The following is a 42,699-nucleotide window of genomic DNA, read 5'->3' on the forward strand; positions in this document are numbered from 1 at the left end:
CCCGTTTGCACATACAACGACTATTTGGTGCAGCGCCCCTTATGGGGCGCGGGGAACTGCGCGACCAGCCCCCACCCACCCGCAGCTACCCCCGCACCGCACCAACCCGAACCCGCCGCCACACACTGGGCGCCACACTGATGACAACGGTCAGCCCCACCGCCGCCACAACCCCCTCCCACGGCTCCGGAAACAACGACCCACCCAGAATCCCGATCACCTGATACGTCACCGCCCACGCCAGACAGGCCGGCAGATTCCCCCGCGCGAACCGCCGCAACGGCCACTCCGCCAGCAGACACGCCAGCATCACCGGAATCCGCCCGGCCGGCACCAGCCGTGACAACACCAGCACGGCAACCCCGTGCTCGGCCAACTTCCCCTGCGCCTGCGACAGCCGCTCCTCCGGCGCCCGCGCCCGGATCGCCTCCAGCCACCGCGACCCGTTCTTCGACCGCAGCCCCCGCCTCCCCAGCCAGTACAGCGCCGCATCCCCCAGGAAGGCCGCCAGCGACGCCGTCACGAAGACCAGCGCCAGCGCGAACGGCGCCGTCTGATGGAACGCCACCACCGCCGCCGAACTCACCAGCGCCCCCGTCGGCACCACCGGCACCAACGCCCCGATCAGCACCAGCAGGAACAGCGTCGGATACCCGATCGCCTGCTGCGTGGACTCGGTCGAGGTGGCGGTCGCCGCCGTGGAGCCGGCGGCGGCCGCCATGACCACCAGCAGTCTCACCGTGCGACCTCCAGCCGCACGCTCTCCCCGTGGCCGAGCCTGTGCACCGCCACCTGCGGTGCGTACTCGGCGGCCAGGCGCACGAACTCCTCGCCCGGCGCATGGAATTCGTGCGGGCGCACCGCGTCCATGCCGATCGGCCAGTACGTCCCGTAGTGCACCGGTACCGCACTGCGCGGCGACAGCAGCGCCAGCGCCCGCGCCGCCCGGCCCGCGTCCAGATGCCCCTCGCCGAGATGCGGCCCCCATCCGCCGACCGGCAGCAGGGCCACGTCCACCGGCCCGACCGCCTCGGCCATCTCGTCGAACAGCCCGGTGTCCCCGGCGAAGTACGTCCGCGCCGCGCCCTCGACGACGTATCCGAGGGCGGGCGAGCGGTGCGGGCCGACCGGCAGCCGGCGGCCGTCGTGCCGCGCGGGTACGGCCCGGACGACGAGGGGGCCGACGTGTATCTCGTCGCCGACGTCCACCTCGGTGATCCGCAGCTGACGGAGCCGGCGGAGCGCGGGGACCGCCCGTGGTGCGCCCCGGGGCACGAGCAGGCGCGTGCCCGGGGCGAGCCCGGCGAGCGAGGGTACGTGCAGATGGTCCGCGTGCAGGTGGGAGACGAGCGCGAGGTCCGCGTGACGGGCCTCGGGCGGCGGCGGGGCACCCCGGCGGCGGCGCAGGTGCGCGAGCCGGCGCGCGAACAGAGGATCGGTGAGCAGGCGTATGCCCGAATCCTCGATCGTGCAGGTGGCGTGACCCCACCAGGTGATCTCCACCGGCACCTCTTTGCCTCCTTCGCGTGACTCCCCGAAGCCTACGTGCAGGAGTAGGGTCGGCGGCGAAACCCGGAGGTGAGGGGGGACGCCATGGGACAGGTGCGGGGTGCCTCCAGTGGGCTCGCGCCGGTGCGGGTGACCGCGATCGCGAGTCTGACGCCCCTGGAGGAACTGGAGATCGACCCCTTCCTGGTCGACTCCCGCAGCCAGCACGCGATGTGCGCGCGCTGGGCCGTGGAACACGGCTACGTCATCGCCCGCGAACTCCTGGTGCGCGGCCTGCGCCCCGACCACAGCGCCCTGTGGACGGGCGTCCGCCCGGGCCTCGACGTCTTCGTCGCCCCGAGCAGACGGGTCCTGGAGAGCGCGCTGTCATCGGTCGAGGACTTCATGGCGGAGTGCGCGAGACGCGGGGTCCGGGTGGAGACGGTGGGCCGCGCGGAACCCCGCTACGACGCCCGGATGAAGGCCATGGTCCACCGCCGCCTGTCGATGCCGACGGCGGGCTACGACGGGCGGTAGGGCCGGGGCCGTCGAGCAGCGGAGCCGCGCCGCACCGGCCGGGCAGGCGTGGGCACGGCACCGCCGGACACCGCCGGACATCGCCGTCGTGGCCGAGCACCGCTGCGGCGGACTCGGAAAACCGACCCCGCACCAGCTCTTCGAGCGCATCAGTTCCCCTGAATCCGCCGCCACGGCGCGCAGCTCCCGCGGCGGTGTCCGGCGGTACCGAACCCACCGTCACCGACCACTTCCGGCCCGCCCGCATGTGACAGTGTTGGCGCGAGCAGATCCGCACTCGGCGCGGGTCGCGGACGTGAGGTCGGTGGGGCGTGCGGTGGCGGCGGGTCGTCAGTCAGATCGGACGGAGCGTCACGGTGTGGGCGGTCTCCACCGTCACCATGCTGGTCCTCGCCGGCCTCCTGCCCGACTTCCAGCTCCAGTCCGCCGACGGTGACAGCGCCACCCGCATCGCCATGACCGCGGCCCTCGGCGCCGGCGCCTTCGGTGTGCTGTCGGCCGTCGTCTGGCCCCTTCTCGTACGGCTGCTGCTGCTCGTGCCCGCCCTCGTCCTCGGCCTGCTCGTCTTCTTCCTCAACGGCTCCCTCCTCCTCGTCGCCCTGCGCATCAACCCCTCCGGGCAGAGCGAGGCGGCGCCGGAGACCGCTGTGATCGTGGCCGCCGTGATGTCCGCCGTCGCCTCCGCCACCGGCGGTGCCCTCGCCGTCCGCGACGACGACGCCTACCGCCGCCGGCTGTCCCGCCTCGCCACCCGCCGCCGCAGTTCCCGCCCGCCCTGCGCGGCCACCCCCGGCACCGTCTTCCTCCAGCTCGACGGAGTCGGCCACGACGTCCTCACCGCCGCGGTCGCCAAGGGCCTGATGCCGACCGTGGCCGGCTGGCTGGGAGCAGCGGAAGACCGGCCCACCCACCGGCTCACCCCTTGGCGCACCGACTGGTCCAGCCAGACCGGCGCCAGCCAGCTCGGCATCCTGCACGGCTCCAATTTCGACGTGCCCGCCTTCCGCTGGTACGAGAAGGAGCACCGGGAGGTGATGGTCTGCAACCGGCCGACCAGCGCCGCCGAACTCCAGCGCCGGGCGATCGAGCGCACCGCCGACGGCGGACTGCTCACCCTGGACGGCGCCAGCCGCGGCAACCTCTTCAGCGGCGGCGCCGACGAACAGGCCCTCGTCCTGTCGATAGCCACCCGCCGCCGCGGCCGGGAGAACCGTTCCCGCGCCGGCTACTTCGCATACTTCTCGGACCCCGCCAACGCCGTCCGCACCGCACTCTCCTTCTTCGCCGAGGTCGCCCGCGAGATCGGCCAGTCCACCACGGCCCGGCTCCGCCGGCAGCGCCCGCGCGTCAAACGCGGCGGCCTCTACCCCTTCGTCCGCGCCTTCGCGACCGTCGTCGAACGCGACGTCGTCGTCGCCGCGGTCATGGGCGACCTGCTCGTCGGCCGCAGCGCCGTCTACGCCGACCTGGTCGCCTACGACGAGGTCGCCCACCACTCCGGCCCGCACAGCCGGGACGCCGAGAAGGTGCTGCAACGCCTGGACCGCTCCCTCGCCCTGATCGAGAAGGCCGCCGAGCACGCCCCCCGGCAGTACCGGATCGTCGTCCTCTCCGACCACGGCCAGAGCCCCGGCGAGACCTTCCACACCCGCTACGGCCTCAGCCTCGGTGACCTGGTCCGCGCCGGGTGCGGACTGCACGTGCCGCGGCGCGCCGAGCGCACGCACAGCGGCACGGAGGCGCGGGCCGCCGTCCGCGCGGCGCTGCGCAGGCCGGTCGAGGAGGGCGGCGAGAAGCACCGGCCGACCCGGGACTCGGAACCGATCGTGCTCGCCTCCGGCAACCTCGGCCTGGTCTCCTTCCCGGACGTGCCGCACCGCATGACCAAGGAGGAGCTGGACGCCCGCCACCCGGCGCTGCTCACCACCCTCGCCAACCATCCCGGTATCGGGTTCCTGCTCGTCCGCAGCGAGGAGCACGGCGGGGTGGTGCTGGGCGCGTACGGCGCGGAGATTCCGCTCGACCGGCTCGACGGCCCTGCGGGGCCGCTGGCCGTGTTCGGGGCGGGCGCCGCCGACGCCGTGCGGCGGACGCACTCCTTTCCGCACACCGCCGACATCATGGTGAACTCGTGGTACGACGCGGAGAGCGGTGAAGTCCTCGCGTTCGAGGAGCAGATCGGGTCGCACGGGGGGCTGGGGGGTGCGCAGGGGCGGCCGTTCCTGTTGTCGCCGGTCTGCGTCTCCGCTCCTTCGGAGGAGGGGGAGGAGCTGGCGGGGGCCGAGGCGGTGCACGGGGTGCTGCGGCGGTGGCTTCGGGAGGCGGACGGGCCGCAGGTCCCCTTGTCTGCGGAGGGGGAGAGGGCCGCGTAGTTCGTTCACCGCGGGCCGGTGGGAGCTGGTCGCGCCCACGCGGCGGAGCCGCAAATCGATACAGCCCCGCGCCCCTATCGGGGCGCTGCACGCGAGCCCCCTGGAAATTCAGCTGCGTTCCTCATGCTCCGGGCTCACACTGTTCGAGTCGCAAACCTCTCGAACACCCCCCAAGGAGCCGCCTCTTGCAGGCAGCCGTATCCGTCACCCCCTCCCGTATCCCCGAACTCCTCCTCGGGCTCGCCACCGTGCGGCCCGTGTTCATCTGGGGTGCGCCCGGGATCGGGAAGTCCTCCCTGGTGCGGGAGTTCGCCGAGTCGCTCGGGCTGGAGTGTGTGAGCCTGCTGGGTACGCAGCTCGCGCCCGAGGACCTGATCGGTGTTCCGCAGATCCGGGACGGACGGTCCGTCTTCTGTCCGCCCGAGTCGATCGCCAGGGACGAGCCGTACTGCCTGTTCCTGGACGAGCTGAACGCGGCCACTCCCGATGTGCAGAAGGCGTTCTACTCGCTGATCCTCGACCGGCGCATCGGGAACTACGAGCTGCCCAAGGGCTCGATCGTCATCGGCGCCGGCAACCGGGCCACCGACAACGCCCTCGCCCGGCCCATCGCCTCCGCGCTCGTCAACCGGCTGGCCCACGTCCATCTGGAGGCCTCCGCGCACGACTGGCTCGCCTGGGCCGCGGGCAACGGCATCCACCCGTGGATCCTGGACCACCTCACCGACCGGCCCGACCACCTGTGGTCCAAGCCGCCGAAGACCGAGGAGCCGTTCTCCACGCCGCGCTCCTGGCACATGCTCTCCGACGCCCTGCACTCCTTCGGGCGTGAGCTGGACGAGGCGACGCTGAAGGTCCTGGCGCACGGCACGCTGACCCCTGCACACGCCACCGCCTTCTGCGGATACGTCAAGATCGTGCGCAGCCGGTTCGGGATCGAGGCGATCCTGAAGGGGGACGCGGGGTGGCCGAACCGGATCGAGGACCGCGACCTGCTGTACTACCTGGCCGAGTCGTTCCGGGGACGGCTGGTCAAGGAACTGCCCGCAGACAAGGAACACATGTCGGCGAACGGCCGGCAGACCGCGTACCGCGCCAAGTCGCTGCTGGTGCAGCTCGCCGAGATCTCCGTCGAGGTCGCCCAGACCGTCATCGCCTCCGACGCCGACGGCAACCCGGTCCTGCCCGCCTGGTTCCTGATCGAGGCGGCCCGGGACATGCCCCGGCTGGTGGAGGCCCGGCGATGAGCCGAGCCGCCGCCCGCAAGGAGCAGCCGAAGAAGAAGGACCCCGCCGCCGAGAACTTCGCGGCCGGAGTCGAGCTGCTGCGGGCCAACCCCGCGCTGCGGGCGGTGGAGTTCACCATCTGCCGGCACGAGAAGTGCGAACTGGCTCCCCATGAGGGGCTGGTGCGCGCCGACTCGGACGGCGTGCTGCACGCGCACTCCACCCGGCGCGCCGAACCCGCCGAGTGGGCCTGGGCGTTGGCGCACTGCACCATCCATCTCGGCTTCGGGCACCTCCCGGCCGCCACCGGGCCGCGCACCCAGCCCGACCGCTACGACCTCGCCGCCCGCTGCACCGTCGTCAACCGCTTCCTGCAGACCTTCCCGGTCGGCGAGGCCCCCGACCACCTGCCCGCCTCCTACCCGGAGGGCGAGGAGGAGCGGCTCGCCGCGGGCTGGCGCCGGACCGGCGGCATCCCGGTCGCCTACGAGCACGGCGGGACGAGTGGCGGTGAACCCGACCAGCTCCTGCTCTCCTGGAACCAGTGGGCCGGCCAGGTCCCCGACTGGCAGGTGGGGTTCGCGCACGCGCTGACCCGCACCATGTCCCGGGCGATGGACCTGGCCGGCGGCCGCCGCACCTCCATGTCGGGGCCGCCGACCCCGCTGCGCCCCTGGGAACAGGCGCTGAGCTGGTTCGTCTCCTCCTATCCGCTGCTCGGCGGCATCGCGGCCGGCATCAAACTGGTCGCCGACGCCGAACTGGCCCGCGCCCACGACATCGCGATCGCCGCCGTCAACCCCGAGGTCGGCGAGATCTACGTCAACCCGCTCCGCACGCTGGACGACGAGGAGTGGCGGTTCGTCCTCGCCCACGAGATGCTGCACGCCGCCCTCCGCCACGGTGACCGCCTCGGCGCCCGCGACCCCTACCTCTTCAACATCGCCTGCGACTACGTCATCAACGGCTGGCTGGTCGAGATGCGTGTGGGTGCGATGCCCGAAGGGCTGTTGTACGACGGCGAGTTGAAGGGGCTGTCGGCCGAGGAGGTGTACGACCGGATCGCCGGCGACCTGAGAAGGATGCGGCGTCTCGCGACGTTGCGCGGCAAGGGGCGCGGTGACGTGCTGGGCGCACCGATCGGGCCGCCCGGTGAGTATGTCGACCTCGACGAGTTCTACCGCCGGGGTCTGGGCCAGGGGCTCGACCTGCACCAGACGCAGGACCGGGGCCTGCTGCCCGGCGGCCTGGTCGAGGAGATCCGCGCGCTCAGCCATCCGCCGCTGCCGTGGGACGCCCGACTCGCCCGTTGGTTCGACGAGTTCGTGCCGCGCCCGGAGGCCGTACGGTCGTACGCCCGCCCCTCGCGCCGGCAGTCGGCCACCCCGGACATCCCGCGCGCGGGGCGGTACTTCCCGCCCGAGGAGGTCGCCCGCTGCACCTTCGGGGTGGTCCTGGACACCTCCGGCTCCATGGACCGCACCCTGCTCGGCAAGGCCCTGGGCGCGATCGCCTCCTACGCCGAGGCCCGTGACGTACCGGCCGCACGCGTCGTCTTCTGCGACGCGGCACCGCACGACGCCGGGTATCTCCCGACCACCGAGATCGCCGGCCGGGTCCGGGTGCACGGCCGCGGCGGTACCGTCCTGCAGCCGGGCATCGACCTGCTCCAGCGTGCGGACGACTTCCCGCCCACCGCGCCGGTCCTGGTGATCACCGACGGCTGGTGCGACGTCCTGCGGGTCCGCCGCGAGCACGCCTATCTGATTCCGGACGGCCGCCGCCTGCCGTTCACTCCCCGGGGGCCGGTCTTCCGGGTGCGGTGAACGGTCGGCGACCTGTCTCACCAGCGGGGCGAGTACCCCGAGCGCATCCGGCCGAACTCGTTCATCCCATGGACCGCGGGGGTGAGTCCGCCGCCGTGCGCATGATCGCTGAAGGACATCACGGTGCCGAGACTGTCGGCGAGCGACATGAACTTGCGCAGGGTGACCGAGTCGTCCCTGAACTCGGGGGCCGGCACATGCCGATGGGCGATCTGCAGTGTGTTCAGATGGCGCTCCAGCCGTTTCTTCGCCGCCTCCTTGTCGCGGTCGTACAGGTCGTCCAGGGCGTAGAAGGTGACCTCGCTGGTCCACAGGCCGACACCGTGCACCAGCACCGTCTCCTCCGCGAGGGCGTGCCCCACTGCCAGGTCGAGGGTGTGCCGGCGGTTCTCGCGGGCCTGCGTGTCCACGTACTGCACCACCGCCGTTCCCAGGCCGGTCAGATCTCGGTCCGGGGGCACCCGGACTTCGAGGACCACCCAGTACGTCTCTTCGAAGGCCAGGTCCGGGGCGAAGATCCGGATGCCGCTCTCGCCGGTGATGATGTCGGGCAGCGCCTCCGTGCCGTAGTCCTCCCGGGCCCGGACGGCCGCCTGACCGGCTGCCCGGATCACCTCGGCCCGGGCCCTGGGGTCGGTGACCAGGTCGTGCCCGTACACGTGCCAGATCTCGACGGCCGGGTCGATGTCCAGCCGGAGCTGGATGTCGATGGCCGCCAGATGATCACGCCGGTGCAGGTCGCCGAGGAGGTCGGCCTGCACCTGCTCGGGCCGGGTCACGAAGGTCGAGTGGCCACCGGCCAGGCCGGCCAGCGCGGCGAGCTCGGGCATCCGGGCGTCGGAGCCGAAGCCGAAGCAGGACAGGGTGAGATCGCCGCGCAGCCGGGCCGCGATATTGGTGCGGATCTTGATCCAGTCGCGTTCGCCGGAGGTCGGGTCGCCGTCCGAGAAGAGGTACAGGCAGTTGACCGTGCGGCCGCTCACGGCGTTCCGGCTGATCTCGTCGATGCCGTAGCTCACGCCGAGGTTGATGTCGGTGCCGCCCATGGCACTCAGCGCGGAGAGGGCCGCGGTGAACCTGCCGGACCGTTCCAGGTCCTCCTTCGTCGCGGCGGGCAGCACGGTGCGCACCCCGTGGTCGAAGGTGATGATGCCCAGACAGTCCGCGGGGCGGAGCCGGCCGAAGATGGTGTGCAGGGCGGACCTGACCGTGTCGAGTTTCTCCCCGTCCATCGAGCTGCTGGTGTCCACGACGAAGACGAAGTTGACGGGGAGCGGCTCGGCGGCGGGGCCGGGATCGGACGGGGCCGGGCCCGCCTTGAGCGCGATCTCCACGAAGTGGGTGGTGGCCTCGTTGGCCTTGAACTCACCGGCGACGGCGGCCAGTCCGTGACTCACGGCGACCGCCTCACCGGCTCCCGGCCCGGGTACCTGGCCGTCCCGGGACACCACGAAGTCGTCGAACCGGATGTGCTCCTGCCCGATGATGACCCCCTGCTCGATCAGCTCCTTCGCCCCGAGCACGGAACGGGTCCCGAAGGCGTTGTTACGGCGGACGTAGAGACCGTCGTGGGGGAGGGGGCGGCTGGTGTCGCGGGGGGTGTGGAAGGGGCCGCCGGGAGGCGAGTAGGGGGGAGCGGGAAAGGCGGGCGAGAGGCGCTCGTACAGCGCGTTGTCCGGGGTGCTCGGCTGCCGGCGACGTCGAGGGGGTGCTCCGGTTACCCGGGCGGTGAGTCCCTCATGATCTTGGCGCCGCTCCTCCCGTACGAGGTACAACCGGGCCTCGTCCGCTTCGAGATCCATCACCATGGCGTCCGGACTGCTCAGGATGGCAGCGCGTCCGCTCTTGGCCGGGGGATCCGGGGGATCCGGGAGGTCCCAGGAGGCGATCAGCAGCCCCCGCCGAAGCCACGGCCACAAACGCGCGTCCCGATCGGACGGCTCCGGGGCGGTCGTGTCCGGATGGACGAGCACCGTCCACGCACCGCGGCCGGGGCGGGTACGTGCGGCGGCGAACCGGTCGGCGGCCCGCCATGCGCCGTCACTGCCGACAACCGTGAGCTCGACGATCAGGCCGAGCCTGTGCGCGGCAACGTGGGAGTCACTTCCCAGCGCCTGATCGGCCAGGGCGACCGCAGAGTGCCCGAGCAGCGGCCGGAGCGCCCGTCCCGCCTCGCTCGTGGCCTGCCCCGGAGCACACATCCAGAGTGCCGCGCCCGCACGCAATAAGCTCCACAGCACCGCACCGCTGTCCGTGCCTGGTACGGCGGGCCCCGGCTCGGGACGGACCAGAAGCACGGCGTCGGGATGCTCCGCGAGCAGTGCGTCGACCTGTTCCGGTGTCCGTGCGACCGGCTCCACCGGGACCAGCCCCAGCTGCAAGGCCTGCTGGCGCACCAGGTAGCCCCGCAGACTCACCTCCTCGTCGGTCTCACCGTTCCACGACGGACCGGCATAGAGGATCGCCGGCCGCACAGTCGTCCCCGTCGTGTCTTCACTCGGCTCTTCACTCGGCATGACTTCTCTCCGTCGTACGCGTGGGCAGCGGACACCGGGCCTGCAGCTGCGTCCGGGTGCGCATACCGTCGTCGAACATGTTTTCCGCCCGCAGGCGCCGCAGCCAGGCGTCGAGGTCGGGGCTGAGTCCCGTGCTCTCCTCGGCCAGCCGGGAGGCCCGGTCCCGTCCGGCCGTGTCGTTGCCGAGCAGCAGGAGCATGATCTTCAGGGCGAGGCTGTACGGGTTCGTCCGGTCGAGCTTCAGGGCCTCCTCGACGTACCCGGAGGCGACCGCGAGATTTCCCCGGGCCAGGGCGATCCGGGCCTTCCAGTACCAGAACTCCTCGGATTCCCGGTCGAGACGCGAAGTCTCCAGGGCGCGTTCCGCCGCGTCGGGCTCGTCGGCCTCCACATGGCGGCGTACCGTCGCCGTCGACCGCTCGGTGCCGGTCTCCGTGCCGCCCGGGCGAGGCGCGCGCGGGCCCGTGGCCACTCGCACCACGATGAGCAGGGCGGCCAGCAGGAACAGCAGCAGCATCCCCACCAGTACCAGGAACTGGAGTACGCCCCTGCTCTCCGCGAGCGTGGCGTAGACGCCGAGGACGGCGACGACGAACGCGAGGACGACCACCGTGCCGAACAGCGCGGAGGCCTGCCCGGAGCTGAGGGTCCGGAACATCCGGTTGCGGATGATGTCGCGTACGAGGTCCCGGTAGAGCAGATACAGAACGCCGAGGGCTATCCCGCCAAATCCGGCTATTCCCCCGAGGACTTGGAAGAATTCCACCATGGGAGGGACTGTAGAGCCTCCGATATGCGTCCGGGACGGGATTCACAGACCTTTCCCGGCAGGTCGACGCCCCGATCGGGGGGTGGAGGCCAGATGAATGTGATCGGATGGGATCCCAAGGAACAGCCAGAGTTCGGAAGGATCCATCGTGGCAACCACGCGCACCGCACACACCGTCTGGGAAGGCAACCTCCTTGAGGGCAACGGTGTCATCACCTTCGACTCCTCCGGTATCGGCGAGCAGCCCGTCACCTGGGCCTCGCGCTCCCAGGAGGCGAACGGCAAGACCAGCCCCGAGGAGCTGATCGCGGCCGCCCACTCCAGCTGCTTCTCCATGGCGCTGTCGCACGCCCTGGCCGGCGCCGGCAACCCGCCCACCAAGCTGGTCACCAACGCCGACGTCACCTTCCAGCCGGGCACCGGCATCACCGGTATCCACCTGACCGTCGAGGGCACGGTCCCCGGCCTGGACCAGGACGGCTTCGTCGCCGCCGCCGAGGACGCCAAGAAGAACTGCCCGGTCAGCCAGGCCCTGACCGGCACCACCATCACCCTGGACGCGAAGCTCGCCTGAGCGTCGTACCCACCGCGATGCCGCGCCCCCGCTCGTGGGGCGCGGCATCGTCGTTTACGGGGCTCCCGGCATTGACAACGGCTCGCTCAAGTTTTGTGCTGGAGTCGGGGAAGCGCCCGGGTGGAGAGGGGACGGACATGGCACGTGCGGTCGGTATCGACCTCGGTACGACGAACTCGGTGGTGGCCCTGCTGGAGGGCGGTGAACCCACCGTCGTCGCCAACGCCGAGGGGGCGCGCACCACCCCGTCGGTCGTGGCCTTCGCGAAGAACGGCGAGGTGCTGGTCGGCGAGGTCGCCAAGCGGCAGGCGGTGACCAATGTGGACCGCACCGCCCGCTCGGTCAAACGGCACATGGGCGACGCGGCCTGGCGGTTTCCGGAGGGCGGGAGCGTCGACGGCACCCGGTTCCGGGCCCAGGAGCTGTCGGCGCGGGTGCTGCAGAAGCTCAAGCGGGATGCCGAGGCCTACCTCGGCGAGGACGTCACCGACGCGGTGATCACCGTACCCGCGTACTTCGACGACGCCCAGCGGCAGGCCACCAAGGAGGCCGGGGAGATCGCCGGTCTGAAGGTGCTGCGGATCATCAACGAGCCGACCGCCGCCGCGCTGGCCTACGGCCTGGACCGGGGAGAGGAGCAGACCGTCCTCGTCTTCGACCTCGGGGGCGGGACCTTCGACGTGTCGCTCCTGGAGATCGGCGACGGGGTGATCGAGGTCAAGGCCACCAATGGCGACACGCGTCTGGGCGGCGACGACTGGGACCAGCGGATCGTCGAGCATCTCGTGCAGCGGTTCAAGGGGCAGTACGGCATCGACCTGAGCAACGACAAGATGGCCGTGCAGCGGCTGCGCGAGGGAGCCGAGAAGGCGAAGATCGAGCTGTCGTCGTCGACGGAGACGTCGGTCAACCTGCCGTACGTCACCGCCTCCGCCGAGGGGCCGCTGCACCTGGAGGAGAAGCTGACGCGGGCTCAGTTCCAGGAGCTCACGGCCGACTTGCTGGACCGCTGCAAGAAGCCCTTCCACCAGGCCGTCAAGGACGCGGGGGTGAAGCTGTCGGCGATCGACCACGTCATCCTGGTCGGCGGCTCGACCCGGATGCCCGCCGTCACCGACCTGGTCCGTGAACTCACCGGCAAGGACCCGCACAAGGGCGTCAACCCGGACGAGGTGGTCGCCGTCGGCGCCGCCCTCCAGGCGGGTGTCATCCGCGGTGACGTGAAGGACGTGCTGCTGCTCGACGTCACCCCGCTGTCCGTGGGCATCGAGACCAAGGGCGGCATCATGACCAAGCTCATCGAGCGCAACACCACGATTCCGACCCGGCGTTCGGAGATCTTCACGACGGCGGCCGACAACCAGCCCTCGGTGGGGATCCAGGTCTACCAGGGCGAGCGGGAGATCGCCGCGTACAACAAGAAGCTGGGCGTCTTCGACCTCACCGGTCTGCCGCCCGCACCGCGCGGGGTGCCCCAGATCGAGGTGGCCTTCGACATCGACGCGAACGGGATCATGCACGTCTCGGCGAAGGACCTGGCGACCGGCCGCGAGCAGAAGATGACCGTGACCGGCGGCTCCGCCCTTCCGAAGGACGACATCGACCGCATGATGCGGGAGGCCGAGCAGTACGCCGAGGAGGACCGCAAGCGCCGCGAGGCCGCGGAGACCCGCAACCAGGCCGAGCAACTCGTCTACCAGACCGAGAAGTTCGTCCGGGAGAACGAGGAGCGGGTGCCGGACGGTACGAAGGCCGACGTGGCGGCGGCGATCGCCGAGCTCAAGGCGCTGCTGGAGCGGGACACCGACACCGCCGAGCTTCGGCAGGGGGTGGAGAAACTGGCGAGCGTGAGCCAGCAGATGGGGCAGGCCATGTACGCGAACGCCTCCGGTGGTTCGGCCGAGGAACAGCGGGCGCCGGCAGCCGAGGAGGAGGGGGTGGTGGACGCCGAGATCGTGGACGAGGAGAGGGGTACGGGTGGGTGAGGCACCGCCGGTTCCGCCGTCGTGGCTGGTCGCCGTTGTGGCGGAAAGAAACCTAGCTTTTTGTGGTCTCCCAGTCCCGGCGCTCCGGTCGAGGGCCCAACTGCCTCGGGTCCCTCGACCGGTACACCACGTACGGGCGGAACAGGTACTGCACCGGGGCGCTGAACATGTGGACCAGGCGGGTGCAGGGGACCAGGGCGATGAGGATCATGCCGATGACCGCGTGGAACTGGTAGAGGACCGGGACGTCCGCCATGAGCGCGGTGTTCGGCCGGAGGGTGAACAGGCTGCGGGCCCAGGGGGCGATCGTCGCGCGGTAGTCGTAGCCGTCGCCGGAGGCGTGGGTCAGTTTCGCGGTCATGCCCAGCACGATCGCGGCGACCAGGAACAGGTACATGACCTTGTCGTTCGCCGTCGTGGCGTGGAAGACGGGGGCCCGGGTGCGGCGGCGGTAGAGGAGGAGGGCGAGGCCGGCCACCGTGAGGACGCCCGCGAGCGTGCCGCCGTAGAGGGAGAACAGGTGGTAGGTGTGCTCGCCGACGCCGATCGACCCCGTCCAGGACGCCGGGACGAACAGTCCGACGAGGTGGCCGGCCAGGACGAACAGGATGCCGTAGTGGAACACGGGGGAGGCGATGTCCAGGAGTCTCGACTCGTAGACCTGGGAGGAGCGGCTGGTCCAGCCGTACTTGTCGTAGCGGTAGCGGCAGACGAGGCCGGCGACCAGGAGGGCGAAGGCGATGTAGGGCAGGGCGCCCCACAGGAGGGTGGTCATCGGCGTGCGCCGGTCGGTGCGGCCGGCAGGGTGGCGCAGACCGCGTCCAGGACGGACGCGTACGGGGTGCCGAAGTCGGAGAGGCGGCACCGGAGTTGCGCCAGGCAGTCGCGGTGCTCGGTGAGCAGGTCGGTGTTGCCGGTGCGGGCCGTGAACTCCAGGACGGCGGGAAGGAAGTCCGGCAGCTCCTCGCCGGTGAACTCCATGCCGTACGCCTTGTAGATGTCCTGGAACCGGACCAGGGACATGCCCCGGCGGCGGGTGTCGCCGTCCCGCCACCAGCTGAGGTAGAGGCTGTGCCGGTTCTTGAAGTCGAAGACCTGTACGTAGTGCGCGGCCAGCTCCTGCGGTGGGGTCACCGTCGCGTGGTCGGTGAACTCCCGCAGTTGCGGGGCGGCTTCGCGCAGCAGCGGCAGCCGGGCGATGAAGTCGTCGTCCGGGTAGGTGAGACAGAGCGCCGCCGCCTGGTAGAACACCGCGTCCGAGGGCATCAGTCCTCCTTCGCCTCGTCGGGAGTGTCGGCGGTCTGCCGTCTGCGCAGACCGTGGAAGTTCTGCACCGACACGACAGGGAGCAGTTTCCGCCCCGAGTCCTGGCCGACGGGGCCGTCGCCGCCCATGCCGGGGCCGCCGTCGAAGTCGAGGCTGCATCCGTCGGGCAGTGCGGACTCCTCCAGGCGGCGGGCGTCACCGACGGCCGCCGTCGGGATCACGTACCGGTCCTCGTACTTGGCGATCGCCAGCAGCCGGTACATCGCCTCGATCTCCTCCGGCCGCATCCCGACCGCGGAGCCGATCGCCGGGTCCGGCTCCTCGCCCAGGTTGAGCGCGCGCATGTGGGAGCGCATCGCCGCGAGCTTCTCCAGACAGGCGCGGACCGGGGCGGTGTCACCGGCCGCGAACATCTCGGCCAGGTAGGCGAGGGGGATGCGCAGGGTGTCGATCGCGGCGAACAGGTTGTCGGCGTCCTCGCCGTCGTGGCCGGTCTCGGAGAGCGCGTCCACGACCGGGGACAGCGGCGGGATGTACCAGACCATGGGCAGCGTGCGGTACTCCGGGTGCAGAGGCAGTGCCACCCGGTACCTGCTGATCAGCGCGTGGACCGGGGAACGGCGGGCCGCCTCCGTCCAGTCGTCCGGGATGCCGGCCGCCGCGCAGGCCAGCCGCACGGCCGGGTCGTCCGGGTCGAGGAAGACGCCCAACTGTGCTTCGTACAGGGCCTTCTCGTCCTTGGTCTCGGCTGCCGCCGTCACCCTGTCGGCGTCGTAGAGGACCACCCCGAGGTAGCGCAGCCGGCCCACGCAGGTCTCCGAGCAGACCGTCGGCAGGCCGACCTCGATCCGCGGATAACACAGGGTGCACTTCTCGGCCTTGCCGGTGGCGTGGTTGAAGTAGACCTTCTTGTACGGGCAGCCGGTCACGCACATCCGCCAGCCCCGGCACCGGTCCTGGTCGACCAGCACGATGCCGTCCTCGGTCCGCTTGTACATCGCCCCGGACGGGCAGGAGGCCACGCACGACGGGTTGAGGCAGTGCTCGCAGATGCGCGGCAGGTAGAACATGAAGGTCTGCTCGAACTCGAACCTCACCTTGTCCGAGGCGTGTCGGCGGGCGCGTTCGACCATCGGGTCCAGGTCGCCGTGGGCGGGAGCGCCGGCCAGGTCGTCGTCCCAGTTCGACGACCACTCGATCTTCATCGGCTTGCCGTCGAGCAGGGAGACCGGACGGGCCACGGGGTAGTCGTCGCCGAGTGGGGCGTCGGTCAGGTTCCGGTACTCGTACGTCCAGGGCTCGTAGTAGTCCTTGATCTCCGGGAGCCTCGGGTTGGCGAAGATCCCGGCGAGCTTGTGCAGCCGGCCGCCCGCCTTGAGCCTGAGCGCGCCCCGCCGGTTCAGCTCCCAGCCGCCGCGCCATCTCTCCTGGTCCTCGTAGCGGCGCGGATAGCCCTGGCCGGGCCGCGTCTCGACGTTGTTGAACCAGACGTACTCCATGCCCCGCCGGTTGGTCCACGCCTGCTTGCAGGTGACCGAACAGGTGTGACAGCCGATGCACTTGTCGAGGTTCATCACCATCGCGATCTGGGCCATCGGACGCATCAGTACTCGACCTCCTGGCTGCGACGGCGGATCACCGTCACCTCGTCGCGCTGGTTGCCGGTCGGGCCCAGGTAGTTGAACGCCCAGGACAGCTGGGCGTAACCGCCGATCAGATGCGAGGGCTTGAGGATCAGCCGGGTCAGCGAGTTGTGGATGCCGCCGCGCATGCCGGTGGTCTCGGTCTTCGGGACGGCCACCGTGCGCTCCTGGGCGTGGTGCAGGTAGACCGTGCCGGCCGGCATCCGGTGCGAGACGACCGCCCGGGCCGCCACCACGCCGTTGCGGTTGACCGCCTCCACCCAGTCGTTGTCCCCGACCCCGATCGCCTCCGCGTCCTGCGGGGACATCCAGATGTTCTGGCCGCCCCGGGAGAGCGCGAGCATGAACAGGTTGTCCTGGTACTCGGAGTGGATCGACCACTTGCTGTGCGGGGTCAGGTAACGGACCGTCACTTCCCGCTGCCCGTCCGGACCGAGGCGCGGCTCGCCGAACAGCCTGTTCATGTCCAGTGGCGGCCGGTAGACGGGCAGTGCCTCGCCGAGCTCGTGGATCCAGTCGTGGTCGAGGAAGAAGTGCTGACGGCCGGTGAGCGTGTGCCAGGGTTTGAGGTGCTCGGTGTTGAGGGTGAACGCCGTGTACCTGCGGCCGCCGGACTCGCTGCCCGACCACTCCGGAGAAGTGATCACCGGGACCGGCGCCGCCTGCGTGTCGGCGTACGTGATCCGCCTGCCCTCGTGCTCGGCGGCCAGGTGGACCATCTCCTGCCCGGTGCGCCGCTCCAGGGTGCGGAAACCCTGGGTGGCGAGGCGGCCGTTGGTGGTGCCGGAGAGCGCGAGGACGGCGTTGGCCGCCTTCACCGCCGTGTCGAGGGAGGGGCGGCCCTGATAGCCAGCGCCATTCAACTCCCGCAGATACGCGACCTCTTGATCCGGCTTGAGGGTGATTCCCTTGGCGGGCAGGCCCAGTTGCTCCACCAGTGGGCCGAGTGCCGCGAACTTGGCGCCGATCGCCCGGTAGTCCCGCTCGACCACCGTCAGGTGCGGCATGGTCTGACCGGGCACCGGCTCGCACTCCCCGCGTCTCCAGTCCCGCACCACCCCGCCGGGCTGGGCGGTCTCGCCCGGGGTGTCGTGCTGGAGCGGCACCGCCACCAGGTCCCTGCGCACCCCGAGATGCGTGACGGCCAGCTCGCTCAGCCGCTCCGCGAGCGCCTTGAAGGCATCGAAGTCGGTGCGGGCCTGCCAGGGCGGGTCCACGGCCGGAGTGAAGGCGTGCACGTAGGGATGCATGTCGGTCGACGACAGGTCGTGCTTCTCGTACCAGGTGGCGGCGGGCAGCACGACGTCCGAGAGCAGGGTGGAGGAGGTCTGCCGGAAGTCCAGGGAGAGGAGCAGGTCGAGCTTGCCCTCGGGTGCCTCGTCCCGCCAGGTCACGTCCCGGGGGCGCTGGTCCGGGGTCGCCTCCTCGGCGCGCAGGGAGGAGTGCGTGCCGAGGAGGTGCTTGGTGAAGTACTCGGCGCCCTTCGCCGAAGAGCCGAGGAGGTTGGCCCGCCAGAGGGTCAGGACGCGCGGCCAGTTCTCCGGGGCGTCCGGGTCCTCGCACGCGAACCTGAGGGTGCCCGCCCGGAGTTCGGCCACCGCCCCGGCCACCGGGTCGCCGGACGCGTCACCGAGTTCGAGGGGACTGCGGTCGAAGGTCGGGTACGACGGCATCCAGCCCGAACGGGCCGACAGCGCGAGGCAGTCGGCGCCCGTCATCCCGGCGAACCTGCCCTCGCCGAGCGGTGAGGCCAGGATGTCGGCGCCGAACCGGTCGTAGCGCCACTGGTCGGTGTTGAGGAACCAGTAGGCCGTGCCGATCATCTGGCGCGGCGGCCGGGACCAGTCGTTCGCGGAGGCCAGACAGGCCCAGCCGGTGACCGGGCGGCACTTCTCCTGGCCCACGTAGTGCGCCCAGCCGCCGCCGTTGCGGCCCTGGCAGCCGGTGAGCTGGAGCAGGGCCAGGAAGGCGCGGTAGATGGTCTCGGAGTGGAACCAGTGGTTGGTGCCGGCGCCCATCAGGATCATGCAGCGGCCCTTGGAGCGCTCCGCGGTCCGGGCGAACTCTCGCGCGATCTTCACGCACTTGGCGGCCGGCACCGAGGTGTGCCGCTCCTGCCAGGCGGGGGTGCCCGGGGCGTCGGCGTCGTCGTAGTGGGTGGGCCAGCCGCCCGGCAGGCCGTGCCGCCACACGCCGTACTGGGCGAGCAGCAGGTCGTAGACGGTGGTCACCAGCGGGCCGTCCGCCCCGCCGAGGCGGGTCGCCGGCACCCCGCGGCGCAGGACGCCCCCGCTGCCCTGGCCGTGCTCGCCGCCGTCGGTGTCGAAGCGCGGGAGCAGCACCTCGACCCCGGCTGCCACCTCACTGCCGTACAAGGTCAACTGGGGTTCGATATCGCCGAGTTCGAGGTTCCAGCGGCCCTTGCCGGAGTCCGTCCAGCGGAAGCCGAGGGAGCCGTTCGGGATGACCGCGCGCCCGGTGACGGCGTCCAGGACGACCGTCTTCCACTCGGCGCCCTCGCTCTGCTGCCCGAGGTCGGTGGCGCGCAGGAACTTGCCCGGCACGTACGCGCCGTCCCGCTCGGTGAGCGTCACCAGGAACGGCAGGTCGGTGAACTTCCGTACGTAGTCCGCGAAGAACGGGGTCTCGCGGTCGACGAAGAACTCCTTCAGGACGACATGGCCCATCGCGAGGGCCAGCGCGCCGTCGGTGCCGGGGTGCGGATGCAGCCACTCGTCGGCGAACTTGGCGTTGTCCGCGTAGTCGGGGGAGACGACCACCACCTTCTGGCCGCGGTAGCGGGCCTCCGCCATCCAGTGCGCGTCCGGGGTGCGGGTCACCGGGACGTTCGAGCCCCACATCATCAGATAGGCCGCGTCCCACCAGTCGCCCGACTCCGGCACGTCCGTCTGGTCGCCGAAGACCTGCGGAGAGGCCACCGGCAGGTCCGCGTACCAGTCGTAGAACGACAGCATCGGGGCGCCGATCAGGGAGTGGTAGCGGGCGCCGGCCGCGTGCGACACCATCGACATCGCGGGGATGGGGGAGAAGCCCGCGATGCGATCCGGGCCGTACGTCTTGATCGTGTGCACCTGCGCGGCGGCGACGATCTCCACCGCCTCGTCCCAACTCGCCCGCACCAGACCGCCCTTGCCGCGCGCTTGCTGGTAACGGCGGCGGCGCTCGGGGTCGTTCTGGAGGTCCGCCCAGGCCAGTACCGGGTCTTTGAGTCGCCGCTTCGCCTCCCGGTACATCTCCAGGAGCACGCCCCGGACGTACGGATGGCGCACCCGCGTCGGCGAGTACGTGTACCAGGAGAACGCGGCGCCGCGCGGGCAGCCGCGGGGCTCGTACTCGGGGCGGTCGGGGCCGACCGACGGGTAGTCCGTCTCCTGGGTCTCCCAGGTGATGATCCCGTCCTTGACGTACACCTTCCAGCGGCACGAGCCGGTGCAGTTCACCCCGTGCGTGGAGCGCACCACCTTGTCGTGGCTCCACCGGTCCCGGTAGAAGGCGTCCGCCTCCCGGCCGCCGGTCAGGGCCACGCTGTGCAGGTCGGGCGCGGGCGTGCCGGGCCGGAAGAACCGGGCGGCGCTCAGCAGCGCCGCACCCGGCTCCTTCGGCGGTGTCCGCGTGTCGGTCACGTCCGCTCCCTCGCTCACCCGTCGCTTCGACGCTAGGGGTGGGCACGGGAACGCACCTGTTCAGGGCACCCGGACGGGTCAGACCTTGCGGGCGACCCCGCCGTACACCGGCACGATGCCCTCCGCCTGGATGGCCACGTCCACCGGCTCGGGACGCCAGCCGGAGACCGGGATCACCCCGGGGCCCAGCAGCTCCAGGCCGTCGAAGAAGCGGTAGAACTCGGGCAGCGTCCGCGGGTGGAAGGGCGTCCCGCTGCGCCGGAAGTTCGCGGCCGCCTGCTCCATCGCCTCCGGGCTGAGGTCCGGGGTGACCTGGGACAGGATCAGATGGCTGCCCGGGGCGAGCGCCTCGACGTACCTGCGCAGCAGGCCGTACACGTCGTCGCCGTCCGGGTCGTCGTCGAGGTAGTGGGTCAGCGCCACCAGCGACAGCGAGACGGGCTCCTTGAAGTCCAGGGTCTCGGCGGCCCGGGCCAGCAGGGTGTCGACGTCCCGGACGTCGGCGTGCACATACGCGGTGCTGCCCTCTTCGGTGCCCCGCAGCAGTGCCTCCGCGTGACGCAGCACGATCGGGTCGTTGTCCGCGTACACGACCTTCGACTCCGCCGCCACGCCCTGCGCCACCTGGTGCAGGTTCGGCTCGGTCGGGATGCCCGTGCCGATGTCCAGGAACTGGCGGGTGCCGGACTCGGCGACGGTCCGCACGGCCCGCTGCATGAACCGGCGGTTGGCACGGGCCCCGCGCAGCACGGTGCCGTCCACGGCGAGGATCCGCCGGGCCAGCTCCTCGTCCACCGGGTAGTTGTCCTTGCCGCCCAGCCACCAGTCGTACACCCGCGCCGGGTGCGGCCGGCTCGTGTCGATCGAGATCGGGGCGGGCTCTGGTGCGGTCACAGTCTGTGCTCCTCGGATCAGGGTTTGTCGGGGTACTCCCGCTCAGGGTTTGTCGCGGTGCTTCCGCTGAGGATCTGCCGCGGTGCTTCCGCTCAGATTTTGTCCCGGTACTCGCGCAGCAGTTCCTCGGTCCGCTGCGCCGAGGCCGCCCGGGCCGTCATGTGGTCCAGGACCTCCAGATGCGCCCCGACCTCGTCACGCGAGTCCAGGTAGAGGGCGCCGGTCAGATACTCGGTGAAGACCATGTCGGGCAGCTCCGGCTCGGCGAACCGGAACAGCGTGAACGGCGCGTACGTCCCCGGGTGCGGGCCGCTCGCGAACTCGGCGAGCTGGAGGGTTATCCGGTCCCGCTCGATGTAGGCGAGGAGCTTGTCCACCTGGTCGCGCATCACCTCGCAGTGGATGCTCACCGGGCGCCGCAGCACCGTCTCGTCCATGATCACCCACAGGTGGGGCGGATCGCCCTGCTCCAGCAGCCGCTGCCGGGTCATGCGCAGCGCCACATGCCGCTCCACGGCCGTGGGATCGCTGTGGCCGATCGTCCCGGCCTCCATCACGGCCCGCGCATACGCCTCGGTCTGCAACAGGCCGGGAAAGAAGTGCGGTTCGTAGGAGCGGATGACCCGGGCCGCGCCCTCCAGGCTCACGTACAGGCTGAACCAGTCCGGCAGCACGTCGTGGAACCGCTGCCACCAGCCCGGCTGGTTGGCCTCCTCGGCCAGCCGCACGAACGCGGCCTGCTCCTCCTCGGCCACCCCGTACGTCTCCAGCAGCACCTGGATGTACGGGATCTTCAGCGAGACCTCGGCCATCTCCATCCGCCGTACGGTCGCCTGTGCCACCCGCAGCACCCGCGCCGCCTCGTCCCGGCCCAGGCCGGCCGCCTCGCGCAGCTCCTGGAGCCGCTTGCCGAGCACGACCTGCCCGACCGTGGGCGCAGCACGCCGCTCACTCACGCCACGCCTCCCCTACGTGCACAAGTACGGGGAGCAGTGTGCCACGCGATGCCGCGTCGCACACCTGGTCGAGAGAACTGCTTCCGTCAACTTACCAACGAGTTCAGGTACTTGGCGGTCGCCGGGTCCGCGGGCAGGAACGTCTCGATGGCCAGCTCGGCGACCGTCACGTCCATCGGCGTGTTGAAGGTCGAGATCGACGACACGAACGACAGCACCCGCCCCGCGTGCTCGATCCGCATGGGCAGCGCGAAGTACGCGACGGGTTCGGCGGATTCGGTGGGTTCGGAGGATTTGGAGGATTCGGCGAGTCCGGAGGGTCCGGACGGTCCGGAGGGTTCACCGTCGCCCACGCCGGCCGGCGCCGGATAGGCGGCGACCTCCTCGTACAACTCCCGCAGCGCCGCCGAGCGGTGCAACGCGATCTGGCGTTCCATCTGCGTCAGCAGATGCCCGCGCCACTCGCGCAGGTTGCGGATGCGCGGTGCCAGCCCCTCCGGGTGCAGGGTCAGCCGCATCGCGTTCGGCGCGGGCGCGAGCAGCGACTCCGGGACGCCTTCCAGAAGCATCGCGATGCCCCGGTTGGCGGCGTCCACCGTGTACGTGGCGTCCACGACCAGCGCCGGATACGGCTCGTAGCCCTGGATCAGCCGCTCCATGCCGTCGCGCAGCGCGTCCAGCGCCGGGTCGGCCAGCGGGGTCTCCGGGTAGTGCGGGGCGTAACCGGCCGCCAGCAGCAGCGCGTTGCGCTCCCGAACCGGCACGTCCAGGTGCTCGGCCAGCCGCAGCACCATCTCCTCGCTCGGCCGCGACCGGCCCGTCTCGACGAAGCTGATGTGCCGGGCCGAGGAGTCGGCACGCAGTGCCAGCTCCAGCTGGCTCACCCGCCGCCGCTCCCGCCAGGCGCGGAGCAGCGGGCCGACGCCCTTGCCGTCGGGGGCGGTCGGGGTGGCGGCGGGACCGGACGCGACAAGGGTCATGCCGACGACCGTAACCGAGGACCCGGACACGCGGCCGTCCTCGCTGCCCGGAAGGCCTGTCGGCGGGCCTGTTCGTGGCAGGCTGACCGCACGTACGCAACTCGCCGGTACCCGGGAAGGAAGCCGCACCATGGCCGTCGCACCACTGTCGCAGAAGGAGATCGAGGACCGGCTGGCCGAGCTGCCCGGCTGGTCGCTGGACGGCGACCGGCTCGCCCGCGCCTACCGCCTCGACTCGCACTTCGCGGCCGTCGCCCTGGTCGTGCACATCGCCCACATCCAGGACGAGCTCGACCACCACTCCGACCTGACCCTCGGGTACCACACCGTCACCCTCACCGTGAACACCCACAGCGTGGGCGGCGCCGTCACCGCCAAGGACTTCGAACTCGCCCACAGGGTGGAGGACATCGCCCCAGGCCACGGCGCACACTGAGCCATGTGCTCGACTACGACAAGGAAGCCGGCGCCTACGACGCGACCCGCGGCGGCGAGGCCCGCGCAGCGGCAGCCGCCGACGCCGTACTCACCCTGATACCCGACAGCTCCGGCGGCTCCGGCAGTCCCGGCGGCTCCGACAGTCCCGGCGGCTCCGACCGCCCCGATTGCGACGGCGGCCCCGCCCGTCCCGCCCGTCTCCTCGACCTCGCCTGCGGCACCGGCATCGTCACCCGTCGGCTCGCCGCCGCCCGCCCCGCGCTCCGGGTCACCGGCGCGGACCGCGCACCCGGCATGGCACGGATGGCGGCGGCCCGGCTGCCGGGATCGGTCCTGCTGGCCGACAGCCGTCGACTCCCCTTCGCCGACGCCGCGTTCGACGCCGTGACGACCGTCTGGCTGCTCCACCTCATCGCGGACACCGCCGAGGTCCGTGCGATCGTCGCCGAGTGCGCGCGGGTGCTGCGGCCCGGCGGGGTGTACGTCACCACCGTCGACAAGGCCGCCGCGCACGACGTCGGCAGCGACATCGACGCCGTCCTCGCCGCCCGCCCGCGCCGCCCGGCGTCCGACGCCTCCGCGGACGTGAGCGCGCACGCCCTGGCCAGCGGCCTGCTGCCCGCCGGGAAAGCCGCCTTCACCGGCGTCGGCCAGGGCCGCAGCCCCCGCTCCACCCTCGCCGACCTGCGGCGCGGCTGGTTCACGATGCTCCCGCCCGACGATCCCCGCGTCGAGGGATTCGCCGAGCGCCTGGCGGCCCTGCCCGACCAGGACCGCCGCAGGCCCGACCCCCGCTTCGGCGTACGGGCGTACCGGAAACCGGTGGCCGACTGAGACTGCTCGCCGAACCGGCCGGAAGAGACGCCAAGTTGGCGCAAAGCGGCGGCAACGAGACGGCGATCGGCGGCGACCGAGTGTGCGGAACCCGTCCGCATGCTCTGGAGGTTCGTCCCGTGCAGCACCCGCACCCGCACCGCAGACGCCGTGCCCTCCTCCCGACGGTCACCGCGGCCGCGGCACTGATCGCCGCCGGCCTGACCGCGCTCTCTCCGACCACCGCCGAGGCGGCCACCGCCCGTCAGGTGGAGGCCCTCGACCGGGGCGTGGTCAGCGTCCATACCGACGCCGGCAACCTGGTCAGCTGGCGCTGGCTCGGCACCGACCCCGACGACGTCTCCTTCAACGTCTACCGAGCCGGTACGAAGGTCAACTCCACCCCGGTCACGGGCTCCACGAACTACTTCCACTCCGGCGCCCCCGCCCAGGCCGACTACACGGTCCGCGCGATCGTGGGCGGCGTCGAACAGGCCGACTCCGTCCACGCGATCCAGTTCCGCGCCGGCTACAAGGACGTCCCGATCACCCCGCCCGCGGGCGGCACCACCCCCGACGGCGTCACCTACACCTACGAGGCGAACGACGCCTCGGTCGGCGACCTCGACGGCGACGGCCGACTCGACTTCGTCCTCAAATGGCAGCCGACCAACGCCAAGGACAACTCCCAGTCCGGCTACACCGGCGACACCTTCCTCGACGGCATCACGCTCGACGGCACCCGCCTGTGGCGCATCGACCTGGGCCGGAACATCCGCTCAGGCGCGCACTACACCCAGTTCCAGGTGTACGACTACGACGGCGACGGCAAGGCCGAGGTCGCCGTGAAGACGGCGGACGGCACGGTCGACGGCACCGGCACGGTCATCGGCAGCGCGTCCGCCGACTACCGCAACTCCAGCGGCTACGTCCTGTCCGGCCCGGAGTACCTGACCATGTTCAACGGCCGGACCGGCAAGGCGATGGGCACGGTCGACTACGTCCCGGCGCGCGGCACGGTGTCCTCGTGGGGCGATTCCTACGGCAACCGGGTGGACCGCTTCCTCGCCGGCACCGCGTATCCGGACGGCTCCCGCCCCTCGCTGATCGAGGCGCGCGGCTACTACACCCGTACCGTCATCGCCGCGTGGGACTGGCGGAACGGTGCCTTCACCCGCCGCTGGACCTTCGACACCAACTCCTCCACCAACACCGGCAAGGGCTACGACGGCCAGGGCAACCACCAGCTGTCGATCGCTGACGTCGACGGCGACGGCAGGGACGAGATCGTCTACGGCTCGATGGCCGTCGACGACAACGGCTCCGGCCTGTGGACGACGAAGAACGGTCACGGCGACGCGATGCACGTCGGCGACCTCGACCCCGCCCGGCCCGGCCTGGAGGAGTTCAAGGTCGACGAGGACGGCTCCAGGCCGTCCTCCTGGATGGCGGATGCGAGGACCGGGGAGATCCTCCGGTCGACCGACCCCGACGGCGACAACGGCCGGGGCGTCTCCGGGGACATCTGGGCGGGCAGCGCGGGCGCCGAGTCCTGGTCCTCGCACGCGGACGGGGTGCGCAACCCGCAGGGCACGGTGGTCGCGAGCCGCAAGCCCTCCAGCACCAACTTCCTCGCCTGGTGGGACGGCGACCCGGTCCGCGAACTCCTCGACGACACCCACATCGACAAGTACGGCACGTCAGCCGACACCCGCCTCCTGACCGCCGCCGACGTCCACTCCGACAACGGCACCAAGGCCACTCCGTCGCTCGCCGGGGACATCCTCGGCGACTGGCGCGAGGAGGTTGTCTGGCCGACGACGGACAACACGGCCCTGCGGATCTACTCCACCCCGTACGAGACCAGTACGAAGATCACGACCCTGCTCCACGACACCCAGTACCGCACGGCCCTGGCCTGGCAGAACACCGCCTACAACCAGCCGCCCCACCCGAGCTTCTTCATCGGCGACGGGATGCCGACGGCACCTCGGCCGGTGGTGTACACGCCCTGAGCCGAAGTCTCCCGAAGGAGGTTCGGACGTGTCATCCGCCTCGGCGGGCTGCGGCGCCGCAACATCCGGCCGGCGCTCGCCGAGCGTGGTCCGTTCACGCCCCGGCCGAGGCGTGCACGTCGAGCGCGACACCGGTCTCACGCTCGGACACCTCCCAGAGCTTCGCGACGGCCCGGTCCATCCCGAACCTGCGCAGGATCGGCTTGCGGACCGGAGCGCCGTTGTTCACGAACACCGGTCCGTAGAACTCGCCGCCCTTGGCCGCCGGGTCGGTGGCGGCGCGCAGCTGCGGCAGCGCGCCGTCGTCGGGGGACATGCCGGTGCGCTTGGCCATGGCGTGGAAGAACCGCTGGGAGACTCCGCCGCCCGAGCCCTCCACGCTGACCGTCTGCAGGTCGGTGTCGGACAGGCCGGGGTGTGCGATCAGACTGGCGGTGCGCGCGCCCGCCCGCTCCAGTTCGCGCTGGAGCCCGAGCCCGAAGTGGAAGTTGGCCAGCTTCGCCTGGCCGTAGGCGCGCCAGGGCCCGTAGCGGCCTTCCAGGTGCGGGTTGGCCACGTCGACGGCACGGCCCATGTGGTGGGCGGTGCTGGTCACGGTCACGACACGGGATCCCGGTGTGCGCAGCAGTGCGGGCAGCAGGAGTGCGGTCAGCGTCCAGTGGCCCAGGTGGTCGACGCCGAACTGCATCTCGAAGCCGTCGACCGTGCGCGTCTCGGCGATTGCCATCACGCCCGCGTTGTTGACCAGAAGGTCGAGGGTGTCGTGGGCGGCCAGGATCTGTGCGGCGGCCTCCTTCACGGACGCCTGCGAGGACAGGTCGAGGGCCACCAGTTCCAGTGAGGCGCCCGGGAGGGCCGCCCGGATCTCCTGGGCCGCGGCGGCGGCCTTCTTCTGGTTGCGCACGGCCATCACGACGTGCGCCCCCTTCGACGCCAGCTTCTTGGCGGTCACCAGTCCGAGCCCGCCGTTGGCGCCGGTGACGACGACCGTACGGCCGTGCTGGTCGGGAATGTCGTTTGCGGTCCAGCTCATTTTCTTGTCTCCGAGTGAATTATCGAACCAAGTGAGTCGGGCAATGCCGGTGGTGAGGCCTTGGAATTCAGTGCGACGACACCTGCGGGTCCCGAGTGCGTCGAAGCGTGTCCGGGGTCGTGCCGGTCCACATGCGAAACGCCCGGTAGAAAGAATTGGGCTCGCTGAAACCGAGGAGAAATGAAACCTCGGCGATCGACAAATCGGTGTTCACGAGGTAGTGCCTGGCCAGATCGTTCCGCGTGGTGTCGAGGATGTGTTGGTAACTGGTGTTCTCTGCCTCGATGCGGCGCTGCAGCGTCCGCTTGCTGAGCGTCAGTTTTCGCGCGATGGTGTCCATCGACGTCGATCCACTCGGCAACGTCTCCAGCAGGGCCGCTCGAACCCGTTCGGCGGTTGTCGCCGATGCCTCCAGATCGGCGAGGCGCCGGCGCAGCTCGGGTTCGAACGCGGCCCACAGCGGCTCGTTCTGGGTGAGGAACGGCAGGGTCGCGTCGGCGGCGGCGAACGCGACCCGGTGAGCGGGGCCTGTTCGAAGAGGAATGCCGAGGAATTCCTCATACGGCTGCATCACTTCTGTCAGTGCTGTGGTGGTCACCTCGACCGGGCTCACCTCCTCGCGAGTGCCGATGCGAATGAGGGTCACGAAGAACAGCAGTTCCATCATCACCAGCGATGTGGGAGGCGGTGGCGCGCCGTCGAGCCAGGACAATTCGACTGCTACCACCGAATCCGCATCCGACACGGTCATGCGCATCGGTGCGATCAATCTCTTGTACTGCCCGATCCGCTGGGCGGCGACAACGAAATCGGGGCTGCACAGCGCCGCGAACAACGGCGGGGAAAACGACTCGGCGCGGAACATCTCGCACAGCCGGATGGGGAAAAACGGATCTTTGGTCTCGGCCTCGACGCTGTTCCACAGGCGGTAGTAGTCGCCGGGCGCGAGCTTCGCCGACGGCTGCACGAACAGATCCTCTGCAAGTCCGGCGCGACGCAGCACGTCGGCGGGTACGACGTTGAGATCCCTCAGAGCGGCGCGCCATGTCACGTCCAGTGAATAGCTCTGCATGCCCATCATCTGCCATTGGTCGAGGGAATTCCCTGTGCTAATTTAGCACGCGCTTGCGGCACCGAGGCCGAACTGTGCGCGCATTCCCGCGAAGAACGTGGCGTCATCGGCGCCGGTACGCGCCTTCAAAAGGCGCTCCGCGTCGGCGCCCGCCACGTACCGCAGTGTGTCAGTTCCGTCGGTCACGGCCTGGTGAACGGTCTCGGCGATGATCTCGGGCTCCGGTGCATCCGCGACCATCGGACCGAAGGCGCTGAAAACCGCCTCGACCATCGGCTGGTACTCCGACAGCGCCGGATCATTACTGAAGTCGAAGGATCGTCCTGCGAAATCGGTCCTGATATTGCCCGGTTCGACGATCTTGACGCGCACGCCAATTTCGGTCAATTCATACTGGAGGGCCTCGGAGATCCCTTCGGCGGCGAACTTGGTGCCGTGGTAAAGGGTGCCCAGAGGAAAGGCGACGCGCCCGCCTATCGACGAGATATTGACGATGGTGCCGCTCCTGTTGGCACGGAAATGTGGCAGCAGCGCTTTCGTCGTGGCGAGCAGGCCGAAGACGTTGACGTCGAACTGCCGGCGGATCTTGTCGAGCGGTGTCGCCTCCAGCGGCCCGTAGGCGCCGTAGCCGGCGTTGTTCACCGGCACGTCGATGCGGCCGAAGCGCGTCAGTGCTGCGTCGACGGCCGAGTCGACGGATGCGGAATCCTGCACATCGAGGCGAGCGACGAGCACGTTGTCGAGTTCGGTGAGTTCCCGCTCGGCGCCGGGGTCGCGCATCGTCGCGACGACGTTCCAGCCTCGGGATCGGAAGAGTTTCGCGGTTGCTCGTCCGAGTCCGCTGGATGTGCCGGTGATGAGAATGGTCTGGGTCATGGTGGCGCTCCTTTCGCCGACCACACTAGGAACACGCGCCTGCCTCCGCAGTGACGGATGACGCCAACGCCCAATCCGATCGCGCCACGCGGTGTGCCTCGGCGGTGCGCGCGCCCTGAGGCCTGTCAGCGCGCCACGCGGTAGCGGAGACAGAGGACTCCCGAACTGAAGGTGCGGGTCTCGACGAGTTCGAGGTCCACCCGGCGCTCGTGCCGGGGAAAGAACGGAATGCCACCGCCGACGAGTACCGGATGGACCCTGATCCGGTACTCGTCGATCAGACCCGACGCGGCCGCCTCGGCCGCGAGGGTCGGGCCGCCGATCGCGATGTCGCCCGCGCCCGGTTCGGCCCGCAACCGCTCGATCTCCGCCGCCAGGCCGCCGGCGGCCAGGCGGGTATTGCTGCCCTGGACCGCCGACAGCGTGGTGGAGAACACCACTTTCGGGAGCGCCTTCCAGAGCGCGGCCCACTCCAGCATCGAGTCGTCGAGCGACGGATCCTGGTCGGCGGTCTCCCAGTACAGCATCGTCTCGTACAGCCGTCGTCCCAGCAGGTGGACGCCGACGTCCCGGATCTCGTCGGTGACGAAGCGGAACACCTCATCGCCGGGCGCGGTCCAGCCGAAGTCGCCGTCCGGCCCGACGATGTAGCCGTCGAGCGAAACGCCCATCGAGCAGGTCACGCTGCGCATGACCGGATCGTACGCCCGTCAGGTGACCGTGCAGGTCTGGTCGCCCAGGGTGAAGGCCGTCGGTTCGGCGTTGGCGCCCGTCCAGGTGCCGGTGAAGCCGAAGGACACCGAGGATCCCGGGGCCACTGTGCCGTTCCAGCCGGCGTTCCTCGCTGCCACGTTCGCGCCGGACTGGGTCCAGTCGGCGTTCCAGAGCTGGCCGACGGACTGGCCGTTCGGGAAGGACCAGCCGAGGGACCAGCTGCTCCATGCCGCCGAGCCCGTGTTGGTGATTCGGACGTCCGCCTGGAAGCCGCCCGTCCACTGGTTGGTGATGGTGTACGCGACCGAGCAGGCGCCGGACGGGGTGGGATCCGTACCCCCTCCGCCCCCTCCGCCGGTGTCGGACGTGTCGCCGTAGATCACGCCCCGGCCGTTCGTCGAGACGTACACCCGGCCATAGACGCGCGGGTCACCGGTGATGGCCGCGCCGGTCCAGCCCCACTGGTGGGCGTCGTCGTTGATACGCGTCCAGGTCGCTCCCTCGTCCGTGGAGCGGAAGATGCCGCGCACCCCGCCGATCTTCGCGCTGGTGTAGAGCGTCTGGTACGAGGCTCCCGTCGCCGCCTTGCCGAAGCCGATGGTGTCGGCCTGGCCGACGTTCGCGAGCTTGGCGAAGGTCGCACCGCCGTCGGTGGAGTGCCACAGCCCGTACGCGCCGTCCGTCGCACCGCCGGCCAGCCACACGTCGCCCTTCGTCCCCGGCAGCGCCTTGAACCGCACGCTGTCACCGCTCGGCAGACCCGTCGCGGCGGACGCCGTGAAGGTCGCCCCGCCGTCCGTACTCACGTAGAAATTCCCGGACTTGAAGCCGTAGAAGGTCTTGGGATCGACGCGGTCGGACTCGACGATCGCACCCGCCGGGATCCCGCTCGACGCCGACCAGGAGGAGCCGAAGCCCGTCGTGTACTGCACTCCGGTACCGGCCGGGCTCCACACGAACCGGCTCCCGTCGGAGGCGGCCGCGACCGTGCCGCCGCCGCTCACCCCCGAAGGGTCCGTCCCAGCGAACCAGTTCGCCCCGTTGTCCGTCGAGAACGCGATGTGCGGACCGGAGTCCAGGTCGCCCACCCGGACCACCGTGTTCGGGTTCGACTCGGCGAAGTCCAGGCTCGTGGTCGTCGTGAACGTCGGGGACGTGTACATCATCGAGGGGACCTTGGTCAGGTCCGTGTGGCGGAAGCCGCCGATGTCACCGAGCGCGCTGAAGAGCTGGGCCCCGCCGGACGGGGGAGCGGCGAGATCGTTGACCGAGGTCTCCTCCAGCCCCTGCACCATCGGCCTGACCGTGAACTGGCCGCCGCTGTCCCACTTCGTCAGATCCCCGGTGCCGTACAGCGTCGCCCCGGTCCCGTACATCATCCGGTCCGAGTCGAACGGGTCGATCTCCAGGGCCTCGGTCATCCACCCCAGTTTCGGGCTCTGTTCGGGCGGCGACGGGCTCGCGCCGAAGGTCAGCCAGGGGGAGGACGAGACGTCGATCGTGTAGCGGTTCGAGCGGTTCGGGTACGACGTGTAGTCCCAGGCCTTCGTCCAGGTCGCCCCGCTGTCCGTGGAGCGGAAGATCTGGGTGTCCGGCCACCAGGAGCTGTAGGCCGTCGCCATCACCGTGCCGGGATGCTGCCGGTCGACCGTCAGCCCGGAGAAGCCGTAGTACGTGTCGGCCTCCGCGACCGGGCTGATGTTCGTCCAGGTACCGGTCGCCGTCGCGTACCGCCACAGCTGGCTCTTGCCGCCGTCGTACGGCCCGCCCTTGTCGCTGTAGGCGAGGTAGAGGTAGCCGTTCTTCGCGTCCAGCACGCCCTTGTGGGCGAGGTACCCCGTCGGCTGGCCGGCGAGCCTCGTCCAGGTCGCGCCCGCGTCCGTCGAGCGGTACACCGCGTTGTCCTTGTCGGCGACCCCGACGTAGACCGTCTTCGTCGCCGAACCGGCCGTACCGGTCGACTCGTCGAAGGTGACCCACACGATGCCCTGGTTGTCGGAGGCGTAGCCGGTGGTGTCGGTCGAGTCCTGCACGTAATTGCCGACGTCGGGGAAGTTCGTCACCTGCGACCAGGTCACCCCGGAGTCCGTGGACCGCCACAGCCCCTTGCCGCTGGGCGCGCCCAGATACAGCACGCTGTCCTTGTTCGGGTCGACGGCCAGCCGCTCGCCCATGCCCCGGCCGGGCATGTTGCCGCCCAGCTTGAACGGCAGGTCGGTCTTCTGCCAGCTGGCACCCCGGTCGGCGGAGCGCAGCACGGCACCGTTGGTCGGGTCCCAGCTGTTCGTGTACGTCCCGACGGCCGCGTACACCTTGTCCGGATCGACCGAGTCGGAGGCCAGGCTCACGACCCCCGTGTGCCCCCACTCGTCCCACCCCACCGAGTCCAGCAACGGCGTCCAGGTCTGCGTCGACTCCGACCAGCGGTAGGCACCGCCGATGTCGGTACGGGCGTAGGCGAGGTTCTTCTCGGACCGGTTGAAGACGATCCCGGGGACGAAGCCGCCGCCGTCGATCCGGGCGTTGTGCCAGGTGTACGTGTCGGCGGCGAGCGTGACGTTCGCGGTCGCGTGGGCGGCGAGCGCGGGCGGGGTGCCCATGAGCATGCCGGCCGCGAGGGCCAGCACGGCGGTGAGGATGCGGGTTCTTCGCACGGGAGAAGTCCTCTCCAGAGGGGGGAAGGGCGGCCCCCAGTGCGGGTAGGGGCCGCCCACTGGAGCGCCCCGTAAGGGGCGCGGGGAACTGCGCGACCAGCCACGACGAAACTCGCAGCCGAACTACTCCAGCAGCTCCGCATACGACCCCATGGCCATCGCGGCATCCGCCTGTGCCCAGAACCGGTGATACGTGAACACGGGCGCGGCCCCGCCCGCCAGATAGCTCTGGATCTTCGACCACGCCGGGTCGTTCTGGTAGAAGGACCGCAGCGAGGCGAACGTCGACGACGAGTTGACCGCGTCGCCGTTCGGCATCTTCCCGCTCCACCCGCTCGGGACGTACACGCTGTCGTCGAAGCGGTTGTAGTCGGCCCGCGTCTCCGGCACCGCGATCCCCAGGCTGTCCTGGTAGTTGTTCCACATGCCGTCGAGCAGCGCCTTGGCCGTGGACTTCGCCGTCGCGTCACCGGACTTGGCGGCGTAGTACGTCAACGTCTTTGCGTACGCGGCGGCCACGCCCACGTCGTTGGTGTAGTCGGCGACCGTGACGTGAAGTCCGCTGTTCGAGCCCGGACTTGACGCGTTCCAGGTGTCGGGCTGCCCCGACCACTGGAGGGTCGACGGGATCAGGTACGTGCCGTCGGGGTTGATCGTGGTCTTGGACAGCGCCCACGCCACCCACTTGTCGAGGATCGCCTTCGCCGAGGTGTTGCCGGTCTGCTGGTAGTACTCGGCGACCCGCTCCATCGACCAGGCCTGGAAGCCGAACCACTGGTTGGACGGCGGGTCGTGGTAGACCGGCTCCCAGTCGTAGTACATGCCGTAGAAGGTCGACGTACCGGACGGCGGGCTCGCGTACCGTCCCTGCCAGCTGTTGGTCGCACCGCCCGCGATGGCGCCCTCGGACGACTGCAGCCAGCGGTAGAACTCCAGTTGCCGGGTCAGGGACGTGCCCCAGTCCGTCGCGCCCGTGGCCGACCTGGGTTTCAGGTCGGCGTACGAACTCAACGCGTAGGCGGCCAGCGGGTTCTGATAGCCGCCGTGCACATGGCTGGAGCCGATCCGCCACGCCCATCCGGCGCTGCTGTCGGTCGCCCCGCCCCACGCGTAGTACCAGGAGAGCAGGTAGTCCGAGGCGTCCTTGCCGGTGCCGGCCGCGCAGGTCGTCGGGCCCACGCAGTTGCCGATCTTCTTGAAGTACTTGTCGTACATCGCGTAGCGCAGATAGTCGCCCATCTTCGCCGCCTTGCCCACGGTGGCGGAGACGTCTCCGCCCTTGCCCTGCTCCTTCGCCCACACGTCCGCCCAGTACGCGGCCTGCACCGCACGCGCGTCGGCGTCCGGGGCGTCCGTGTACTTCCACTGCTTGGCGTAGGACGAGTCACCGGTGAAGAGGTCCAGGTACCCGTTCGTGCCGCCGTACTTGAAGGCGTCGCAGGTCGGCTGCGGAACCGTCTCCCACACCGACTCCTGCGGACCGCGCTGGAAGGTGTTGATGTACGACGGCCCGTCCGCGGTCGGACCCGCCTCACACCCGCCGCCCGGCGTGTCACCGTAGCCGTAGACGTTGTCGACGTCCTCCAGCCAGTGCATGCCGTACACGTCGTCCGTGCCGTAGGCGGTCTTCAGCTCACCGGCGATCGGATCCGTGCCCACCGACACCGAGGTGTCCAGCTTCGCCGGGTACTCGTTCGGGGTGTCCTGCTCCGGCGCGTACGTCGCCGGTTTCGACGCGTTGTAGAAGGAGTTGGTCGGCTGGTCGGCGTGGGTCGGGATCATGTACTTCTCCATGAGGGCCCACGCGCCGTTGAACCTGGACCAGTCACCGGTGACCTTGCCGTACATGGCCTGCAGCCAGAGAAGGTAGCTGTACGCCTCCGACGTGGTCTCGTGGCCCTGGTCGGGGGCCTCGACGATCAGCGTCTCGACCGAGTGGTACGGGATGCCCTCGGGGGAGAAGTAGCCGTTCGCCGGGTTGGTGATCTTCCCGTAGAGGTCCAGGAAGCGCGCGTCGTACGCCTTCGACGCGGCCAGCTCGGTCACGGTCACCGTGGCGCCGGTGTAGCCGGTCGCCGAGGCCGTGAAGGTCGCGGTGCCGGTGCCGGCGGAGTCCGCGGCCACGGTCACGTTCTGTGCGGTGCTCCAGTTGGACGGCGTGAACGTCAGCGACGATCCGGCGCTCACCGACAGCCCGGTGTTGCCGGCCGTGCGGGCCACGGACACCGTCACATTGGCGCTCGGCTGCTTCGAGAGGCTCACCCCGAACTGGCCCGTCGCGCCCTGCTGGATGCCCAGCTGGGTCGGCGAGGCCACCACCGCGGGGCCCGAGGCGACCGTGATGCCGACCGGCGTCGAGGACGCGGACGCACCCAGGCTGTCGTACGCCTTCGCCACCAGGGAATGACTGCCCACGGTCAAACTTGAGACCGGGAGCGAGTACGGCGCCGACGTGTCGGTCCCCAGCAGCGTGGTGTCGTCATAGAACTCGATCTTGCTGATGGTCGCGCCGTCGGCCGCCGCCGCGGTCGCCGCCAGCGGGACCGCGTCGCCCTGCGTGTAGACCGCGCCCGCGCTCGGGCTGGTCAGCACGGTGATGGGGGGCTGGTGCGCACCCGCGCAGGTGGTTCCGTTGATCGCGAAGGCGGTCGGCGCCGCGTTGCTGCCCGTGTACGAGAACTGGGCGCCCGTCGACACCGCCGCGCCCGCCGCGATCGTGCCGTTGTACGACGCGTTCTGCACGGTGACCGAGGTGCCGGACTGGGACCAGGTGCCGTTCCAGCCGCTCACCAGTTTCTGGTTGCCCGTGTACGCGTAGGTCAGCGTCCAGCCGCTGATCGCGTCGGTGCCGCGGTTGGTGAGGGTGAGGTCGGCCGTGAAGCCGGTGCCCCAGTCGTTCGTCTTGTAGTCCACGCTGCACTGGACTGTCGCCGCCTGGGCGGGAGTCGTTCCGGTCGCGAGCATCGACAGGGGCAGGGCGAGGGCCGCGACGACGGCCGTCCACAACCGTCGCACGGCTCTGCGTCTCCGCCCGGGGTGCATGGCATATCCGGGTCGCATGTGCTGGTTCCTCCTTGCGCTTGCGGCTCGGGGAGAAGTCAAGGCTTGAACCAGTGGGAGCGCTCCCATAGTGAAGACGTGGCATGGTGCGGTCAAGGCCGTTGAAGAGTCGAAAAGATTCGACGGACGTCACTGAGGAAAAGTCAAGCAACTCCCCTGTTCTTTGCCCGCACTCGGCGCTACCTTCCTTCGCACCAGTGGGAGCGGTTCCGTTCAGTCGACGCGTCCGTCACGACGCGCCCGAGCTGCAAGGAGTCGCTCATGCGACACCCCCCGCGTTCAGTTCTTTTAGCCGTCGCCGGTGCGGCCGCCCTCCTCGGGTCCGCACTGGTGCCGGTGGTGTCGGCGTCCGGGGCGACGCCGGCCTGCACGGTGGAGTACGCGGTCACCAGCCAGTGGGACACCGGTTTCCAGGGCTCCGTGACCATCACCAACAACATGGCCGCCATGAGCAGTTGGAGCCTGGGCTTCGACTTCGCCAATGGCCAGAAGGTCACCCAGGGCTGGAGCGCCAAGTGGTCCCAGTCCGGTACGACGGTCACCGCGGCCAACGAGAGCTGGAACGGCTCCCTCGCCACCGGTGCGAGCGTCAGCGCCGGGTTCCTCGGCTCCTGGTCGGGGAGCAACGCCGTACCGACGACGTTCAGGCTCAACGGCACGACGTGCAACGTCGATTCGGAACCCACGCCCACGCCTACGCCCACTCCGACGCCCACGCCGACCGAGCCGCCCACCGGCGGGACGGCACCGGCCCTGCACGTCTCCGGCACCAGGCTCGTGGACGCGGTCGGCACGGCCCACCGCCTCCTCGGCGTGAACCGATCCGGCGGCGAGTTCATGTGCGTGCAGGGCTACGGCATCTGGGACGGCCCGGTCGACGACGCCGCCGTCAAGGCGATCGCCGACTGGAAAGCCAATGCGATCCGTATCCCGCTCAACGAGGAGTGCTGGCTCGGCCTGTCCAACGTCAAACCCGAGTACGCGGGCGCCAATTACATCAACGCCGTGAAGGACCTGGTGGCCCGCGTCGAGTCGTACGGTCTGACGCCGATCATCGAACTCCACTGGTCCTACGGCCAGTACACCGGCAACTCGGCCGGCTGCTCCGACGTGCACGCCACCTGCCAGAAGCCGATGCCGGACGCGCAGTACACCCCGTCCTTCTGGTCCTCGGTGGCCGGGACCTTCAAGGACGACCAGGCGGCCGTCTTCGACCTGTTCAACGAGCCCTACCCGGACCGGGCGACCTCGACGGTCACCCAGGCCTGGCAGTGCTGGCGGGACGGCGGCACCTGCCCGGGGATCGGTTACGAAGTCGCCGGGATGCAGGACCTGGTCGACAGCATCCGGGGCGCCGGCGCCAAGAACGTGATCATGATCGGCGGGCTCGCGTACTCCAACGACCTCAGCCAGTGGCTGACGTACAAGCCCACCGACCCGGCCGGCAATCTCGTCGCCGCCTACCACGTCTACAACTTCAACACCTGCGCCAGTGAGAGCTGCTGGAACTCCACCCTCGCCCCGGTCGCGGCCCAGGTGCCGCTGGTCGCCGGGGAGATCGGTGAGAACACCTGCTCGCACGCGTTCGTCGACCAGGTCATGAAGTGGTTCGACGACCGCGGCCTCTCCTACCTGGGCTGGACCTGGAACACCTGGGACTGCTCCTCGGGCCCCTCCCTGATCTCCGACTACACCGGTACGCCCACGGCGTACGGCGTCGGACTGCGCGACCACCTGAAGGCCATCAACCCGTAAGCACGCCCACGAAGAAGCACGCCCACGGAAGAAGCACGCCCACCGAAGAATAAGGAAACCCGCACCCATGAGTCGTACCAGAACAGCGGTGTTCGCCGCCCTGGCGCTCGTCGCCGGGGTCTCGGGTCCGGCGGTCGCCGTGACCCCCTCCTCCCAGGCGGCGATCTCCGCGATTCCCTGCACCGTCGACTACAAGATCCAGAACGACTGGGGATCCGGCTTCACCGCCGCCGTCACCGTCACCAACAATTCGGCGGCCAAGTCGAGTTGGTCGGTGAAGTGGTCGTACGCCGGGAACCAGCAGGTGACCAGCTACTGGAACACCAAACTCACCCAGAGCGGCACCGCCGTCACCGCCAACAACGAGACCTACAACGGCACGCTGGCGACCGGCGGTTCGGTCAGCTTCGGCTTCAACGGGTCCTACAGCGGCACGAACGCCGTCCCGACCGCCTTCACCCTCGACGGCGTCGCCTGCAACGTCGACGACGGCAGCAGCGGTGGCGGGGGCGGCGGCGGTGGTGGTGGCACCCGCGTCGACAACCCGTACTCCGGCGCCAAGGTGTACGTGAACCCGGAGTGGTCCGCCAAGGCCGCCGCCGAACCGGGCGGCACCCGCGTCTCCAACCAGCCCACCGGCGTCTGGCTCGACCGCATCGCCGCGATCAACGGCACCAGCACCAGCATGGGCCTGCGCGCCCACCTCGACGCGGCGCTCGCCCAGAAGGGCAGCGGCGAGGAAGTCGTCCAGCTGGTCGTCTACGACCTGCCCGGACGGGACTGCGCGGCTCTCGCGTCCAACGGCGAGCTCGGCCCGACGGAGATCGACAAGTACAAGACGCAGTTCATCGACCCGATCGCGGCGATCCTCTCCGACAGCAAGTACGCCTCGCTGCGGATCGTCACCACCATCGAGATCGACTCGCTGCCCAACCTGGTCACCAACACCGGCAGCCGGGCCACCGCCACCGCCAACTGCAACACCATGCTCGCCAACGGCAACTACGTGAAGGGCGTCGGCTACGCCCTCGCCAAGCTCGGCGCGATCCCCAACGTCTACAACTACCTCGACGCCGGCCACCATGGCTGGCTCGGCTGGGACGACAACTTCGCCCCCGCTGCCCAGCTCTTCTACCAGGCCGCCAACGCCGAGGGCGCGACCGTCGCCGACGTCCAGGGCTTCATCACCAACACGGCCAACTACAGCGCCCTGAAGGAGAACAACTTCACCATCAACGACACGGTGAACGGCACCTCCGTCCGCCAGTCCAAGTGGGTCGACTGGAACCGCTACGTCGACGAGCTGTCCTTCGCCCAGGCCTTCCGCACCGAGTTGGTCTCGGTCGGCTTCAACTCCGGCATCGGCATGCTGATCGACACCTCCCGCAACGGCTGGGGCGGCAGCGCACGCCCGACCGGCCCCGGCGCGACGACCAGCGTGGACACGTACGTCGACGGCGGCCGCTACGACCGCCGGATCCACGTCGGCAACTGGTGCAACCAGTCCGGAGCCGGCCTCGGTGAGCGCCCGCAGGCGAGCCCGGCCGCCGGGATCGACGCCTATGTCTGGATGAAGCCGCCGGGTGAGTCCGACGGCTCCAGCACCGCCATCCCGAACGACGAGGGCAAGGGCTTCGACCAGATGTGCGACCCGACGTACACGGGCAATGCCCGCAACGGCAACAACATGTCCGGCGCCCTGCCGAACGCGCCGCTGTCCGGGCACTGGTTCTCGGCGCAGTTCCAGCAGCTGATGGCCAACGCGTACCCGCCGTTGTAGGCCCGTCGGCTGAGCTGAGATCGACGCTGCGGGCCGTGTGTGGCTGGTCGAGCCCGCGCGGCGGAGCCGCATATTGAAACAGCCCCGCGCCCCTTTGGGGCGCGGGGGTCCGCGGAGTCAATCAGCGCGGGACAATCCCTCGCGGATCGCATGCTCCACCGCTGAGTAGGCCCCGTCCGGCCGCTCCAGTTCGTAGGGGGCGGCCGGCATCAGGGGCGGCTGGGCCATGAAGCGGGGGCGGGTGCCGTGGTGCGGCTGGGCCGCGTGGACCAGGAAGGGGTGGCAGAGGTAGACGTCGCCGGGGCGGCCGGTGGCGTGCGCGAGGGGGCGGTGCGCGGAGGCCTCGACGACCTCCGGGGCGATCTCCAGCATCGAGACGCCCGCTTCGCCGTACGGCTCCAGGACCGCCGGGATGTCGAGGTGCGAGCCGACGCGGATCCGGGTGGGCGCGTCCTGCTCCGTCACCTCGGAGAAGAGGAACAGCATGAGCAGCGCGCGGTCGCGGGAACGCAGGTTCGTGTAGTACCAGCGGGTCTCGACGCCGTCCGGGAGGTAGCTGCCTTCTATGTGCCAACCGGCGTCGTCCGGCTCCTCGGGGTGCGGGAACCGCAGCGGAAAACTCCCCAGCGAGTACCGGGGGACCCAGCGGCCCTCGCCTACCAGCAGATCGAACGACCGGTGCAGTTCGACGGAGTTCGCGGCCGCCGCGAACGGGCCCTGCGCCATGCCGCCCACCCACACCACGGGGTCCTTCCAACTGTCCGGGGCTTCCGGGTCGTACCCCGTCTCCCGCCACAGCAGCCGGGCGCAGTCCTCGGCGACGCGCGGCGGGAACGCGCCCTCGATCTTCACGAAACCGTCGGTCAGGAAGCGTTGCACCAGCTCGTCGTCCACCCCGTCATCGTGGACCCACCGCCTTGCCGTCCGCATCCGGTTTTTTGCCGCACCGGCAACAGGACTGGCCCCGGGCGGTGCGTCGGCGCACGCTGGCGGCACCCGGACGAGAGGCTGACCCCATGGCGCACGACCATCACCACGACCACAAGAGCACCCACAGCCACACCCACTCCCATGACCACGCCCACTCGAACACCGACATCGACTGGGCCGAGATGGCCGGTCACCTGGAGTCCCAGGCGGAGCTCTTCGCGCCCCTCTACGAGAGCGCGCTGAGCTGGCTGGGCAAGGAGGTCACCGAGCCGGGGCTGATCGTCGACGTCGGCAGCGGGCCGGGCGTGGTGTCGTGTCTGTTCGCCGAGGTGTTCCCGGGCGCGCGGGTGCTGGCCGTGGACGGCAGCGAACCGCTCCTCGACCGGGCCAGGGCCCGCGCCGAGCGGCAGGGGGTCGGCGACCGCTTCGGCGTCCTCGCTGGCGAACTCCCCGCTGTTCTGGACGAGTTGGACTACCCGGCGGATCTGCTCTGGGCCGGGCACAGCCTGCACCACCTCGGCGACCAGCGGGCCGCGCTCACCGCGTTCGGCGAGCGGCTGGCCCCCGGCGGCACCCTGGCCATCCTCGAAGGGGGTCTGCCCAGCCGCTTCCTGCCCCGCGACTTCGGCATCGGCCGCCCCGGCCTCCAGGCGCGGCTCGACGCGCTCCAGGAGAAGTGGTTCGAGCAGATGCGCACCGAACTCCCCGGCTCGGTCACGGAGGCCGAGGACTGGCCGGCGCTGCTGTCCTCCGCCGGCCTCAAGTACGCCCGCACCCGCAGCTTCCTCCTGGACCTGCCCGCCCCGGCCTCCGACCGGGCCCGCGCCTACGCGGCCGAGATCTTCTCCAGGCTGCGGGACTCGGTCTCGGACGACCTCGACGCCGACGACCGCGCCACCCTGGACCGCCTCCTGGACCCGGCCGACCCCGCGAGCGTGCACCGCAGGCCGGACCTGTTCGTCCTCGGTGTCCGCACCGTGCACACCGCGGTACGGCCCGCCTAGCAGCGGCGCGCGTACCCGCTCACCCGGCGAGAGCGCTCGACGCGAGGCGCCGGAACGGCCCGGTACCGGGTGGTACCGGGCCGCCCGCCCTCCCCGGGCCGGTGGCGGCGCGAACGCGCCTCGGAGGTCTAGTTGTTGGCGAGGAACTGCTTGGCCAGCTGGTCACCGAGGGTCACCGCTGCGCTGTGGCTCTCGATGGGGGAGACCTTGGAGTTCTTGAAGAGGATGTACGTCACGCCGGAGTCGGCGCCGCCGGTCGCCGGGTCGGGGTCGATGCCGAGCGCCTTGGCGGTGGCGTACGAGGCCTCACCGATGATGTTGGTGGGGCCGGTGTCGCCGACCACCGCGTACTCGACCTTGTTGTTGTAGATCACGGCGACCACTCCGCCGCCCTTGATGCCGGCGCTGGAGTAGTTCCAGATGCTGCTGGTGCTGGGGACCACGATGTACGGCAGCGACTCGGCCTTGAGCGGCTGGCCGTTTGACTGGTGGAACGCGGTGTCGTCCTGGTACCAGGGGTCGCGGTCCTCGTTGCAGTTGGTGGTGCGCTGCCCGTCGCAGTCGATGTCCATGTCGGCCTTCCAGAAGACCGCGCCGTTCTTGCCGCAGACGGGGATCGTGGCCGACGTCTCGTCGTCGGTCCGGTACTTGCCGTTGGAGATCTGGGAACAGGACGTCACCTTGGCGAGCAGGTCCGCCGCGCTGACCGAGCCCTCCTGGGCGGATTTCGGGACGGAGGCTCCGGACGCGCTCGCGGGAAGCACTCCGGCGGCGAGCAGTGCGGCCCCGGAGGCCGCGGCAAGGGTCAGTGTTCGGATGCGCACTGTGGGGGGTCCCCTTCTGTTAGGAAAGTTTCCTGACCGGGTGTCGTACAAGGTGGACCCGGCTGCATGTCCGCGTCAACCCCTGGATGTCAACTCGGCGATTTCTTGCGCATTGCGGTGATATGGGCACCGGGGAACACTGGTGGTGCAGGACATTCCGGATATTTACGCAGGAGCCGTGCGGGGGTTGGGCGGTGGCTCCGATGGCTCCTGGGAGGCGAGGGGTCATGTTCGTACGCGCGGTGTACGTCACCGGCGATCCGGCGAAGCTCGAGGCGGCCATCAGATCCCTGAACAGCCAGGGGCGTGAACTGCTCGAAGAACGTCCCGAGTACCGGGGCGCGGACGTCCTCGTCGACCGGGATCTGGGCAAGCTGCTCGCGGTGAGCTGGTGGGGCTCCGAGGAGGCCCGGCGCAACAGCGACCAGGTGATGCGCGAGCGGCGCGGGCCGATGCTGGAGCCGTTCGCGGGCACCGTCGCCGTCGAGAACTACGAGGTGGCCGTCTTCCACTCGGTGCAGCTGCCGAGGGCGGGCGGCGGTATGCGGTCCACCCGGGTGGAGTTCGAGCCGGCCGACACGGACCTGTTCGCCGAGACGTTTCGTTCCTCGGCGATACCCCGGCTCGAGGCGCTGCCCGGCTTCGCCCGGTGCGCCGTGTTCGTCGACCGGGAGCGGGGCCGGGGCATGGTCGGCTCGATCTTCGTAGACCGTGCCTCGATGGCCGCATCGCGCGCCGGGCAGGCGGAGGCCCGGCGCGCGGACGCCGCCAAGGCGCACGTGACCGTGGTCGGCCTGGAGGAGTTCGAGGTCGTCCACGCGGACATACGCCCCGACTGACGTGTCCCGGGCGGGAGTCGGCGAACGCGAACGGAGTCGGGGAAGGTGCGAACGGAGTCGGGGAAGGTGCGAACGGGAGTCGGGAACGCGAACGGCCGTCCCGCCGTGGGTACGGCGGGGCGGGCGGGGTGGACCCGGCGCGCGCGCCCCCCCAGGAGAAGGTCGGCGCGGCCGGGGCGAAGGGCCCGTGCGCCGTGTTCGCGCGGATAGCCCCCA

32 protein-coding genes are annotated in these 42,699 nt (G+C 70.3%); 13 read left to right on the forward strand and 19 right to left on the reverse strand.

Annotation, left to right across the window (positions count from 1 at the left end; genetic code table 11):
- Positions 1–85: 85 nt before the first annotated feature.
- Together ACFWPS_RS01760 and ACFWPS_RS01765 are read right to left on the reverse strand one after the other, a co-directional pair.
- A complete protein-coding gene (locus ACFWPS_RS01760; protein ID WP_383699813.1) occupies positions 86–721 on the reverse strand; it encodes a DedA family protein in 636 nt (211 codons plus the stop codon).
- Positions 722–735: 14 nt separating this feature from the next.
- A complete protein-coding gene (locus ACFWPS_RS01765) occupies positions 736–1,509 on the reverse strand; it encodes an MBL fold metallo-hydrolase (protein WP_383699707.1) in 774 nt (257 codons plus the stop codon).
- A gap of 84 nt (positions 1,510–1,593) precedes the next feature.
- Between ACFWPS_RS01765 and ACFWPS_RS01770 the strand changes: the two genes are divergently transcribed.
- The 4 genes from ACFWPS_RS01770 to ACFWPS_RS01785 all read left to right on the forward strand — a co-directional run bounded on the left by ACFWPS_RS01770 (position 1,594) and on the right by ACFWPS_RS01785 (position 7,449).
- On the forward strand, positions 1,594–2,025 hold the full coding sequence (locus ACFWPS_RS01770; RefSeq protein WP_383699709.1) for a hypothetical protein: 432 nt from the start codon (positions 1,594–1,596) through the stop codon (positions 2,023–2,025).
- Positions 2,026–2,336: 311 nt separating this feature from the next.
- On the forward strand, positions 2,337–4,397 hold the full coding sequence (locus ACFWPS_RS01775; protein WP_383699711.1) for an alkaline phosphatase family protein: 2,061 nt from the start codon (positions 2,337–2,339) through the stop codon (positions 4,395–4,397).
- 185 nt (positions 4,398–4,582) lie between these two features.
- On the forward strand, positions 4,583–5,644 hold the full coding sequence (locus ACFWPS_RS01780; RefSeq protein ID WP_383699713.1) for an ATP-binding protein: 1,062 nt from the start codon (positions 4,583–4,585) through the stop codon (positions 5,642–5,644).
- Complete coding sequence (locus ACFWPS_RS01785; RefSeq protein ID WP_383699715.1) at positions 5,641–7,449, forward strand: hypothetical protein; 1,809 nt, start codon at positions 5,641–5,643, stop codon at positions 7,447–7,449. The genes ACFWPS_RS01780 and ACFWPS_RS01785 overlap by 4 nt, the downstream gene beginning before the upstream one ends.
- Before the next feature lie 17 nt (positions 7,450–7,466).
- Here the strand turns inward: ACFWPS_RS01785 and ACFWPS_RS01790 are convergent, their stop codons facing one another.
- Positions 7,467–9,965 (reverse strand): VWA domain-containing protein, encoded by a 2,499-nt coding sequence (locus ACFWPS_RS01790; protein ID WP_383699717.1) that lies wholly within the window; start codon positions 9,963–9,965, stop codon positions 7,467–7,469.
- On the reverse strand, positions 9,955–10,734 hold the full coding sequence (locus ACFWPS_RS01795; protein WP_383699719.1) for a hypothetical protein: 780 nt from the start codon (positions 10,732–10,734) through the stop codon (positions 9,955–9,957). The genes ACFWPS_RS01790 and ACFWPS_RS01795 overlap by 11 nt, the downstream gene beginning before the upstream one ends.
- 148 nt (positions 10,735–10,882) lie before the next feature.
- On the opposite strand from ACFWPS_RS01795, the gene ACFWPS_RS01800 reads away from it, so the two are divergent.
- Entirely contained in the window at positions 10,883–11,308 is a 426-nt protein-coding gene (locus ACFWPS_RS01800; protein ID WP_383699721.1) for an OsmC family protein, read from the forward strand.
- Between the two features lie 137 nt (positions 11,309–11,445).
- A complete protein-coding gene (gene dnaK / locus ACFWPS_RS01805) occupies positions 11,446–13,293 on the forward strand; it encodes a molecular chaperone DnaK (protein ID WP_383699723.1) in 1,848 nt (615 codons plus the stop codon).
- Positions 13,294–13,345: 52 nt separating this feature from the next.
- On the opposite strand, the gene narI is transcribed toward dnaK, so the two are convergent.
- The 7 genes from narI to ACFWPS_RS01840 all read right to left on the reverse strand — a co-directional run bounded on the left by narI (position 13,346) and on the right by ACFWPS_RS01840 (position 22,676).
- Entirely contained in the window at positions 13,346–14,068 is a 723-nt protein-coding gene (narI, locus tag ACFWPS_RS01810; protein ID WP_383699725.1) for a respiratory nitrate reductase subunit gamma, read from the reverse strand.
- On the reverse strand, positions 14,065–14,559 hold the full coding sequence (gene narJ / locus ACFWPS_RS01815; protein WP_383699727.1) for a nitrate reductase molybdenum cofactor assembly chaperone: 495 nt from the start codon (positions 14,557–14,559) through the stop codon (positions 14,065–14,067). Before narJ ends, narI begins: the two co-directional genes overlap by 4 nt.
- Entirely contained in the window at positions 14,559–16,163 is a 1,605-nt protein-coding gene (narH, locus tag ACFWPS_RS01820; RefSeq protein WP_383699729.1) for a nitrate reductase subunit beta, read from the reverse strand. Before narH ends, narJ begins: the two co-directional genes overlap by 1 nt.
- The gene (locus tag ACFWPS_RS01825) at positions 16,163–19,846 is read right to left on the reverse strand and encodes a nitrate reductase subunit alpha (protein WP_383699731.1); all 3,684 of its coding nucleotides are present in this window, start codon (positions 19,844–19,846) and stop codon (positions 16,163–16,165) included. The genes narH and ACFWPS_RS01825 overlap by 1 nt, the downstream gene beginning before the upstream one ends.
- A gap of 78 nt (positions 19,847–19,924) precedes the next feature.
- The gene (locus ACFWPS_RS01830; protein ID WP_383699733.1) at positions 19,925–20,740 is read right to left on the reverse strand and encodes an SAM-dependent methyltransferase; all 816 of its coding nucleotides are present in this window, start codon (positions 20,738–20,740) and stop codon (positions 19,925–19,927) included.
- Positions 20,741–20,832: 92 nt separating this feature from the next.
- Positions 20,833–21,696, reverse strand: a complete 864-nt coding sequence (locus ACFWPS_RS01835) for a helix-turn-helix domain-containing protein (RefSeq protein ID WP_383699735.1) — start codon at positions 21,694–21,696, stop codon at positions 20,833–20,835.
- 86 nt (positions 21,697–21,782) lie between these two features.
- Complete coding sequence (locus ACFWPS_RS01840) at positions 21,783–22,676, reverse strand: helix-turn-helix domain-containing protein (RefSeq protein WP_383699737.1); 894 nt, start codon at positions 22,674–22,676, stop codon at positions 21,783–21,785.
- A gap of 130 nt (positions 22,677–22,806) precedes the next feature.
- Between ACFWPS_RS01840 and ACFWPS_RS01845 the strand changes: the two genes are divergently transcribed.
- From ACFWPS_RS01845 to ACFWPS_RS01855, 3 genes are all read left to right on the forward strand, one after another.
- On the forward strand, positions 22,807–23,112 hold the full coding sequence (locus tag ACFWPS_RS01845; RefSeq protein ID WP_383699739.1) for a 4a-hydroxytetrahydrobiopterin dehydratase: 306 nt from the start codon (positions 22,807–22,809) through the stop codon (positions 23,110–23,112).
- Between the two features lie 5 nt (positions 23,113–23,117).
- Positions 23,118–23,948: a class I SAM-dependent methyltransferase gene (locus ACFWPS_RS01850; RefSeq protein ID WP_383699741.1), complete on the forward strand. Its 831-nt coding sequence runs from the start codon at positions 23,118–23,120 to the stop codon at positions 23,946–23,948.
- 119 nt (positions 23,949–24,067) lie between these two features.
- Positions 24,068–25,942: a rhamnogalacturonan lyase gene (locus ACFWPS_RS01855; protein ID WP_383699743.1), complete on the forward strand. Its 1,875-nt coding sequence runs from the start codon at positions 24,068–24,070 to the stop codon at positions 25,940–25,942.
- A 94-nt stretch (positions 25,943–26,036) separates the two neighbouring features.
- Here the strand turns inward: ACFWPS_RS01855 and ACFWPS_RS01860 are convergent, their stop codons facing one another.
- From ACFWPS_RS01860 to ACFWPS_RS01885, 6 genes are all read right to left on the reverse strand, one after another.
- Positions 26,037–26,975 carry an oxidoreductase gene (locus tag ACFWPS_RS01860; protein ID WP_383699745.1) on the reverse strand — a complete coding sequence of 313 codons (939 nt, stop codon included), beginning with the start codon at positions 26,973–26,975 and terminating at the stop codon, positions 26,037–26,039.
- Between the two features lie 67 nt (positions 26,976–27,042).
- On the reverse strand, positions 27,043–28,056 hold the full coding sequence (locus tag ACFWPS_RS01865) for an AraC family transcriptional regulator ligand-binding domain-containing protein (protein WP_383699747.1): 1,014 nt from the start codon (positions 28,054–28,056) through the stop codon (positions 27,043–27,045).
- A 33-nt stretch (positions 28,057–28,089) separates the two neighbouring features.
- Positions 28,090–28,923 (reverse strand): SDR family oxidoreductase, encoded by an 834-nt coding sequence (locus ACFWPS_RS01870; protein ID WP_383699749.1) that lies wholly within the window; start codon positions 28,921–28,923, stop codon positions 28,090–28,092.
- A 125-nt stretch (positions 28,924–29,048) separates the two neighbouring features.
- Positions 29,049–29,615: a dihydrofolate reductase family protein gene (locus ACFWPS_RS01875; RefSeq protein ID WP_383699751.1), complete on the reverse strand. Its 567-nt coding sequence runs from the start codon at positions 29,613–29,615 to the stop codon at positions 29,049–29,051.
- Between the two features lie 18 nt (positions 29,616–29,633).
- Positions 29,634–32,291, reverse strand: coding sequence for a cellulose binding domain-containing protein (locus tag ACFWPS_RS01880; protein ID WP_383699753.1), 2,658 nt, complete (start codon positions 32,289–32,291; stop codon positions 29,634–29,636).
- A 123-nt stretch (positions 32,292–32,414) separates the two neighbouring features.
- The gene (locus ACFWPS_RS01885; RefSeq protein WP_383699815.1) at positions 32,415–35,333 is read right to left on the reverse strand and encodes a glycoside hydrolase family 48 protein; all 2,919 of its coding nucleotides are present in this window, start codon (positions 35,331–35,333) and stop codon (positions 32,415–32,417) included.
- Between the two features lie 279 nt (positions 35,334–35,612).
- Here ACFWPS_RS01885 and ACFWPS_RS01890 point away from each other — a divergent pair, with 279 nt between their 5' ends.
- Together ACFWPS_RS01890 and ACFWPS_RS01895 are read left to right on the forward strand one after the other, a co-directional pair.
- Complete coding sequence (locus ACFWPS_RS01890; protein WP_383699756.1) at positions 35,613–37,106, forward strand: cellulose binding domain-containing protein; 1,494 nt, start codon at positions 35,613–35,615, stop codon at positions 37,104–37,106.
- 67 nt (positions 37,107–37,173) lie between these two features.
- Positions 37,174–38,886: a glycoside hydrolase family 6 protein gene (locus ACFWPS_RS01895; protein ID WP_383699758.1), complete on the forward strand. Its 1,713-nt coding sequence runs from the start codon at positions 37,174–37,176 to the stop codon at positions 38,884–38,886.
- Positions 38,887–39,003: 117 nt separating this feature from the next.
- Here the strand turns inward: ACFWPS_RS01895 and ACFWPS_RS01900 are convergent, their stop codons facing one another.
- On the reverse strand, positions 39,004–39,816 hold the full coding sequence (locus tag ACFWPS_RS01900; protein ID WP_383699760.1) for a phytanoyl-CoA dioxygenase family protein: 813 nt from the start codon (positions 39,814–39,816) through the stop codon (positions 39,004–39,006).
- 86 nt (positions 39,817–39,902) lie between these two features.
- Between ACFWPS_RS01900 and ACFWPS_RS01905 the strand changes: the two genes are divergently transcribed.
- Complete coding sequence (locus tag ACFWPS_RS01905; RefSeq protein WP_383699762.1) at positions 39,903–40,820, forward strand: class I SAM-dependent methyltransferase; 918 nt, start codon at positions 39,903–39,905, stop codon at positions 40,818–40,820.
- A gap of 128 nt (positions 40,821–40,948) precedes the next feature.
- Here ACFWPS_RS01905 and ACFWPS_RS01910 read toward each other — a convergent pair whose 3' ends face one another.
- The gene (locus tag ACFWPS_RS01910; protein WP_383699764.1) at positions 40,949–41,644 is read right to left on the reverse strand and encodes a glycoside hydrolase family 75 protein; all 696 of its coding nucleotides are present in this window, start codon (positions 41,642–41,644) and stop codon (positions 40,949–40,951) included.
- Between the two features lie 227 nt (positions 41,645–41,871).
- Here ACFWPS_RS01910 and ACFWPS_RS01915 point away from each other — a divergent pair, with 227 nt between their 5' ends.
- The gene (locus ACFWPS_RS01915) at positions 41,872–42,483 is read left to right on the forward strand and encodes a hypothetical protein (RefSeq protein ID WP_383699766.1); all 612 of its coding nucleotides are present in this window, start codon (positions 41,872–41,874) and stop codon (positions 42,481–42,483) included.
- Positions 42,484–42,699: the final 216 nt, after the last annotated feature.

This window comes from Streptomyces sp. NPDC058457 (assembly GCF_042720695.1).
GTDB lineage: Bacteria > Actinomycetota > Actinomycetes > Streptomycetales > Streptomycetaceae > Streptomyces.

Coding starts and splice junctions, on each gene's coding strand:
- ACFWPS_RS01885 (WP_383699815.1), bottom strand. CDS start 35,333: ATGCACCCCGGGCGGAGACGCAGAGCCGTGCGACGGTTGTGGACGGCC.
- narI (WP_383699725.1), bottom strand. CDS start 14,068: ATGACCACCCTCCTGTGGGGCGCCCTGCCCTACATCGCCTTCGCCCTC.
- dnaK (WP_383699723.1), top strand. CDS start 11,446: ATGGCACGTGCGGTCGGTATCGACCTCGGTACGACGAACTCGGTGGTG.
- ACFWPS_RS01875 (WP_383699751.1), bottom strand. CDS start 29,615: ATGCGCAGCGTGACCTGCTCGATGGGCGTTTCGCTCGACGGCTACATC.
- ACFWPS_RS01905 (WP_383699762.1), top strand. CDS start 39,903: ATGGCGCACGACCATCACCACGACCACAAGAGCACCCACAGCCACACC.
- ACFWPS_RS01915 (WP_383699766.1), top strand. CDS start 41,872: ATGTTCGTACGCGCGGTGTACGTCACCGGCGATCCGGCGAAGCTCGAG.
- ACFWPS_RS01840 (WP_383699737.1), bottom strand. CDS start 22,676: ATGACCCTTGTCGCGTCCGGTCCCGCCGCCACCCCGACCGCCCCCGAC.
- ACFWPS_RS01870 (WP_383699749.1), bottom strand. CDS start 28,923: ATGACCCAGACCATTCTCATCACCGGCACATCCAGCGGACTCGGACGA.
- ACFWPS_RS01790 (WP_383699717.1), bottom strand. CDS start 9,965: ATGCCGAGTGAAGAGCCGAGTGAAGACACGACGGGGACGACTGTGCGG.
- ACFWPS_RS01900 (WP_383699760.1), bottom strand. CDS start 39,816: ATGCGGACGGCAAGGCGGTGGGTCCACGATGACGGGGTGGACGACGAG.
- ACFWPS_RS01785 (WP_383699715.1), top strand. CDS start 5,641: ATGAGCCGAGCCGCCGCCCGCAAGGAGCAGCCGAAGAAGAAGGACCCC.
- ACFWPS_RS01860 (WP_383699745.1), bottom strand. CDS start 26,975: ATGAGCTGGACCGCAAACGACATTCCCGACCAGCACGGCCGTACGGTC.
- ACFWPS_RS01795 (WP_383699719.1), bottom strand. CDS start 10,734: ATGGTGGAATTCTTCCAAGTCCTCGGGGGAATAGCCGGATTTGGCGGG.
- ACFWPS_RS01890 (WP_383699756.1), top strand. CDS start 35,613: ATGCGACACCCCCCGCGTTCAGTTCTTTTAGCCGTCGCCGGTGCGGCC.
- ACFWPS_RS01865 (WP_383699747.1), bottom strand. CDS start 28,056: ATGATGGGCATGCAGAGCTATTCACTGGACGTGACATGGCGCGCCGCT.
- ACFWPS_RS01895 (WP_383699758.1), top strand. CDS start 37,174: ATGAGTCGTACCAGAACAGCGGTGTTCGCCGCCCTGGCGCTCGTCGCC.
- narH (WP_383699729.1), bottom strand. CDS start 16,163: ATGCGTCCGATGGCCCAGATCGCGATGGTGATGAACCTCGACAAGTGC.
- ACFWPS_RS01845 (WP_383699739.1), top strand. CDS start 22,807: ATGGCCGTCGCACCACTGTCGCAGAAGGAGATCGAGGACCGGCTGGCC.
- narJ (WP_383699727.1), bottom strand. CDS start 14,559: ATGCCCTCGGACGCGGTGTTCTACCAGGCGGCGGCGCTCTGTCTCACC.
- ACFWPS_RS01770 (WP_383699709.1), top strand. CDS start 1,594: ATGGGACAGGTGCGGGGTGCCTCCAGTGGGCTCGCGCCGGTGCGGGTG.
- ACFWPS_RS01760 (WP_383699813.1), bottom strand. CDS start 721: ATGGCGGCCGCCGCCGGCTCCACGGCGGCGACCGCCACCTCGACCGAG.